This window comes from Streptomyces mangrovi (assembly GCF_900114215.1).
Lineage (GTDB): Bacteria > Actinomycetota > Actinomycetes > Streptomycetales > Streptomycetaceae > Streptomyces > Streptomyces barkulensis.
The window spans coordinates 115344-171862 of record NZ_FOSG01000010.1; the positions used below are offsets into that span (position 1 = coordinate 115344).

General features: G+C 73.3%; 51 protein-coding genes and 3 pseudogenes (2 of these 54 cut by a window edge). 21 read left to right on the forward strand and 33 right to left on the reverse strand.

From position 1 onward, the window contains the following. Together BM237_RS15995 and BM237_RS16000 are read right to left on the reverse strand one after the other, a co-directional pair. Nucleotides 1-482, reverse strand: the 5' portion of a protein-coding gene (locus tag BM237_RS15995; protein WP_093850339.1) for a helix-turn-helix transcriptional regulator. Its footprint begins 181 nt before the window's first position; only the first 482 of its 663 coding nucleotides appear in the window; it begins with the start codon at nt 480-482; its stop codon lies beyond the left edge, outside the window. Between the two features lie 181 nt (nt 483-663). Next, nucleotides 664-1299: a DUF3000 domain-containing protein gene (locus BM237_RS16000; protein WP_093850340.1), complete on the reverse strand. Its 636-nt coding sequence runs from the start codon at nt 1297-1299 to the stop codon at nt 664-666. Between the two features lie 63 nt (nt 1300-1362). On the opposite strand from BM237_RS16000, the gene hemE reads away from it, so the two are divergent. Beyond that, nucleotides 1363-2466 (forward strand): uroporphyrinogen decarboxylase, encoded by a 1104-nt coding sequence (gene hemE / locus BM237_RS16005; RefSeq protein ID WP_093850341.1) that lies wholly within the window; start codon nt 1363-1365, stop codon nt 2464-2466. Nucleotides 2467-2539: 73 nt separating this feature from the next. On the opposite strand, the gene BM237_RS16010 is transcribed toward hemE, so the two are convergent. Then, complete coding sequence (locus BM237_RS16010) at nt 2540-3721, reverse strand: DUF4349 domain-containing protein (RefSeq protein WP_093850342.1); 1182 nt, start codon at nt 3719-3721, stop codon at nt 2540-2542. 213 nt (nt 3722-3934) lie between these two features. Here BM237_RS16010 and hemG point away from each other — a divergent pair, with 213 nt between their 5' ends. The 5 genes and pseudogenes from hemG to BM237_RS29990 all read left to right on the forward strand — a co-directional run bounded on the left by hemG (nt 3935) and on the right by BM237_RS29990 (nt 8622). After that, the gene (gene hemG, locus BM237_RS16015; protein ID WP_093850343.1) at nt 3935-5347 is read left to right on the forward strand and encodes a protoporphyrinogen oxidase; all 1413 of its coding nucleotides are present in this window, start codon (nt 3935-3937) and stop codon (nt 5345-5347) included. Between the two features lie 4 nt (nt 5348-5351). After that, nucleotides 5352-6068, forward strand: coding sequence for a hydrogen peroxide-dependent heme synthase (hemQ, locus tag BM237_RS16020; protein WP_093850344.1), 717 nt, complete (start codon nt 5352-5354; stop codon nt 6066-6068). Nucleotides 6069-6159: 91 nt separating this feature from the next. Next, a pseudogene (locus BM237_RS30540) lies at nt 6160-6618 on the forward strand (UvrD-helicase domain-containing protein); the annotation flags it as partial. Between the two features lie 261 nt (nt 6619-6879). Next, nucleotides 6880-7719, forward strand: a complete 840-nt coding sequence (locus BM237_RS16030; RefSeq protein ID WP_093850345.1) for a hypothetical protein — start codon at nt 6880-6882, stop codon at nt 7717-7719. 486 nt (nt 7720-8205) lie between these two features. After that, the gene (locus BM237_RS29990; RefSeq protein WP_245793657.1) at nt 8206-8622 is read left to right on the forward strand and encodes an MGMT family protein; all 417 of its coding nucleotides are present in this window, start codon (nt 8206-8208) and stop codon (nt 8620-8622) included. Nucleotides 8623-8752: 130 nt separating this feature from the next. On the opposite strand, the gene BM237_RS16040 is transcribed toward BM237_RS29990, so the two are convergent. The 7 genes from BM237_RS16040 to BM237_RS16070 form a co-directional block, all read right to left on the reverse strand. Beyond that, on the reverse strand, nt 8753-9445 hold the full coding sequence (locus BM237_RS16040; protein WP_093850346.1) for a glycoside hydrolase family 11 protein: 693 nt from the start codon (nt 9443-9445) through the stop codon (nt 8753-8755). Nucleotides 9446-9966: 521 nt separating this feature from the next. Next, nucleotides 9967-10245 (reverse strand): hypothetical protein, encoded by a 279-nt coding sequence (locus tag BM237_RS29995; protein ID WP_245793658.1) that lies wholly within the window; start codon nt 10243-10245, stop codon nt 9967-9969. A 554-nt stretch (nt 10246-10799) separates the two neighbouring features. Beyond that, nucleotides 10800-11216, reverse strand: coding sequence for an Imm50 family immunity protein (locus tag BM237_RS16050; RefSeq protein WP_093850347.1), 417 nt, complete (start codon nt 11214-11216; stop codon nt 10800-10802). Then, nucleotides 11209-11700, reverse strand: a complete 492-nt coding sequence (locus BM237_RS30605) for an Imm50 family immunity protein (RefSeq protein WP_093850348.1) — start codon at nt 11698-11700, stop codon at nt 11209-11211. The genes BM237_RS16050 and BM237_RS30605 overlap by 8 nt, the downstream gene beginning before the upstream one ends. Next, the gene (locus BM237_RS16060; protein WP_093850349.1) at nt 11681-16399 is read right to left on the reverse strand and encodes a putative T7SS-secreted protein; all 4719 of its coding nucleotides are present in this window, start codon (nt 16397-16399) and stop codon (nt 11681-11683) included. The genes BM237_RS30605 and BM237_RS16060 overlap by 20 nt, the downstream gene beginning before the upstream one ends. Next, the gene (locus BM237_RS16065) at nt 16399-17043 is read right to left on the reverse strand and encodes a hypothetical protein (RefSeq protein ID WP_093850350.1); all 645 of its coding nucleotides are present in this window, start codon (nt 17041-17043) and stop codon (nt 16399-16401) included. Before BM237_RS16065 ends, BM237_RS16060 begins: the two co-directional genes overlap by 1 nt. Beyond that, complete coding sequence (locus BM237_RS16070) at nt 17040-17459, reverse strand: hypothetical protein (protein WP_093850443.1); 420 nt, start codon at nt 17457-17459, stop codon at nt 17040-17042. Before BM237_RS16070 ends, BM237_RS16065 begins: the two co-directional genes overlap by 4 nt. Nucleotides 17460-17682: 223 nt before the next feature. Between BM237_RS16070 and BM237_RS16075 the strand changes: the two genes are divergently transcribed. Then, nucleotides 17683-18078: a hypothetical protein gene (locus BM237_RS16075; RefSeq protein WP_245793671.1), complete on the forward strand. Its 396-nt coding sequence runs from the start codon at nt 17683-17685 to the stop codon at nt 18076-18078. A gap of 78 nt (nt 18079-18156) precedes the next feature. Here BM237_RS16075 and BM237_RS16080 read toward each other — a convergent pair whose 3' ends face one another. From BM237_RS16080 to BM237_RS16095, 4 genes are all read right to left on the reverse strand, one after another. Continuing rightward, the gene (locus BM237_RS16080) at nt 18157-18897 is read right to left on the reverse strand and encodes an ABC transporter ATP-binding protein (protein ID WP_093850352.1); all 741 of its coding nucleotides are present in this window, start codon (nt 18895-18897) and stop codon (nt 18157-18159) included. Continuing rightward, nucleotides 18894-19481 (reverse strand): hypothetical protein, encoded by a 588-nt coding sequence (locus BM237_RS16085; RefSeq protein ID WP_093850353.1) that lies wholly within the window; start codon nt 19479-19481, stop codon nt 18894-18896. The genes BM237_RS16080 and BM237_RS16085 overlap by 4 nt, the downstream gene beginning before the upstream one ends. Further along, nucleotides 19478-20755 carry a hypothetical protein gene (locus tag BM237_RS16090; RefSeq protein WP_139238120.1) on the reverse strand — a complete coding sequence of 426 codons (1278 nt, stop codon included), beginning with the start codon at nt 20753-20755 and terminating at the stop codon, nt 19478-19480. Before BM237_RS16090 ends, BM237_RS16085 begins: the two co-directional genes overlap by 4 nt. Before the next feature lie 84 nt (nt 20756-20839). Continuing rightward, nucleotides 20840-21289, reverse strand: a complete 450-nt coding sequence (locus BM237_RS16095; RefSeq protein ID WP_093850355.1) for a hypothetical protein — start codon at nt 21287-21289, stop codon at nt 20840-20842. Nucleotides 21290-21903: 614 nt separating this feature from the next. On the opposite strand from BM237_RS16095, the pseudogene BM237_RS16100 reads away from it, so the two are divergent. Next, a pseudogene (locus BM237_RS16100) lies at nt 21904-22050 on the forward strand (DUF397 domain-containing protein); the annotation flags it as partial. A gap of 66 nt (nt 22051-22116) precedes the next feature. Here BM237_RS16100 and BM237_RS30320 read toward each other — a convergent pair. After that, complete coding sequence (locus tag BM237_RS30320) at nt 22117-23277, reverse strand: hypothetical protein (RefSeq protein ID WP_093850357.1); 1161 nt, start codon at nt 23275-23277, stop codon at nt 22117-22119. A gap of 305 nt (nt 23278-23582) precedes the next feature. On the opposite strand from BM237_RS30320, the gene BM237_RS16110 reads away from it, so the two are divergent. From BM237_RS16110 to BM237_RS16120, 3 genes are all read left to right on the forward strand, one after another. Next, entirely contained in the window at nt 23583-23882 is a 300-nt protein-coding gene (locus tag BM237_RS16110) for an NIPSNAP family protein (RefSeq protein WP_093850358.1), read from the forward strand. Nucleotides 23883-24075: 193 nt separating this feature from the next. Beyond that, complete coding sequence (locus tag BM237_RS16115) at nt 24076-24399, forward strand: Scr1 family TA system antitoxin-like transcriptional regulator (protein ID WP_175541031.1); 324 nt, start codon at nt 24076-24078, stop codon at nt 24397-24399. After that, a complete protein-coding gene (locus tag BM237_RS16120) occupies nt 24396-24608 on the forward strand; it encodes a DUF397 domain-containing protein (RefSeq protein ID WP_093850359.1) in 213 nt (70 codons plus the stop codon). The genes BM237_RS16115 and BM237_RS16120 overlap by 4 nt, the downstream gene beginning before the upstream one ends. Nucleotides 24609-24655: 47 nt before the next feature. On the opposite strand, the pseudogene BM237_RS16125 reads toward BM237_RS16120, so the two are convergent. Further along, nucleotides 24656-25928: pseudogene (locus tag BM237_RS16125) on the reverse strand (MbnB/TglH/ChrH family RiPP precursor modification enzyme). A gap of 217 nt (nt 25929-26145) precedes the next feature. Here BM237_RS16125 and BM237_RS16130 point away from each other — a divergent pair. Beyond that, nucleotides 26146-27876 (forward strand): BCCT family transporter, encoded by a 1731-nt coding sequence (locus tag BM237_RS16130; RefSeq protein ID WP_175541032.1) that lies wholly within the window; start codon nt 26146-26148, stop codon nt 27874-27876. Nucleotides 27877-27882: 6 nt separating this feature from the next. Here the strand turns inward: BM237_RS16130 and BM237_RS16135 are convergent, their stop codons facing one another. Then, entirely contained in the window at nt 27883-28638 is a 756-nt protein-coding gene (locus tag BM237_RS16135; protein ID WP_093850360.1) for a peptidyl-tRNA hydrolase, read from the reverse strand. A gap of 89 nt (nt 28639-28727) precedes the next feature. Here BM237_RS16135 and BM237_RS16140 point away from each other — a divergent pair, with 89 nt between their 5' ends. Next, the gene (locus BM237_RS16140) at nt 28728-28937 is read left to right on the forward strand and encodes a hypothetical protein (protein ID WP_093850361.1); all 210 of its coding nucleotides are present in this window, start codon (nt 28728-28730) and stop codon (nt 28935-28937) included. Between the two features lie 52 nt (nt 28938-28989). Here the strand turns inward: BM237_RS16140 and BM237_RS16145 are convergent, their stop codons facing one another. Then, nucleotides 28990-30069 (reverse strand): polysaccharide deacetylase family protein, encoded by a 1080-nt coding sequence (locus tag BM237_RS16145; RefSeq protein WP_175541033.1) that lies wholly within the window; start codon nt 30067-30069, stop codon nt 28990-28992. A gap of 174 nt (nt 30070-30243) precedes the next feature. Further along, nucleotides 30244-30969 (reverse strand): siderophore-interacting protein, encoded by a 726-nt coding sequence (locus tag BM237_RS16150; protein ID WP_093850363.1) that lies wholly within the window; start codon nt 30967-30969, stop codon nt 30244-30246. Nucleotides 30970-31106: 137 nt separating this feature from the next. On the opposite strand from BM237_RS16150, the gene BM237_RS16155 reads away from it, so the two are divergent. Then, on the forward strand, nt 31107-31748 hold the full coding sequence (locus tag BM237_RS16155; protein ID WP_093850364.1) for a GNAT family N-acetyltransferase: 642 nt from the start codon (nt 31107-31109) through the stop codon (nt 31746-31748). 60 nt (nt 31749-31808) lie between these two features. Here BM237_RS16155 and BM237_RS16160 read toward each other — a convergent pair whose 3' ends face one another. Both BM237_RS16160 and zapE read right to left on the reverse strand, forming a co-directional pair. Further along, complete coding sequence (locus tag BM237_RS16160) at nt 31809-33194, reverse strand: alkaline phosphatase PhoX (protein ID WP_093850365.1); 1386 nt, start codon at nt 33192-33194, stop codon at nt 31809-31811. A 191-nt stretch (nt 33195-33385) separates the two neighbouring features. Beyond that, nucleotides 33386-34522: a cell division protein ZapE gene (zapE, locus tag BM237_RS16165; protein WP_093850366.1), complete on the reverse strand. Its 1137-nt coding sequence runs from the start codon at nt 34520-34522 to the stop codon at nt 33386-33388. 66 nt (nt 34523-34588) lie between these two features. Here zapE and BM237_RS16170 point away from each other — a divergent pair, with 66 nt between their 5' ends. The 4 genes from BM237_RS16170 (at nt 34589) to msrB (ending at nt 38160) form a co-directional block, all read left to right on the forward strand. Continuing rightward, nucleotides 34589-35464 carry a pyrimidine reductase family protein gene (locus BM237_RS16170; protein WP_093850367.1) on the forward strand — a complete coding sequence of 292 codons (876 nt, stop codon included), beginning with the start codon at nt 34589-34591 and terminating at the stop codon, nt 35462-35464. Nucleotides 35465-35604: 140 nt separating this feature from the next. Next, a complete protein-coding gene (locus BM237_RS16175; RefSeq protein WP_093850368.1) occupies nt 35605-36084 on the forward strand; it encodes an indole-3-glycerol phosphate synthase in 480 nt (159 codons plus the stop codon). Between the two features lie 227 nt (nt 36085-36311). Next, entirely contained in the window at nt 36312-37736 is a 1425-nt protein-coding gene (gene murC / locus BM237_RS16180; RefSeq protein ID WP_093850369.1) for a UDP-N-acetylmuramate--L-alanine ligase, read from the forward strand. A 16-nt stretch (nt 37737-37752) separates the two neighbouring features. Then, nucleotides 37753-38160 carry a peptide-methionine (R)-S-oxide reductase MsrB gene (msrB, locus tag BM237_RS16185; RefSeq protein ID WP_093850370.1) on the forward strand — a complete coding sequence of 136 codons (408 nt, stop codon included), beginning with the start codon at nt 37753-37755 and terminating at the stop codon, nt 38158-38160. A 66-nt stretch (nt 38161-38226) separates the two neighbouring features. On the opposite strand, the gene treZ is transcribed toward msrB, so the two are convergent. After that, nucleotides 38227-39966, reverse strand: coding sequence for a malto-oligosyltrehalose trehalohydrolase (gene treZ / locus BM237_RS16190; protein WP_093850371.1), 1740 nt, complete (start codon nt 39964-39966; stop codon nt 38227-38229). A 204-nt stretch (nt 39967-40170) separates the two neighbouring features. Here treZ and BM237_RS16195 point away from each other — a divergent pair, with 204 nt between their 5' ends. Further along, nucleotides 40171-40713 carry an FHA domain-containing protein gene (locus tag BM237_RS16195; RefSeq protein ID WP_093850372.1) on the forward strand — a complete coding sequence of 181 codons (543 nt, stop codon included), beginning with the start codon at nt 40171-40173 and terminating at the stop codon, nt 40711-40713. Nucleotides 40714-40760: 47 nt separating this feature from the next. On the opposite strand, the gene BM237_RS16200 is transcribed toward BM237_RS16195, so the two are convergent. The 3 genes from BM237_RS16200 to glgX form a co-directional block, all read right to left on the reverse strand. Next, nucleotides 40761-41864, reverse strand: coding sequence for a lytic polysaccharide monooxygenase (locus BM237_RS16200; RefSeq protein WP_245793660.1), 1104 nt, complete (start codon nt 41862-41864; stop codon nt 40761-40763). Nucleotides 41865-42061: 197 nt separating this feature from the next. Beyond that, the gene (gene treY / locus BM237_RS16205) at nt 42062-44518 is read right to left on the reverse strand and encodes a malto-oligosyltrehalose synthase (RefSeq protein WP_093850374.1); all 2457 of its coding nucleotides are present in this window, start codon (nt 44516-44518) and stop codon (nt 42062-42064) included. Between the two features lie 96 nt (nt 44519-44614). Further along, nucleotides 44615-46729 (reverse strand): glycogen debranching protein GlgX, encoded by a 2115-nt coding sequence (gene glgX / locus BM237_RS16210; RefSeq protein WP_093850375.1) that lies wholly within the window; start codon nt 46727-46729, stop codon nt 44615-44617. A 217-nt stretch (nt 46730-46946) separates the two neighbouring features. On the opposite strand from glgX, the gene BM237_RS16215 reads away from it, so the two are divergent. After that, a complete protein-coding gene (locus BM237_RS16215) occupies nt 46947-48215 on the forward strand; it encodes a DUF5919 domain-containing protein (RefSeq protein WP_093850376.1) in 1269 nt (422 codons plus the stop codon). An 82-nt stretch (nt 48216-48297) separates the two neighbouring features. Here BM237_RS16215 and BM237_RS16220 read toward each other — a convergent pair whose 3' ends face one another. Further along, a complete protein-coding gene (locus BM237_RS16220; RefSeq protein WP_093850377.1) occupies nt 48298-50112 on the reverse strand; it encodes a hypothetical protein in 1815 nt (604 codons plus the stop codon). Nucleotides 50113-50363: 251 nt separating this feature from the next. On the opposite strand from BM237_RS16220, the gene BM237_RS16225 reads away from it, so the two are divergent. Beyond that, complete coding sequence (locus BM237_RS16225; RefSeq protein WP_093850378.1) at nt 50364-51101, forward strand: RICIN domain-containing protein; 738 nt, start codon at nt 50364-50366, stop codon at nt 51099-51101. A gap of 89 nt (nt 51102-51190) precedes the next feature. On the opposite strand, the gene BM237_RS16230 is transcribed toward BM237_RS16225, so the two are convergent. The 7 genes from BM237_RS16230 to cysC all read right to left on the reverse strand — a co-directional run. After that, nucleotides 51191-51943, reverse strand: coding sequence for a sirohydrochlorin chelatase (locus BM237_RS16230; RefSeq protein ID WP_245793672.1), 753 nt, complete (start codon nt 51941-51943; stop codon nt 51191-51193). Nucleotides 51944-52029: 86 nt separating this feature from the next. After that, nucleotides 52030-52968 (reverse strand): ABC transporter permease, encoded by a 939-nt coding sequence (locus BM237_RS16235; protein WP_093850380.1) that lies wholly within the window; start codon nt 52966-52968, stop codon nt 52030-52032. Beyond that, nucleotides 52955-53773 (reverse strand): ABC transporter ATP-binding protein, encoded by an 819-nt coding sequence (locus BM237_RS16240; RefSeq protein WP_093850381.1) that lies wholly within the window; start codon nt 53771-53773, stop codon nt 52955-52957. Before BM237_RS16240 ends, BM237_RS16235 begins: the two co-directional genes overlap by 14 nt. 185 nt (nt 53774-53958) lie before the next feature. Beyond that, nucleotides 53959-54087, reverse strand: a complete 129-nt coding sequence (locus BM237_RS16245) for a hypothetical protein (protein ID WP_093850382.1) — start codon at nt 54085-54087, stop codon at nt 53959-53961. Beyond that, nucleotides 54075-55451 (reverse strand): sulfate adenylyltransferase subunit 1, encoded by a 1377-nt coding sequence (locus BM237_RS16250; protein ID WP_093850383.1) that lies wholly within the window; start codon nt 55449-55451, stop codon nt 54075-54077. The genes BM237_RS16245 and BM237_RS16250 overlap by 13 nt, the downstream gene beginning before the upstream one ends. 3 nt (nt 55452-55454) lie before the next feature. After that, a complete protein-coding gene (gene cysD, locus BM237_RS16255; RefSeq protein WP_175541034.1) occupies nt 55455-56450 on the reverse strand; it encodes a sulfate adenylyltransferase subunit CysD in 996 nt (331 codons plus the stop codon). Then, nucleotides 56447-56519: the end of an adenylyl-sulfate kinase gene (cysC, locus tag BM237_RS16260; protein WP_245793661.1), read on the reverse strand. 524 nt of this gene lie beyond the right edge of the window; only the last 73 of its 597 coding nucleotides appear in the window; its start codon lies beyond the right edge, outside the window — the gene reads right to left on this strand; its stop codon occupies nt 56447-56449. The genes cysD and cysC overlap by 4 nt, the downstream gene beginning before the upstream one ends.

Here is a 56519-nt window from a genome sequence, read left to right on the forward strand (position 1 = left end):
CCGGAGAGCTCGCGGTAGCCACCGGAGTGGCCGGGAGCGCCCGGCGGGCGGCGGTGCATACGGGCGGCGGCGGCGCCGATGGGTGCGGTGCCGGGACGCCCGGGGTGGCCGGGGGTGCCGCGGGTGCCGGTGACGACATAGCCCTTGACGCCGCCCGCGAGGGCGTTGCGCACGGCGCCGATGTCGTCGGCGGCGGAGAGGGCGAGGCCGTTGGGCCAGCCCGCCGCCCGGGTCTCGGACAGCAGGGTCAGGCCGGATCCGTCGGGCAGGTGGACCTCGGCTACGCAGATGTCGCGCGGATTGGCGACACGGGGGCGGGCCTCCGCGATCGAAGACGCCTCGATCACGTCCCGGACACCGAGCGCCCACAGGTGGCGGGTGACGGTGGAACGGACCCGGGGGTCGGCGACGACGACCATGGCCGTCGGCTTGTTCGGGCGGTAGGCGACCAGGCTTGTGGGGTGCTCAAGAAGAACGGACACCGGGCCTCCTGGGGAGTGGAGAGCGGACGGAAGCCGACTATGGGGGAAGTCGGGATGGGATGAACCCCGTGAGGGGTCACAGAATCCTTCGGCACTCCGCCGGTCCGTCTTTAGGGAATGATCACGAATGAGTGAGTGAAAAATTCCGGCAAATCGGACAGGAACTCGATCCGGGGAACCATCAGAGTGGCTGCGGGCCACGGCGCTGCGGCAGTGGTACGACGGCCGCCCCCTCGCCCCCCTCCGGCGGCAGCCCGGCGCACTGGCACAGCAGATCGCACCAGGCCGCCAGATGTCCGGCCGCCGCCTCCCCCGGCCCCTCCCGCGGGGTCCACGAGGCGCGGATCTCCAGCTCCGACCGCACCGCCCGGTCCGCCAGCTCCCCGAAGGAGTGGGAGTCCGCCCGCGTCACCGTGCCGCCCTCCGCGGCGTACCCGGCCGACCGCGCCTCCAGCGCGCCCGTCAGCCACGACCAGCTGACCTCCGCAAGCAGCGGATCTCCCGCCATCTCCGGCTCCAGCTGGGCACGGGCCAGGGTCACCACACGGAACGAGCCCCGCCACGCCTCCTGCCCCGCGGGATCGTGCAGCAGCACGAACCGCCCGTCGGCCAGCTCCTCGCCCTCGGCCTCGACCGACGCCTCCACCGCGTGCGCGAACGGCGCCAGCCTCCTGGGCGGCGGCAGCGGGTCGAGCCGCACCTCCGGGCGCGTCCGCACCCCCGCCAGTGCCGCCACGGCCTGCCGGAAGGCCCGCGGCGCCTCCTCACCGCCGGGACCCGCCGTACCGTCCGTCTGGTGTGCTCGCGCCGCTGCCATGGGCGGCAGCGTAGGCGGAGCGGGTGCTCCGGACGGGTAGGGACACGTGCGAGACTTCTGGTTGTGACCGCCGACGACCGAACCGCAGCCCAGCCCCCCTCCGCAGCGGGACCCGCCGCCCCCGCGGCCGCCGACCCCGCGCTCGCCGACTCCGCCTTCCTGCGGGCGTGCCGCCGCGAGCCCGTGCCGCACACCCCGGTGTGGTTCATGCGGCAGGCCGGACGCTCCCTGCCGGAGTACCGGAAGGTGCGCGAGGGCATCGGGATGCTCGACTCCTGCATGCGCCCCGATCTCGTCACCGAGATCACCCTCCAGCCCGTCCGTCGCCACGGGGTGGACGCGGCCATCTACTTCAGCGACATCGTCGTGCCCCTCAAGGCCATCGGCCTCGACCTCGACATCAGGCCGGGGGTGGGCCCCGTCGTCGAGCGGCCCGTCCGCTCCCGCGCCGACCTGGAGCGGCTGCGCCCGCTGGAGCCGGGCGACGTGGAGTACGTCACCGAGGCCGTCCGGATGCTCACCGCCGAACTGGGCGCCACCCCGCTCATCGGCTTCGCCGGCGCGCCCTTCACCCTCGCCAGCTACCTCGTGGAGGGCGGGCCGTCCCGCAACCACGAGCACACCAAGGCGATGATGTACGGCGACCCCGAGCTGTGGGCCGACCTGCTGGACCGGCTCGCGGACATCACCACCGCCTTTTTGAAGGTGCAGATCGAGGCGGGCGCGAGCGCCGTCCAGCTCTTCGACTCCTGGGCCGGGGCCCTGGCCCCCGCCGACTACCGCGCCTCGGTGCTGCCGGCCTCCACCAAGGTCTTCGACGCCGTCGCCCACTACGGCGTCCCCCGCATCCACTTCGGCGTCGGCACCGGAGAGCTGCTGGGCGCGATGTCCGAGGCGGGCCCGGACGTCGTCGGCGCGGACTGGCGGGTGCCGCTGGACGAGGCCGCCCGCCGGATCGGCCCGGGCAAGGCCGTCCAGGGCAACCTCGACCCGGCGGTGCTCTTCGCGCCGCGCGAGGCCGTCGAGACCCAGGCGCGGCGCGTGCTGGACGCCGCCCGCGGCCTGCCGGGGCACATCTTCAACCTCGGCCACGGAGTGCTGCCCGACACCGACCCCGACGCGCTCACCCACCTGGTGGAGTACGTGCACGAGCGGACCGCGCGCTGAGGCGCCGCCGGGTACTGCGGGACGCCGGTGGGCCGGGCCTCCTTCCGGGGAGACCCGGCCCACCGGCGTTCCCTCACTCCTTCTCCGGGGCCTCCGGGGCCTCCTGAGCCTCCGCCTCCTCCGGGGCGGCCCCGGAACCCTCCGCGCGGTCGCCGTCCTGCCGCGCCGCGCCCGCGTCCGGCGCCGCGTCCCGTGCCGTACCCGGCGCCGCCACCGGCCCCGGGACCGTCACCGGAGGCGGCGGCACGGCGGGCCCGGTGCGCCGCGGCAGTGCCCCCTCCGGACGCCGCGGCAGCCAGGGACGTACCAGCCGCCACACCAGCGCCACCAGCAGCGCCGCCGCCGCGAAGGGCAGCAGCACGCCCAGGACGACCGTGATCCAGCGCACCGTCGAGACGAAGGCGTGCCACCCGCCCGCCAGGGCGTCGAGGAAGGACGGCGTGTCGTCCTCCCTCCGCTCGGCCGGCTCCGCGTCCGGCTCGCGCAGCACCAGCGTGATCGTGGCCATCCCGGTGCGGCTCTCCAGGGACTTCAGCCGCGCCTGGAGCGCCTCCAGATCCGCCTGCCGACTGCTCAGCTCGGCCTCCAGGGTCACCACGTCGGACAGCGCCACGGCCTCGTCCATCAGCTTGCGCACCCGCTCCACGCTGGCCTTCTGCGTCCTGATCCGGCTCTCGACGTCGACCACCTGATCGGTGACGTCCTTGGCCGACACCTTCCGCTCGACCAGCTTGCCGAGCCCGGCCAGCTCGTCCAGCACCCCCTGGTACTCCTCGGGCGGGACCCGCAGCGTCATACGGGAACGGTCGTGCCCCTCGGAGTCGCTGTCGGTGTCCTCGCCGGCCACGTAGCCGCCCGCGGTCTCCACCACCGCGCGGGCCCGGGCCAGCTTCTCCGGCACGTCCTCGGCCGTGACGGTGAGCGAGGCCGTACGGATGACATGGGTGGCGGCCAGGTCGGGCACGTCGTCGGCCGCCCTCTCGCCGTCGGCGGTCTCGCGGTCGGCCTGCGAGGCGTCCTGCTCGTAGGCCCCCGCCTCCCGACCGGCTTCCTGCACGGCCCTCCGGTCGGCCGCCCCGGGCGCCTCGGGCGCGGCCGCGCCCCGGTCCGCCTTGGCGGCGGCGCTGTCGTCGCCGTCCCCCGCCGCGCCGCAGCCGGTGACCGCCAGCGCCGCGGCCAGCAGCAGCGCGGCCGCCGCCCCGCGCCGCGCGGGCGCGCCGCCGCCGGACGCGGGCGTGAACCTGCGTGTGAACATCAATGCCCCCCAACACATCGGTGGATTTCGGGGGTTGGACGGCCGGTCGTGCGGGCCGGTTGCCGCTCCGCGGTAGCGAAGCGGTCACGTTCGGGACTCGGAAAAGCCACCGCCGGGCCGCAGCCGTGCCACCGCCGTACCCGGTGCCGTGCCGCGCCCCCTTCCGGCCGGGGCGGCGCACGGGACCCGGCGGCGGTCTGGGAGAGTGGAGCCATGCACGTCATCGTCATCGGCGGCGGCATCTCCGGGCTCGCCGCCGCCCACCGCCTGCTGGAGGGCGGCGCGCGCGTGACCGTCCTGGAGTCCTCCCCCCGCCTCGGCGGCAAGCTGTACGCCGGCCGGATCGCGGACGCCGCCGTCGACCTGGGCGCCGAGTCGATGCTCGCCCGCCGCCCCGAGGGCCTCGACCTCGCCCGCGCCGCCGGCCTCGGCGCCGCCCTCCGGCCGCCCGCCACGGGCACCTCGGCGATCTGGACCCGCGGCGAGGTCCGCCCGATGCCCACCGGCCACGTCATGGGCGTACCCGCCGACCCGGCCGTCCTCGACGGGATCGTCTCGCCCGACGGCCTGGCCCGCGCCGCCGAGGACGCCGAACTGCCGCGCACCGAGGTCGGGGAGGACGTGGCCGTCGGCGAGTTCGTCGCCGCCCGCCTCGGCCGCGAGGTCGTGGACCGGCTCGTGGAGCCGCTGCTGGGCGGGGTGTACGCCGGCGACGCCTACCGGATCTCGATGCGCGCCGCCATGCCCGCCCTGTTCGAGGCCGCCCGCAAGGAGCGCTCGCTGCTGGCCGCCGTACGCGGAATCCAGGAACGAGCCGCCGCGGGCCGGCAGGACGGACCCGTCTTCATGGGCATCGAGGGCGGCATGGGAAGGCTGCCCGACGCCGTCGCCGACACCTGCCGCGCCGCGGGCGCCGACATCCGCACCGACGCCCCCGTGACCGGGCTGCGCCGCACCGGCGACGGCTGGACGGCCATCGCCGCGGGCCGCCCGCTGGAGGCGGACGCGGTGGTCCTGGCCGCCCCCGCGCCCGCCGCCGCACGGCTGCTGGCCGGGCTCTCCCCGGCCGCCGCGGCCGAGCTGGAGCGGATCGAGTACGCCTCCATGGCCCTGGTCACCATGGCCTTCCGCCGCAGCGACCTCGCCCGCGTGCCCGAGGGCCGGGGCTTCCTCGTCCCCGCCACCGACGGGCGGGCGATCAAGGCCTCCACCTTCTCCACCAACAAGTGGCACTGGAACGCCGCCCAGGACCCCGACCTGTTCGTCCTGCGCACCTCCCTGGGCCGCTACGGCGAGGAGGAGGTCCTCGGCCGCGACGACGCCGACCTGGTGGAGCTGTCCCTGCGCGACCTGGAGACCGCGATCGGGCTCACCGCCCGCCCCGCCGCCTCCGCCGTCACCCGCTGGAACGGCGGCCTGCCGCAGTACCCCGTCGGCCACCTCGACCGCGTCGCCCGCGTACGCCGCGACCTCGCCGCCCTGCCCGGCCTGGCCGTCTGCGGCGCGGCGTACGACGGGGTGGGCATCCCGGCGTGCATCGCGAGCGCCCGCACCGCCGCCGAGGCGGTACTCCAGTCGGGATCGAGGGCCCGGCCACCGGCCGGCTCGGAGGCAGGGGGAGAATGAACCCATGACTGCTGAACCCCGCAAGACGCCCAACGCGGGCAAGAAGGCCAAGGACCTCAACGAGGTCATCCGCTACACCCTGTGGTCCGTCTTCCGTCTGCGCGAGGCGCTGCCGGAGGACCGCGCCGGCCACGCCGACGAGGTCCGCGAGCTGTTCGACCAGCTCGCCGCCAAGGACGTCACCGTACGCGGCACCTACGACGTCTCCGGGCTGCGCGCCGACGCCGACGTGATGATCTGGTGGCACGCGGAGACCGCCGACGCGCTCCAGGAGGCGTACAACCTCTTCCGGCGCACCAGGCTGGGCCGCGCGATGGAGCCGGTGTGGTCCAACATGGCGCTGCACCGCCCCGCCGAGTTCAACCGCTCGCACGTCCCGGCCTTCCTCGCCGACGAGGAGCCGCGCGCGTACGTGTGCGTCTACCCGTTCGTGCGCTCCTACGACTGGTACGTCCTCCCCGACGAGGAGCGCCGCGAGATGCTGGCCGAGCACGGGAAGATGGCGCGCGGCTACCCGGACGTGCGCGCCAACACCGTCGCCTCCTTCGCGCTGGGCGACTACGAGTGGCTGCTGGCCTTCGAGGCCGACGAGCTGCACCGCATCGTCGACCTGATGCGCCACCTGCGCGCCTCCCGCGCCCGCCTCCACGTCCGCGAGGAGATCCCCTTCTACACCGGCCGCCGCAAGGACCTGGCCGAGCTGGTGGCGGGGCTGGCGTAGCGCCCCGGCGCACGTCCCGCCTCACGCCCGCCTCTTCGCCGGGCGGGACGCGAGGCGGGACGGTCAGGATCGGAGGGGCCTGAGCACGCCCATGCGCCGACTCGCCCTCTCCGACGACTTCGTCGCGGACCTCGTCTCGCCGCCGAGGCCACGCCAGCAAGGGCGTGCGCCTGGAGAAGCTGGAGCGGGCGCACGCCCCCCGGATCCGCACGATACGCGTCACCAGGGCCTACCAGGGCGTCCTCCTGGCACCCGACGACGGAAGCGAACTGTTCACCCTCCTGCGGGTCGCCCACCACGGCGAGGCGATCGACTGGGTCCGCAAGCGCGTCTACTCGGTCGAGGCCCAGGACATCCAACCCGGCCCAGTGGCGGATGCTGCGCGCCTGCGCGGCCCCGGCGCCGCCGACATGTTCCTCGTTGGCGACCCCTACCAGCGCATCTACGACTCCCGCGTCTCGCTGTGCTCGCTGGCCTCGACGTGCGGGGGCGCGCGTCGAGGCTGCGCGTCAACTACCGCAGCACGGAGGAGATCCCGTGCTGGTCCGCATCCCGACGGGCCCGGGGCGCGCCGGCGATCTCCTGGAGCGGCGAGCGCAGCCGCCTGCTGGACCCGGTCGCCGGGTGAGAGCCGGGTGAGACACGGCGGGGCCGGTCCGGTGTTCTGCGGTGTCCTCCGATGTCTCGCGAGGGCACCGGGGCGCCCCGATAGCCATGCATGACATTTGACAGAGTTCACAGCAATGCCGCAAGCTGGGTCAGGACCCGCCCTTACGGGCTCCAACCGTTCCCGGAGAAAGGCGCCCGCGCCATGCACATGGAAGTGCTCGACGTCTCGCCCCAGTTGGCGACGGAATGGCTCACGCGCAACACCAACAACCGGCCTCTCAGCAAGAGCACGGTGCAGCAACTGGCCGGTCGGATCCAGCGTGGGGAGTGGCAGCTGACACACCAGGGCATCGCCTTCGACGAGGACGGCACACTCATCGACGGCCAGCACCGGCTCGCGGCGATCGTCAAGGCCGGAATCACCGTACCCATGACCGTCGCACGCGGCGTGCCCCGCACCGCGTTCACCGTGATGGACACAGGGCGCAAGCGCACCGGCCGGGACGCCCTCGCACTCGCCGGCGAGGCCAACGCGACGCACCTGGCCGCGGCCCTGCGCGGCCTCCACCTCTACCTGCACGCCCCTAACTCCGCGTGGAGCGGCGGGGCCTCCGTCACCAGCAACGACCAGCTCCTGGAGATGCTCGGCAAGCACCCCGGCATCCGTGACGCGCTCCACCACGGCATCGCCCTCAACCGTGCGTGCCGTATAACCGTCACGGCGGCGACGATCGGCTGGTACGTCACCGCCGACGCGCGGCCCGACATCGACCAGTCGCCCTGGGAGGACGGAGTCGTCACCGGCGCGCGACTGGAACCGGGAGACCCTCGTCTGACCCTGCGCAACACCATGCTGAGCCTGGCCGCGGGCAGGACGCACCGCCGCCGTGACGACTCACGCGAGCACCTGCTCTACTACCTCAAGGCCTGGAACGCCTGGGTGGAAGGCCGGAGCATCAAGCTCCTGCGCAGGTCCCCGAACGAGACGATGCCCAGGATCACCGCGCACACGGGTCCCGTGCCGACGGACGGACAGGGCTGACGCCCGAGGACGACCGAAGCAGCCGAAGCCCGCCGCTCCCGGCCGAGCCCGCGTTGGATTCCGACGACCTTCGGCCCGTTCCGAACCGCCGGTGGCCGGCAAAGACCTGCGCAGGCAGGGAAAGGAAGCGCATGCGCGCCCAGGAGATCACCTTCCTCAGGCTCGTCCAGGGTGACGAACAGTTCCAGGTACCGCTCCATCGGCGCACGTACAGCTGGGGCGGGGAACAGCTGAAGCGCCTGTGGGAGGACGTCTGTGAACTCGCCGACCAGCACCGGTCCGGCGAACCCACCGCGCCGCACTTCCTCGGCTCGGTGGTGCCGGCCCCCGGACAGACCCAGGCCGGTGACGCACGCGGCGTGGACAGAGTGCACCGCCAGATACCCGTCAACGAGTTCCACGAGGGCCTCGACCACTATCGCCTGCCGCCCACACAGGCGGAACCGGAACGCGTACACGGCCTGCGTCCAGTCCAGCGCCCTGCGCATGAACCTGGAGATCGCCTTGGCGCAGCGCTGGGGCAGGACGGAGAGCCTGGCACGCGCCGACCGCCTCACCGAGCGGGCGGTCCAGCTGTGGCCCGGACCGATCGGCGGGGTCAAGCCGGCCGGTGAGGAGTGGCCCGGCTGGTCCCGACTGCGGGCGGCCCTGGTGGCGATACCGAGCGGCACATGGACGACCTACGGCGATGTCGCCGAGCTGATCGGATTCGACGACACCGAGCAGCGCCGCGAACTCCTGCGCCGTCTCAACAAGATCGACGGCATCGAACTGCCCGAGGGGAAACCGGAGCCGCGTCCGTCCTTCCCGCTGCGGGTCCTCGCGGAGCACAACGGGGAGATCTGCGAGGTGCTGGACCGGTTCGTCCACACGGCGGCACTGGACCTGGCTCGGAGGGACTGAACTCGACTGTGACGCTGGCTTCGGCCCTCCCAGGCCAGGCCCCGCCGGCAACGGCACGGCGCGGCGGCTCTCCCGGCCGCCGCGCCAGGGGTAGTGCCTGATGCGTCCCGGCCGGACCGGGGTACCGCCGTCAGCTCACGTAGATGTTGGAGCTGCCGCTGCTCTGGTAGCCCTCGGTCGCCATGATCATGTAGTAGTTGAAGCTGCCCATCCGCATCCCGGCCCGGGACCAGGCGTCGAAGTGGTTGCCGGTGGTGATGGTGCCGCCGGTCTTCTTCTGCTGCCGGACGCTCCAGTACTGGTCGAAGGTCCTGGTGCCCTCGACGGAGGGGGCGTTGTACCGGGTCGTCTTGTAGATGTCGTACGTGCCGCCGTCGGTGCTGACCGTGCCCCGGTACTCCCCCGTGGGCCGGTAGGTGCCCCAGTTGTCGACGATGTAGTACTCCACCAGCGGGTTCGACGTCCAGCCGTACAGACACAGGTATCCGTTGCCCGACGGGTGGAAGCTGCCCGAGTAGCGCACGGTCCGGCGGCTGCCGTTGCCCCAGCCCTTGCCGCAGACGAAGTTGCCGGTGTTGCGCCACGAGGTGCTGTAGTTGCCGCCGGAGCCCATGGTCATGGAGACCGTTCCCGGGGCGTCGGTCCAGAACGAGTAGTAGTAGCCGTTGTGGTAGCCCGTCTGGTTCGAGGTGACGGTCTGGGCGTGGGCGGTGCCGGTGCCCGGCAGCATCAGCCCGGAGGTGGCGACCGCCAGGGCGCCGGCGCGGCCGACGAAGCCGCGGCGGCTCATCGACTTGGGGGTGGGGGCGTCGTTCCTGTCCATGCTTCGCTTCCTCCTCGCGAAGGCCGGCCCTGAGGCCGGGCAGCGCGACACGACACGGCGTACCGTCGGCGGCCGTGGGGGGCCACCGCGCGCCGGCGTCGTATCGACGACGGTGGGGGGACGGTCGGCCGCCGTGGGGGCGGACAACCGGAAGGCCCGGGCCACGGCGGGCGGCCCGGCTCGACAGCGATGGGGCCTGTCGATGCCGATAGGTTGGTCCGACACCCCTGGGTTGTCAACAGTTCCCGGAAGTTTTACGGGAGTTGAAGACCCGTCGAGGATCTGCCAGGAGAGGATCATGGCTGGTCAAGTGGCCGTGATGGCGTCCTTCCTTCAAGTGAGATCGACAGAACCCTGGATCTGAAGGAAACGAGCTGGCTACTGATCGCAAAACTTCCGGAAACCTTCCGGGGGGGCGAGTGCGGTGAGAGAACGCCCCCGCGTCCGGCCTGCGCCGAGGGGCCGTGTGCGCTCCCGCGCGGACCCGCCTGCCCCGTCCACTCCAGCGACAGCGGCGTCCGTCACCAGTTCTCGTAGTCCCCGATCACGCGGGTCACGAGCCGGTGCAGGATCCCGGCCCGGCGCCGGTCCTCCCGCTGGTTGCGCAGGGTCTGCTCGGTCGTATGCAGCCGGTGCCAGGCGCCCGGCTCCTTGTCCATCACCTCGTCGACCAGGGGCCGGGTGAACAGGGCCAGGCACTCGGCCAACCGCCGCCGGGTGTCCGGGGAGGGCGGGGACTGGTCAGGGGCCGTGTACCCGCTGGTGAGGTAGCACGCCGGGTCGGCCGGACTCCACCCCACGACGGCGCCGTCCTGAACGGGCAGCGCCAGTCCGGGGGCGATGCCGATGCGCGCCTCCAGGGGTGCGTCCGGGACGGCAGGGTCCCGCAGTCAGATCAGCTCGGCCGCTTGGGTGCCGCACGGTCGTCTGTGGCATGCCGAAATCGCGTACCTCTTTCGCACGGAGTCCGCCCCGGAGGGTCGGAAGCCCGTCGGGGATGTGGATGCCGGCTTCCGCGGGAGGGGCCTCGTTCGGCATGGAGCCCGACGCCCACCAGCTCATGACTCCCCTTGTCGAACCGGAGGTCGTCCTCCTCCGACCACAACCACCGCAAGCTGCCGAAGGTGGTCCGTACCTGCTGCTCGAACTCCGCCCTGCTCACGAACCCACCGACGATCACCTGAGGTATGTCCAGGGCCAGACGCGGAGCAAAAGACAACGGGGGCGCCCGTCACCACGGTGCCGATCTTGTTCAAAGTGATGTCCAGAACTCCACATCACCGAATCTGGTCGGTAGGTCGCAGCCGCATGCATGGGGAGTGACGGTGTTCCGACCGACCGGGTACCACGCGGTTCACGGCGAGGGCGCTGACGCCCGGTATGCCCGAAGGCGGGAGACTCGGACTCGCTCAGCGGTGAACGAGATTTTTTCCTCGTCTCCGATGGCCTTCACGTCGAAATCCCCTTCCGGACTGCGTGACAACGTGATGAGGCAGTCCAGGCTCCTCGCCCACCCGTCGATCTTAATGTCCCGCACGCGGATGAATTCGAGTGAGACTTCGAATGCGTTGAAATGCTTCTCTCTCCATTCTCTTGGAGTCGTTTCAGTTGGCACTCTGAAGTCGAATCCCATTGCCACGGCAGCCCCCTCGCCGCGGTCATCTACATGAACGTAAGACAGGGCTTTTCCGTTCAGCCCAGGAGGGTTTTCAAGAATCTCTTCGGGTGCACCTGAATTCCTGAAGATTCTTCGCCATTCCGTGTCATCCATAGAAGGTCCTCTCGTCGATCCACGGTAGTTTGTCGGTGAACCTTCTGCGATCCAGTGGGCTGGCAAAGAATTGCCTGTCCTGCCCCTCGGATGAACGGTAGGCGCTCACGTGTCTTACCGTAACGGAGTCGCTAGCCGTGAAGCTGCATCGCATCGTCGGCCCTTCCAGGTGAATTTCCAGTCGCCGCGGCTCCATGGGGGCCACCGCAGCCTCTGCCTCCCCTGATCCGAGCCAGTGCCCCAAGCGGAATTCTCTTACATCCAGGAAAGCGACATGACACTGAACTCGATCACATTCGACCTTGACCCAATCCGGATTCGGAGAAGTGGGCAGCTTCGCCATGTCCAGGCGGATTACGGCTGTAGGGCCTCGCCGGTTGAGGTTGATCGAACGGACGATCACGGGATCCGGGGGGAAGCCTCCGGGGTGGACGTCAGTCAGTGCATTCGAATTCCTGATGAACTCACTCAGTTTTCGGATCATAGTAGTAATGTTCCTCGCAGCCGGGGAGTTGGCCGTTTCGCGGGTCGTCGAACGGCCTTACATGCACGTGGGGCGGCTGATAGCCGGGCTCACCCGGCCTCTGGTGACCGAACCAGTGGTCCTGGTACACGATCAGGTCACCGGAAGGCGTCTCGTAGTACTCCTCACGGTAGAAGATCGGTTGGTGGTTGTCGTCCAGTAGCTGCTTCCCTCCTTGCCAGTCAGGACCGGTAGCCGGCACCCAGTCATTCACTTCGATCGGCTCTGCCCCCTCCGGAATGCCGGCGTCCCGTAGCGCCTGAGCTTTGGCTCCCTCCAGTGACCGCCGAGGGTAGTCCGGCGCGAGGCCGAGGGGGTCACACCAGGTGTGGGGGTTGTGGACGTAGGTGGCGGGGTTGGGGGCGGGGGCCAGGCCGAGGGGGTCGGGGGTGGTGTAGCGGCCGGTGGCCGGGTCGTAGTAGCGGAAGTAGTTGTAGTGCAGGCCGGTCTCGGGGTCGTGGTACTGGCCGGGGAACCGCAGCGGCGTGTAGGTGGTGGCGTCGCGGTTCCAGGTGGTGGTGCCCCACAGGGTGGTGCGGGTGTGCCAGGCGATGGTGCCGGTCTCGTCGACGAGTTCGGTGGGGGTGCCGACCAGGTCGGTGACGATGGCGAAGAACCGGCGGTCGATCTCGTTCTGGTCGGCGGGGTCGAGGAGGCGCTCGGTCTGGGCCAGGGGAGTGAGGCCGTCGTGGTCCCAGGTGAGGGCGACCGGGTGGGGCAGATCGGGCGAGGTGGTGGTCTGCTCGACGAGGACCGGGCCGTCCCAGGTGAAGTCCACCCGCTCGGTGACGGTCGAGCCGTCCGCCGCCAGGCGCTGCTTGGCGATGCGGCGGCCCAGCGGGTCGTACAGGTAGCGCCAGACGGTGCCGTCCGGGGTGGTGACGGCGGTGAGGCGGTCCTCGGCGTCCCACTCGTAGCGCCAGGTGTCGGGCTTCTTCGACAGCCGGACGCGCTGCCGCAGGACGGTGCGGCCGGCTGCGTCGTACTCGTAGCGGAAGCGCCCGGCGCGGGTGATGCGGGTGCCGGTGTAGGCGCGCTCGCCGGTGGCGTCGGCGGCGGCGTGCCCGGCGGGCCAGGAGGCGGAGGTCTGGTTGCCGGCCGCGTCGTAGGCGTAGGTCTCGCTCCAGTCGGCCGCGGTGACGGCGGTGACGCGTCCGGCCGGGTCGAGGTCGAAGGCGCGGTGGCCGGACAGGAGGTCGTCGACGGCGGTGAGGTGGCCGTCCGGCCGGTAGTGGTACGTGCGCTGCTGGACGGTGGCCGCGTTCTCCGGGCCGGCGGTGAGGGCCTGGCCGGTCAGGCGTCCGGCCGGGTCCCACCACTGGGCCAGGGTGAGGTGCTCGCCGATGCGGCGGGCGGTCTCGCGCCCGGCGGCGTCGTGGGTGAAGTCCAGCGTGCGACCGGAGGTGGTCAGGGCGGTGCGGTTGCCGGCCGCGTCGTAGGCCAGGGAGGACACCGCCCCGGTGGGGGTGGTGCGGCGGGTGCGGCGGCCCAGCGCGTCGTAGGAGAAGGACAGGGCCCGGCCGTTCACCAGCTCGGTCTTCACCCGCCCCAGCCGGTCGCGGTGCCAGCGCACCTCCGCGTCGGGCCCGACGGCCTCCACCGGTCGTCCGGCCGCGTCGTAGGCGAAGGTGGTGACCCTGCCCCCGGCCTCCTTGCGGACCAGGCGGCCCAGCTCGTCGTGGGCGAAGGAGATGGTCTCGCCCAGCGGGGTGGTGCGGGCGGCCAGTTGGCCGGCCGCGTCGTAGGAGTAGGACAGGGTGCGGTCGTCGAAGTCGGTCTCGGACATCAGGCGCCCGGCCGGGTCGTACTCGTACGACCAGCTCAGCCCCTGGGGGTTGGTGACGCGGGTCAGCCGCAGCTCGGTGTCGTGCTCGAAGGTGTGGCGCACCCCGTCCGGGCCGGTGCGGGCGGCCAGCAGGTCGAAGTGGGTGTACTCGTAGGTGGTCACCCCGCCGGCGGCGTCGGTGTGGCGGACGCAGTTGCCCTCACCGTCGTACTCCCACCGCTCCTCGGCCCCGTCCGGGCCGGTGCGGCGGGCGAGTCTGCCCTCGACCGTCCACTCCAGGCGGGTGACGGCTCCCAGGGGATCGGTGATGGCGGTGGGACGGCCGAAGGCGTCGCGGGTGTAGCGGGTGACGGCGCCCATGGGGGTCCCCCCGCCGGAGGCAGGGGGAGGATCGGTGATCTCGACCGGCAGCCCGGCCGCGTCGCAGCGCACGGACGTGACCTGGCCCAGGGCGTCGGTGACCGAGGCCAGATGGCCGCGCCCGTCGTAGGCGTAGCGGGTGGTGTGACCGGCCGGGTCGGTGGTGGCGGTGCGCAGGCCGCGCTCGTCGTAGGCGTGCCGCCACACCGCCCCGTCCGCCTCGCGGACCTCGACCGGCAGGCCGAGCCCGTCGCGGGTGACGGCGACCTGCCGCCCGTCCGGGCGGGTCAGACCGGTGAGGCGGCCCAGCTCGTCGTAGGCGAAGGCGGTGGTGCGACCCAGGGGGTCGGTGACGGTCAGCGGCTGCCGGTGGTCGCCGTAGGTGTAGCGGGTGGTGTGGCCGTTCGGGTCGGTGGTGGCGACCGTGCGGCAGCGGTCGTCGATCACATGGCGGGTGGCGTGCCCGGCGGCGGTGGTCAGGGTGGTGACCTTGTGGCCGGTGTCCGGGTCGGTCCCGTCGTAGGCGATGCGGACCTGCATGTGGCCCTCGGTGCCGCCCTCGGCGACGCACCGGTGCAGGTTGTCGTAGACGTAGTCGTAGCGCCGGTCGTTGGAGTCGACCCAGGCGATCACCCGGGCCTCGTCGTCGTACTCGAAGCGCAGCGGCCGCCCCGAGGAGTCGGCCACCTCGGTGAGGTGGCCGTCGGTGTAGCCGTAGCGCCTGACCGCCTGGTCGCCCAGTGACAGGGCGGTGACGCGGCCGTCCTCGACGGTCAGGTGCAGGGTGTGGCCGCCGCTGTGCTCGATCCGCAGCGGTGCGCCGGTGGCCTCGTCGTAGGCGAAGAGGATCCGGTGCCCGGCCCGGTCGGTGATCTGCTCCAGCCGTCCCACACCGTTCGCCCCGCCGCCTTCGCCCTCGCTCCCGGCAGGCGGGGCGAAGTGCCGCACCCGTCCGGTGTCCGGCTCGGTCAGGGTGTAGCCGCCGTCCGGGGCGCGCTCCAGCGGCATCCGCGCCGAACCGGCCGACGGCAGCGTGGGCACGCCGGGGGCCGGATGCGGGTACGCCAGCAGCCGCCCGTCCTCGGCGACGAACACCACGCCCTCGGCGTCCACCTCCAGCCGCTGGTCGACGGTGGAGGCCCACGACGGCCCGAACCACCGCCCGGCGGTGTACCCGGACTCCACGTACCGCCGGAAGACCAGCGGCATCGCACCGGGCAGGGAGACGTCCGTCTGCGGCAGGAACATCTTCCCGGTGGCCAGGTCCACCGGGTCCGTGCCGCCGGAGTCGCGCTCCTCCGGCCTGCTGCCGTGCTGCTCCGGGCCGTCCCTGTCCAGGGCGCGGCGGGCCTTGCCCGCGTCGGCGGCCGTGTCCGCGGCCTCCGCCGCGATCCGCACGCCCTTGACGCCCGCCCCGGCGCCGCCGGTCGCGATGGTCAGCGCCGCGTCGGGCGCCAGCCGCCCCAGCCCCTCGGCCGGGTCCTTCATGAAGTCGGTGACCATCTGCCGGCCGACGCCCCACGGGTCGTTGGCGGCCAGGACCAGCCCGGAGAGGGTGCTGTTGAGGTTGGTGGCGTACTCGGCCGGGTTGGCCATGTTGTACGGGTCGGTGGGGTTGATACTGCGGACGAAGGAGACCAGGCCGGTGGTGCCCTTGATGACCCCGCCGTAGAAGTGGGAGGCGTCCATCCCGACCCCGACCACGCCGAGCTTGACCTGATCGCCGTAGGACGGTTCGGCCGGCGCCTTCTCCCGGGCGGCCCGCACAGCCGAGCGGGCCTTCTCCGCGGCGGTGTCGCGCTGCTTGCGGGCCTCGGACAGTATCTCCTCGGCCGCCTCGGCCCTGGCCGGGCCCGGGTCCTTGAAGGCGGCCGGGCACACCGGCGGCGTGCCGGGGTCGTCGCCCGCCTCCACCTTGGCGTTGTACGCCTTGACGTCCTTGTTGTAGGCGTCGACCTTGGCGTTGTGGGCCTCCCGCGCGTCCTCGGAGGCCTTGACGGCCGCCTTGTACTTGGAGATCGCCTCCTTCGCCCGGCCCTGGGCCCACTCCACCGTGCCCGCGAAGTCCTCCAGCGCGCCGGCGGCCTTCTCGCAGGCCTCCGCCGCCTTGAACCACTTCGGGGGTTCCTGGGCCGCCTTGGTGCGGAAGGCGTCGGCCGCCTCGCCCCGGAGGTCGCCGGAGTCCAGGCCCTTGATGCCGCGGCCGACGCGGTCGAAGGCCTTGGCGAAGTCCTTCAGATGACCCGCGGTCGAGCGCAGCTTCGAGGCGCTGCCGTAGATCAGCTTCTTGGGATCCTCCGTCTGTCCGAGCTGGAGTTCGTCGACGTCGGCACCCATTGCGTTGGCCGCGGAGCGGGACTTGTCCCGCACCCAGTCCGCGCCGGACTCCCAGCCGGCTTCCTCCAGCAGGTCGGCACCGACGTCCCCCAGCTTCTCGACACCCTCGCCGATCAGCTCGACACCCTGCTCGGCCTTGTCCTCGATGACGTCGGGAACGAAGTCACGCCAGCCCATCAGCCCTCGCCCCCGCCGCCCTGCCGCTGTGCCCGCTCCTGCGGCGAGGGACCGAAGGCGTCGTCCACCGCCCGGTCGAAAGCCTGGTCGTCGATGCCCAGGGCGTCGTTGAGGAACTCCGTCCGCTCCCCGCCCTGGCCTTCGGTCAGCACGGTGCGGCCGGTGTCCTTCCAGGTCTGCGCCATCTCATGGCCGGCCTGCTGGAACGACTCGATGCTGTAGTCGGGCTTGTAGTTGTCCAGGGAGACCAGCTCGCCCCACTCCCGCCGGGTGACCTCGTCCTCGGACAGGTGGGGGTTGCCGGCGAGGGAGTTGGCCGCGACCTTGAAGGTGCCCTGCCAGTACTGGTCCTCCTCGTGGACCAGCCCCGCTGCCAGCCCCAGCCGGGCCGCCAGCCCGTTGGCGTCCATGATCAGGGTGCGCACGCCCCAGGCCCAGTCCTCGCAGAAGCCCTCGAAGTCCTTGGCCAGGCCCGAGTGACCGGCCTCCATCGCGGTCATCGCCATCCCGTCGAAGCCCGCGCCCTGCAGGGAGCCGGTGGCCGAACTCCCCACTTCCTTCAGCTCGTCGATCGCCCCGTTGAGGCCCTTGGTGATGAGGTCCAGAGCCTCCTTGGAGAACTTCAGGTCCCCGTCGCCGCTCACCGCGCGCCCCCGTCCCGCTCCGTGCCGCCGATCTCCATATCCGCGTCCACCGCCGCCGCGTCCGGCACGATGCCCCGCACCGGCGGGAACAGCATCGAGCCGTCCTCGTCGGCGGCGTTCACCGCCACCCCGGCCGGGCCGTCCATGGAGGGGACGACCACATCCAGCAGCCGGGCCCCCAGCAGCGCCGCGTACTCCCACTCCTCACCGGGCGCGGCGCCCTTGAGCCGTGCGAAGCGGGCCAGCGCCGCCTCGTCGGTGAACGCGTGGATCCAGCGGATCCCGCCGTGCACGGCCGTCAGCAGCAGGCCGTCCATCAGCGGCACCAGAACGGCGGTACGGCGGAACTCGCCCACCATCGCGCGGGGATTCCCCCGCCCCGCGCGCACCGCGGCTATCTCCCCGACGAGCTCCACCCCGTACCCCCGTTCGACGCCCACCCCGGCCGGTCGGCCAATACTGTACTTACGCAAAGCAGTTGATCGACCGGAATACGACAGCGCCGGTGCGCCCGGCACTGAAGCGGCCCCCGTGCCGGAGATCCAGGGCCGCCCCCCTCCCCCTGGGGACCGTCCGCGGCTCCCGGGCCGACGCACCTGAGATTCAGGCCGTCGAACCCGGCGCTACGCTGAGCCCGTGATGAGGGAAAGAGCGGGTGGGCGGTGGCTCGCCGCCGCCTTGGCGGTCTCCGCGGTACTCGCCTCGGGGTGCACGGCCTCGGTCGACGCCGACGAACTGCCCGGCGTGTACCGCGACGAGGCGACCGGCGCCGAGATCGTGCTCGGTTCCGACGGGACGTTCTCCGCCACCGATGTGTCGATGGACGGGGTCTCTGACCCCGTCGACTTCAGCGGCGAGTGGGACTTCCTCGACGACCAGGCCTCCAACGACTTCGTCTACCTGTCGGTCGAGGACGGCGGACTCGGCAGGACCGGCGGCGTCCAGCTCTACACGAGCGGCCCGGAGAAGGTGTACTTCAACACCGATCCGGACGGGCCGCCGACCCTGGAACTCACCAAGACGGCCGCGCGGTAGGCCCTGCGCGCCGAGTCCGGCACGTGGCGGCACCGCACCCCGGCCGCGCCGCCGAGCCCTCCCGGCGGGCGGCGGGCGTCAACCCGCCTCGTACTCCGTGAGCAGCGCCGTGTACGCCGCCTCGGCGGCGCGCCCCTGGGCCGTTCCGCCGGGAGCGTGGGCGAGGAACGCCTCGGTCGAACCGGTCTGGAGGACCTTGCCGCCGTACAGCACGGTCACGTGGTCGGCCTCCTCGGCGAGGTCGGCGACGTCGTGCGTGGACATCAGGATGCCGACGTCCCCCGAAAGGCTGCGCAGGAGGTCGCGGAACACGCGCCGCTGGCGGGGGTCCATGCCCGCGGTCGGCTCGTCCAGCAGCAGGACGCGGCATTCGTGAACCAGCGCCGACGCCACCCCCATGCGCCGCAGCTGGCCGCCCGAGAGGGTGGACGCCTTGTCGTCGGCGTGCTCGCGCAGATCGACCAGGGCGAGGGAATCCAGCGCGCGCTGCCAGGCGTCGGCGCGGTTCATGCCCTTCAGCCAGCCGCTGTAGGCGACCTGCTCCCGGGCGGTCAGACCGGCCATGGCGGCCACGTTCTGGGGCATCCAGGAGACGTGCCGGCGGTATGCGCGCGAGCGCGAGCCGATCCCGTCGAAATCGATCCGGCCCGCCTGGGGCCGGCTGACCGAGGCCGCCAGTTTCAGGAGGGTTGACTTTCCCGCTCCGTTGGGGCCGAGGAGGATCGTCAGCCCTCCGGGCACCCGGTAGGAGAAGTCGTCCAGTACGGGGCGCAGCTTGCGGCCGTAACGGTACGTGCAGTCCTGGAAGGTGATACTCACAGCGCTGTCCTTGAGGTGTATTGGTTCACGGAGACCCCGACGACGAGGGTCGCGGCGGCCAGGGTCGCGGCGTACCGGTGGGACGCCTCCAGCCCGGTGACGGCCCAGGCGTGGTAGGCGGCACCGGTCTTACGGCCGAAGAACACCACGGCGAACACCCACACCAGCGGCAGCACGATCGCCGCGCGGCCGACGAAGCCCCGGCCGAGCAGCATCAGCCCCGTGAGGAAGAGCGTGTTGCGGCCGGCCTGCAACGCCGCTCCCGAATCCAGCGACAACCACGCCGCCCCCGAGCCCACCAGGACGGCGCTCACGGCGGCCAGGGTCAGACCGGTGTCCATCCACCCGACGGGGCGCAGGCCGGTCAGCTCGGCCGAGGGCAGCCGCGCGTCCAGGCACTGGCCGATCGCACCGACGACGATCAGGGGGGTGAAGAAGGACAGCACGACGTTGTTGCCCGCGCTGACGGAGAACGACGGCAGAACGACGGCGTTGTCCCGGAAGACGAACGTCAGCAGGACGAACGCGCCGATGGCCAGGGTGAGCACGGGATGCACGCGGCGGGCCTTCAGCCACCAGATCACGGAGCCTCCTCGCAGCCGTCCTCGAGCATCTGCCCGTACCAGGCCCTCTGCTGCGCGACCGGCTTGCGCGAGACCTCGTCCACGGTCCGAGTGATCTCGTCGTGCTGGGCGCGGGTGTAGAAGGGGTTGCCGCGTGCGACGCTCTCGAAGCCGATGGTGTGCCCCAGCTTCCTCCCCAGCCACATGTTCACGGCGATGGACGCCTCCGGCTTCGCGTCACACCCGAACTTGGGCGTCCCGTCGACGATGGTCGCCGCCACGGCGTGGCTCTTCCACGCGAGTGACAGCGGGATGTAGGCGGTCGTGGGCGAGGGATCCGGTTCGAACCGGCCGTAGACGATGGAGTCCCGCACCGTCCGCGGAACGTCCTCCACCACGCCGTAGGCCTTCAGCTTCGTGTAGGTGTCCCTCACCTCGGCGGACACGGCCGCGATGTCGCCGCGGGCCTGTTCGGGCATGCAGACTTCCGGAGCCCTGCCGGAGCACACCACCGCGACCCGGCCCGCGTTGAGGGACGGATTGAAGTTCCAGTCCTCGACGATGTTGTAGGCCCCGGCCGTGGAGGCCACCACCAGCGCCGCGCCGATCCCGGCGCGCACCGCCAGGTGCCCGCGGCGGATCCAGACCAGTCCCACCGCCGCCGCCACGCCCGCCGTGGGCAGGAACTGGGCGGCCATGGACGCGAAGGTCGCGGTCTCGCCGAAGCCGAGCTGGGCGGAGTACTCGCCCATCATGTGCCGCAGCCACGGGGGATTCATCGAGTGGGGGAACGCCACGACGACGAACACCAGGCACATCAGCGCCGGCGCGGCGATGAGGGGCTTGACCCAGCGGCCGATGCTGAACCCGATCAGGGCGTGCGCGCAGCACAGCGCCATGCCCAGCAGCAGCGGGGGAAGACTGTCCCAGGTGGGCCAGGTGGGGGTCTGGACGAACGCCATCACCACAGGGGTGATGAGCATCAGCCAGCCCAGGGCGACTATGGGGGCCAGCGCGAGTGTGATGATCTGCCATGTGGGCCGGGAGGCGGCCATCTGCCACACACCGGCCTCCTTCAGCCGGGCGCCCTGCCACGCGGCGGCGGCCGAGACCACCGCGTAGCTGACCGCGTACATCAACTCGATCGGCTGCTGCACCAGCGTCGGCGCGTACGGGTAGGGCCAGAAGGCGATCTGCTCACTGGTCCCGGAGGTGTAGTACAGGACCACGAGAGCGAGGGCCAGCGGCAGGGCCGGCAACGCGCTCGACGTCCTGACAAGGGTGCGCAGTCGCACTCGTTCTCCAGAGAGTGGGGAGTGAAGGAGCCGGCGCGTGAGCACCACCCACGCGCCTACTCCGCCGAGGTGTCCGGCCTTCGGTCAGTCGGCCTTCGAGGTGTCCACGTACACCTCGGAGACGAACAGCAGGCAGCACGAGCCGCCCTGACCGATCTTGTCGGCCCTGAAGTACAGCGTGTTCGTGCCGGACGGGACGTCCGTCCACTCGCCGTTGCTCCAGTAGCTGCTGCCCTTGAAGCAGTTGGAGAACGTCTTGGAGTCCAGGACCTTGTCCGGGGAGAAGCTGATGTCCACCCGCTCCGTCAGGGTGACCTTCTGGTTGGAGCTGCCCGCGTTCTGGGCGAAGCAGTCCCGGAACTGTACCTGCGAGTAGGTGCCCTGGTCCTCCCAGCGCCGGGACTCCTCGCCGTCGGTCCAGCTGCTGATGTAGCTGGACCAGTTCGCGGAGGCCGAGGGTGCGTTGATCAGGCCTATGGACGCCATGGCCGCGGCGACCAGTGCGGCACGGCGTATGGTGGTAGCGGAACGCATATCTGTTGCTCCTAGCCAGGTTACGGATGATGCGGTCTGGAGGCGGGCACGCCTCCCTGCCCCTCCGGGCCTTGCCGGGCTTGGAGTGGCTCTAAAGATCACTTACGTTCATCACGCTGTCAACTCGTTTACTTTTTAAGGCAGTTGACAAAGCGGCCACTGCTCACTTCCTTCGAATGGGCGCCCCGATGAGTGCCGCGCGTCGTGAAGTCGCAGGTCACAGGCCTGAAGTCGATGTCCGAGATGTTCGTACCGGCCGCGACCGGATGAATTCGGCAGGGGTTTCCGACTTCGGGGGAATTCACGTTCCGATGCCGGAAACCTATGGCTCGCGTCGGCTTTGTCAAGCGGTTCTGCCGGTCGGCGTGTTCGTGGCGGTCGGCGGCTTTGCGGGGTGTTCTGTTCGACGGTACTCAGTGTGACGGTTGTCTCACAGGACCGTCAGGGGCGGGGCGGCCGGCGCCCTGCCGCGCCTCGCGTGCCCGGCCGGGCCTCCGTCGGGCGGGTGGCGCCCGGCGCCCGCAGCGGCACCTCCGCCCAGACGGTCTTGGTGAACGCGTCCCGCAACCTCGCACCCCCAGCGCCGGGCGTACACCGCGACCAGGAGCAGCCACAGCGGAACGAGCGGCGGGGACTGCGTGGAGGTGGCCGCCGGGCCGGAGGCCGTGTACGTGCGGGACTCCAAGACGGCCGGCGGGCCCGTGCTGCGGGTCGGCCGCGACGGGTGGGCCGCGTTCGTCGCGCTCGCGGCCGGGCGCTGAGCCCGGTCCCGCACCGCTGCTGCGGCCCGGACGCCGTCCGGGCCGCAGCGGTACGAGCGGGCGGGGTCAGGCGGCCTCCGCCTCCTCCACGGAGGGCTCGGCGGCCGCCGCCGTCCCCTCCGGCCCGTCCCCGTCGTCCAGGACGATGCGGACGGTACGGCGGCCGTCGCCGGGCCCGGCCTCGGTCAGCCGGTCGCGGATGCGGTCGTAGAGTACGGCGGCCATCGCCCAGTCCGCGTCCACCTCCTCGCTCGCCTTCTCGCGGGTCTTCCAGAGGCTGATCAGGGCGGCGATGAGGGACGGCCCGGACAGGTGCGTCCACACCAGGCCGTGTTCGGCGTCCTCCTCGACCGTTCCGGGGACGCGGAAGCGCGGGTGCCGCGCGGCCTGTACGAGCAGGAACTCCCAGGTGTCGCGGTGGCAGACCAGTTCGGCGCGCGACACCCCGGCGGCGTTCAGCAGCAGTTCCGCGTGCTCGGCCAGCGGGTCGGGCGGCGTCCCCCGGTCGTCGTCCCGCCGCCCCGGCCGCTGTCCGTCTTCGCCGTCCGCGTGGACGCCGTGGAGCCGCCGGCCGTCCGCCGCCGGGGGCGCGGCTGTGCGATCAGTACGGCCGCGGGAGTCCTCGGAGCGGTTCCGGAGGGTCTGCTCGGCGGCCTTCTTCACCGTCCTCACGCGCTCTCCCGGCGTCTCCCCGGCCTCCCCGGAGGGAGCCGCCCCGTCCGGGGGCTCCGGTACGCCGTCCCGCTCCCGCTCCATGCGCTCCTCCTGCCGTCGGCTGTCCTGTGTCCCGGGGGCTTCGTCCGATGGGGCCAACAGCCCCGCCGGCGGCTGGGCCCCGGCCGTCTCCGCCGTTCCGTCCCCCGCCTCGCCGGGCTCATCGGCGCCGGGGGAGCCCAGCACGGGCGGCGGATGTGCCCCGGTACGGCCGCCGGTGATCTCCAGGCGCAGTTCGCCCAGACGGCCGAGGATCTCCTCCTGCCGCCGTAGCTGCGTCTGGTTCTCCTCCTGGAGGATCCGGGTTCCGTCGGAGACGGCCCTCCGGAGTCTGTGGAACTCTCCGCTCATCGCCTGCGACGGCGGCTTTTCCGCCGCCTCGGCGAGCGTGGTGCGGATCTCCGCGATCTCGCGACTGATCCGGCCGATCCCCTCGTCGAGATCGCCGAACCCCCTGTCGCAGGCGCCGGACTCCTCTTCGAGCGGCTGTTTCCGCCTCAGCGTGAACCGCACGCAACCCCCTTGTCGCTTTGAGTGACGAGCCGATCCTTTCCCCGGGCCCGATCGGGCGACGCAGGCGTTTTCCGGCCAAGACGGGTCCGTGCCACCGGTGTCGGCGGAACGGACGGCCCCACGCTGTGCGGTTACTTCCCAGCACCCCCGAAGGGGTGATGGCCTGGACGTATGTGCCCCGCCCCCTTCCTCCCGGTCCCGCGAAGCGGAAGGCGGCGGGCGGCGGACGATGACGCGAGTCCGCGAAACCGGGCCGCCCCTGACCATGCGCGGGCCGCGGCCCTCGACCGGAGGAGGCGCCCGCCTTGGCGAAGACCACACAACTGCGTACGTACACCGTCCGGGACGGAATGCTGGACGAGTGGGTGGAACGGTGGCGCGAGGAGATCGTCCCGCTGCGCCTGGCACTGGGCTTCACGATCGACGGGGCCTGGGTGGACCGGGAACGCAACCGGTTCGTCTGGCTGATCTCCTACGACGGTCCCGAGACGTTCGAGGAACGCAACGCCGTGTACTGGGCCTCGCCCCGGCGTAAGGCCATGGGCCTCGACCCGGACGACTACCTCGCCCACACCGACGACCGGACGGTCGAGCGGGTCCGCTGACCGCACGGGCCGCCGGTGGCCGGGCCTGCGCCGACCCGTACAACCGGACCTTGTACGGGCGTTGTACGGGTCCCGGGCCGTGCCCCGGCCCGCGCGGGCCGCGTTGGACATGGCCCCGGCGGTGACGGACGGCGGAAGCCGCCGGGGGCTCGGACCAGCGGGACGGACTCGGGGACGAAGGGGCGTGAGGGCGGTGCGGGACACGCGGAACGGTCACGCGGTACGGGTGAAGGAGGACAGCGGCGACCCGCCGGGGGTGTGGTCGGCGTATGGCAGGCTGCTCCAGCTCATGCCTGCCGGGCCGGGGTTCCACACCGGGCTGAACGGTCCGTTCGTGGTTCTGGAGACGAAGGAGCACCGGCACATCGGCTACGTCGAATCCCAGGAAGTCGGGTGCGTCGTACGTGATCCCGCAGAGGTCAGCGCCTTCGGACCGCGGTATGGCAAGCTGCGATCGCAGGCCCTGAACGTCATGGAGTCTGCGCGGCTCATCGGACGGCTGCTGGGAGAGACATGAGCATGGAGCAGGTGACCAGGAACGTGGGCGAGCCGCACTGGTTCAAGAGCAGCTACAGCGGATCGGGCGGCGGGGACTGCGTGGAGGTGGCCGCCGGGCCGGAGGCCGTGTACGTGCGGGACTCCAAGGCCGTGGGCGACGGGCCCATACTCCGGGTCGGCCGAGACGAGTGGGCCGTGTTCCTGATGCTCGCGGCGGAGCGGGGCTGAGCAAAGCCGCCGCTCCGGCCGCGTGCGCGCGGGGCCCGGTACGGCCGCTACGCTCCCGGCCGCGTGCGGCGCAGGAGGCGGGAGAGGAGACCGGCCGGGCCCCACCCCCGGGGGGCCCGGCCGGAGCGTTCGCGGTACCAGCGGCGCAGACGGCGCCGCTGCTGCCGGGTCAGGGCGGAGTCGGACTCCAGGAGGTGCGTGACGAAGCGCATGGCGTCCGGGCGGTATCCGCCGGTCATGGGGCGGCCGCGGGCGTAGGCGGCGAACGCCGGGCGGTAGCGCTCGCCCAGGATGCGCGGCAGCTCGGGCGCGATCCCGGCGATGACCGCGGCCCGCTTGGCGACCAGCGCCCGGCGCTGGACCTCCAGTCGCGCGGGGTCGAAGCCGGCGGGTGCGGGGCCGCCGGCGACCAGGGCGCCCAGCAGGGCGGCCTGGGCGGCGGCCAGCCGGCGGCGGGCCGCGTCGGTGTCAGGCACGGGGACCTCCCGCGTTCCGCGCCGCGCCCTCGAACACGCCCCGTACGGCCGCCAGTTCGGCGGCCAGCTCCTCGTCCGGGGGGAAGTCGTCGTCGCGTTCCAGCAGCACGCCCGGCGGATCGGTGCGCGCGCACAGCTCGGCCAGCAGCTCCAGCACCGGCTCCGGCACCGGGTGGGCGTGGCTGTCGTGCCACACCCCGTCGCGCTCCACGCCGCCCGCCACGTGCACGTACGCCAGCGCGTCCAGCGGCAGGCCGTCCAGGACGGCCGGCGGGTCCTCGCCGCGGTTGACGCGGTTGGTGTGGAGGTTGGCGACGTCGATCAGCAGGCCGACGCCGGTGCGGTCCACCAGCTCGGTCAGGAACTCCGCCTCGCCCAGCTCCTCGCCGGGCCAGGGGAGCAGGGCCGCGATGTTCTCCAGCGCCAGCGGCACGGGCAGCGCGTCCTGGGCGATCATGACGTTCTCGCAGAGCACCTCCAGCGCGTCGCGGGTGCGCGGCACCGGCAGCAGGTGCCCGGCCTCCATCACCGGCCCCTCGGTCCCCGGCCCCCCGGCCCGGACGAACGCGATGTGCTCGGTGACCAGCGGCGCCTCCAGCGCCTCGGCCCGGTGCGCCAGCGCCGCCAGCCGGGCGGGGTCGGGCCGCTGCGCGCCCCCGAGCCCGAGCCCCACCCCGTGCGGCACCACGGTGGTGCCGCGCTCGCGCAGCCGTACCAGCGCCGGCGGAAGGTGGTCGGGGCAGACGTTCTCCGCGACCACCTCCACCCAGCCGACGTCCGGCAGCGCCTCGATCGCCTCCGCGATTCCCGGCCGCCAGCCGATCCCCGTACCCAGTCGTGCCACGCCCGCCCCCCTCCCCGGTCCCTCCCCGGTTCCTCCCCGTGTGGGGTTGTCATCTCCGGGCAGAGGGATCACCAATCCCGCGCGGCGGAGTTCAGAGCTTCACCTGAGCTTTCGCCGGGGCCCCACCCCGGTCCGTTCGCGGCCGCCGCCCGTGTGTCGCGCCCGCATCGGACCGCAAAAACGACGAAAATCGGACCAGTCCTCCAGGGAGAGGTACATGCTGGAAAAGCTGCAGCGCCTACTGGGGCTCCGTACCGATCCGGTCATCTTCTTCACCTCGGCCGGGCTCACCGTGCTGTTCGTGGTCGCGGCGGTCTCGCTGACGGAGCAGGTGGACCGGATCTTCGCCACGGCCTCGGACTGGCTGCTCACCCAACTGGGCTGGTTCTACATCCTGGGTGTGACGACCTTCCTGGTCTATCTGCTCTGGATCGCCGTCAGCCGCTACGGACACATCCGCCTGGGCGCCCAGGACGACCGCCCGGAGTACAGCACGCGGACCTGGTTCGCGATGCTGTTCGCCGCCGGGATCGGCACGATCCTGATGTTCTGGGGCGTGGCCGAGCCGATCAGCCACTTCGCCGAGCCGCCCCAGCAGGGCGTCGAGCCGGAGAGCACCGAGGCCGCCCGGATGGCGATGGCCTACTCGCTGTACCACTTCGGCCTGCACACCTGGTCGATCTTCTGCCTGCCGTCGCTGACGTTCGCCTACTTCGTCTACGTGCGCGGGATGCCGTTCCGGGTCAGCTCCGTGTTGTACCCCCTCCTGGGCGACCGGGTGTACGGCACGGCGGGCCGGATCGTGGACATCGCGGCGGTGATGGGCACGCTCTTCGGCGTCGCGGTCTCCATCGGCCTGGGGACGATGCAGATCAACAGCGGGCTGGCGCGGCTGTTCGGTCTGCCGGAGAGCTCGCTGGTGCAGGTGCTGCTGATCACCGTGATCACCGCGATCGCCACCACCTCGGTGGTCTACGGCCTGGACAAGGGCATCAGGCGGTTGTCGAACATCAACATCGTCATGGCCGTCGGGCTGATGCTCTTCGTGCTCGCCACCGGGGCGACGCTGTTCCTGGCCAAGGGGATCATCGAGAACGTCGGCGTCTATCTGTCCTCGCTGGTGTCGCTGGCCTTCTGGAACGACACCTTCGCCGACACCGGCTGGCAGGGCACCTGGACGGTGTTCTACTGGGCGTGGACGATCACCTGGTCGCCGTTCGTGGGCATCTTCATCGCCCGCATCTCCAGGGGCCGCACGATCCGCGAGTTCGTCCTCGGCGTCCTCGCGCTGCCCACGGCCTTCACCATCGTGTGGTTCAGCGTCTTCGGGCTGTCCGCCATCGACATCGAGATGAACGGTGCGGGCGGGCTGGTGCGGAACGTGGTGGAGGAGGGCGACATCCCCGGCGCGCTCTTCACCTTCCTGGAGAACTACCCGCTCACCACCTTCGTCTCGGCGCTGTCGGTACTGATCGTGGTCATCTTCTTCACCACCTCCTCGGACTCGGCCTCCCTGGTGGTGGACATGCTCAGCGCCGGGCAGCGGGAGGAGGGCGGGCCGACGCGGCAGCGGGTGTTCTGGGCGATCACCGAGGGCGTGGTCGCGGGGACGCTGATCGCGGCCACCGGCAAGAGCGGCCTGGACGCGCTCGCCGAGGTGATCACGGTGCTCGGTCTGCCGTTCTTCGTCCTGGCGTTTTTGATGATGTACTCGCTGGTCCGCGCGCTGCGGACGGATTTCCCCGAACTCACCGGCCCGCCCGCCGCGCTGCGGCGGCGGATGGAGCGGGAGCGCAGGACGCGGGAGTGGGGCGCGGGCAAGCGGGATGGCGAGGACGGCAAGGGCGGCGAGGGGGAGACATCCGAGGGCGCTGGGGGAGCCGAGGGTGCCGAGGGTGCCGAGGGCGCCGAGGGAACCGGGGGAGAGGCCTCCGAGAGCGGGCGGTAGGCCCTCTCAGTCGCCGCCGCCCTGCCGGACCGGGAGCGCCGGGTGTTCGGCCACGACCGTGGCCGAGCCCGGGGCGATCTCGGTGAAACCGGCATCGCGCACCACTGGCAGGCCCGACTCCGTCAGCCGCTCCCACCGCTCGCGCGGGGCGGTGCGGACCGCGAGCGGGAATCCGGCCGCGCGCCAGGCGGCCCGCGCCGCGCCGTCCAGCGCCAGCCAGGCGAGCTGGGCGCCGTGCCCGGCCTGGGCCATCGCCTTGCCGGCGGACATCTCCAGTTCCGGGTTGAGCCACAGCACGGGCGTGCCCGGCTCCGGCGCGGCGGGCGGCATGGGGTCCTCCAGTTCGGTGCCGGAGACCTGGAGGCGGGCCAGGTCCCTGGGCCAGCCGTCCAGCGGTACGGGCGGGAACACCCGTACCTCGGCCGGGTGCTCGCCGCCGCCGGTCACCGTGGCGCCCGGCAGGGCGCCCGCCCGCCGCCACTCCGCGCCGCGCGCCCGGCGCACCACCTTGCGGATGCGCCCGTCCTGCCAGTCGCGCACCGCCCGGTGCCAGTCGCCGCCGGGGTCCGTCGCGCGTTCGTCCGACAGCATCACCAGCACCGCGCGCGCCGCCGTCTGAAGCGCGTCGGTGCGCGCGGGCGGGCCGGGGGGAGCGGACCGCTCGATCCGGACGACGAGCGGCAGCACGTACTGCGGGGCCGCGTCCCGGTCGGCGGCCTCGCGGGCGGCGGGGGCGGTGGAGGGGGCGTCGGAGGTGCTCACGGGGCCAGTGTGCCAGCCGCCGCCGGGGCGTCCGCACCCGTTTACGTGCGAGGTCCCGGGCGGGCGGGGCCGGGAGTACCCTCGGCCCCATGGAGTTCGTATCCGGCTGGACCGCACCCGAGACGACGGCCGTCCGGGACGCCGGTGCCGTCCCCGCCCCCGACGGCACCGGGCGCGAGGAGCGGGCCGTGTGCGTGCAGTGCGGCGAGCCGACCGACTACCCGGCGAGCACGCGCGGCGCGACGCTGTGCCCGGTGTGCGAGTGGCACGAGGCCGAACGCGTCGCCTGCTCCTGCTGAACGGGGCCGGAGGAAGCCGGACGGAGCCGGACGGACCCTCCGGGGACGGGGCTCAGTCCCGGCCCATGGCCGAGGCGATCATCTCCGAGACGTGCACGACGCGGTATCCGCGCTCCTTCAGCTCCGGGACGATCCGGCGGACGGCCTTCTCGGTGGCCGGCGCCTTCTCGCGGTCGCACCGCAGCACCACCACCGAGCCCGGCCTGATGTCCTTCAGCACCCGCTCGGCCACCTTCTCCGGGTCCTTCTCCCCGGCGTCCGGCGCCACCACGTCACCGGCCACCGCCGTCACCTTCGCCGGGGCGATCGTCCGCCGGGAGCGGTCGTCGAAGCAGCCCCCGGGGAAGCGGAAGTAGGGCGTCAGGTTCTTCACCCCCGCCGCGCGGATCGCCTTCCGCCCCTTGCGCACGTCCGCGAGCTGTTCGCCGGGCGCGAGCGCGGGGAGGTCGCGGCAGTCGTCGGTGAAGGCGCGGTGGGAGTGGGAGAGGTTGCCGACCTCGAACAGGTCGTCGCGGCCGATGGAGCGCGCCTGGTGCTTGTAGGTCTGCGCCCACAGGCCCGACATGAAGACGGTCGCGGGGACCTTCTCGCGGCGCAGCGCGGCGATCAGTCCGGGGTTGTCGTGGCGCTCGCCCTCCTCCTCGGCGCGCTCGCGGTCCTCGGCGGGCAGGGCGGCGTCGAAGGTCAGCGCCACCACCTTGTCGCCCCGGTCACCGCTCTTCTCGGCCTTCTTCCGCTTCTCCCGGTTCTCGTCGTCCTCCGCCGGCTTCTCCTCCGCCGGCTTCTCCTCCGGCTTCCCGCTCTCGTCGTCGGTGGCCTGCGGGGCCCCGGCGCGCGGGCCGTGCCGGAAGACAGGCACCCGGCCGCTGATGGAGGCGGGCAGGGTGGCGTACCGGTCGGACGGCGACACGTCCTGGTCGTCGCCGTCCGGGCGGGAGACCGAGGAGCGCGGGGAGGCGGAGAAGCCGTCCTTCTCGGAGCCTTCCTCCGAGGCCGCCGGTGAGGAGGGCGCGGCCGGGGAGGCGCCGGCCCGGGTGGTATCGCCACCCGGGCCCGCGCAGCCCGCCGCCGCGGCGGCGACCAGGGCGAGAGCGGTCAGGGGACGGGCGGTGCGGCGCACGGAGACGGTCATGATCGGAACGTAACGACGATCCGGGACGGTCGCGCGGGCTGCTGCTCTTGTCGGACTACCGCCACCCCCGGCCCGGGTGACGCCCGGCCGGGTGGCGGCGCGCCGGCTTCGCCCCCGCCCCGCGCACCGGCCCATGCACCGGCCCGCGCACCGCCCCGTACGCCGGACCGTGGGTCAGGTCGTGCGCCAGTAGCCCAGTGCGTGCACCCTGTCCTTCGGCACGCCGAGCTCCTTGCGGGCGTACGAGGCGAGGGCGCGGGTGGTGGTGGTGTCGCAGGCGATCCAGACGTAGGGATCCGGCTCGTCCTCCAGCAGCTTCGGCAGGGCCGCGGTCACCTCGGTCACCAGATGGGCGCCGGCGTCCCGGCGCGGGATCCACCGTACCTCGTGCGGGCCGGACCGGAGCCGCAGCGGCAGTTCGGCGTCCTGCGGATGCGCGGTCTCCAGCCAGACGGTCGCGGGCGTGCCGGGGAAGGCGTCCAGCAGCGAGTTGACCGCCGGCAGGGACGCCGGGTCGCCGACGGCCAGGAGCCGGGAGGGCTCGGGCGACGGCGCGGTGAACCCCGTGCCCTGGACGGTGGCCTCGATCGTGTCGCCCGGCCGCGCGCCGCGCGCCCAGTCGCAGGCGATGCCCTCGTGCAGCGCGAACTCCAGGGCGAACGTCCCGGCCGCGGGATCGGGATCGACCAGGGTGTAGGCGCGCTGGTGCGGTTTGCCCCCGCTCTCGAACCAGAGGCGGACCCACATCGTCGGGTGGACGCCGGTCGAGGCGAGCATCCCGCCGTCCGTCATCCGGATCCGCAGGTAGTGCTCGGTGACCTGTTCGGTTCCGGTCACGGTGAACTCGAAGTCCCTGCCCCGCAGCAGTCTGAGGACCACGCCCTCCCAGCCATGCCCCACGGTCTCTCCTCCCCGGTCCCGGGGTGCCCCCGGACAGCCGCCGTTTTGGTTAGGTTAGCCTAACTTAACGAGCGGGGGGTGTTCGCGGCGCCCCCTGCTTCGGCCTGCCCGACCCCGCCCTTCCCTTCGGAGAACACGTGTCCAGACCCACCGGCGCCACCGCCGTCCCGACCGTCCCTGACACCCCCGGCGCCTCGCGCGGGCCCGTCCACGAGCGGGCCGTCGAGGGCTTCGGGACCCTGCGGATCACCCCCGTGGACCCCGAGCGCGACGCCGCCGTCATCCACGGCTGGGTCACCGGGGAGCGCGCCGCGTTCTGGGGGATGGGCTCGATGGACGTCCGGGAGGTCCGCGAGGTCTACGCCCACATGGACGCCCTCACCACCCACCACGCCTTCCTCGTCCACCGCGACGGGGAGCCCGTCGCGCTCCTCCAGACGTACGACCCCGCCGAGGACCGGGTGGGGCTGTGCTACGAGGTCCGGCCCGGCGACGTCGGGGCGCACCTGCTGCTCGCCCCCGCCGCGGACGCCGGCGAGCCGGGGTTCACCGGCCGCCTGGCGTCCGCGATCCTGGAGTACCTGCTGGCCGACCCGGACTGCCGCCGGATCGTCGTCGAGCCGGACGCCCGCAACGAGAAGGCGATCGCGCGCATGCTGCGCACCGGGTTCGAGCAGGGGCCCGAGGTGGTGCTCCCCGCGGTCGAGCTGCCGGAGGTCAGCCTCCCCGAGAAGCGGGCCCGGCTGGCCTTCCTGCCGCGGGAGGCGGTCGCCGGCTGACCCCGGCCGGTGAGGTCCCGCCGGACCCTGTGCCCCGCCGGCCCCGGTGTCCCGCCGGTCTCAGTGGCGCCACGGCCCGGTGACGGCGAACGTGGTCCCCGGCTCGTAGCAGTTGACGTACATGGTGCGGCGGTCGGGCGAGAAGGTGACGCCCGCGAACTCGCCGTACGCCGGCTCCCGCGCGGTGCCGGTGTTCTGGGCGTTGCGCGCCAGGGCGTAGATCTCGCCGTGGCGGGTGAGGCCGTAGACGTGCTGCTCGCCGCCGCCGTCCTCGCAGACCATCAGGCCGCCGCCCGGGGCGAGGCAGATGTTGTCCGGGGACTCGCCGGGGGTGTCCACACCGGTGTCCGGCCCGAAGATCACCGCCAGCGTCAGCCGGCGGCGGCCCGGCTCGTAGCGCCACACCTGGCCGAAGTGGTCGGCCGCCGAGCCCTCGGAGCTGCGCGCGTAGCTGGAGACGAAGTACACCGCGCCCCGCCCCCGGTGGCTGCCCCAGTAGCAGCCCTCCAGCTTCTGCGCGTGGGTGACGCCGCCGCGGCCGAAGTCCTGGAGGCGGATGGGCGTCCGCTTCGCCAGTGGATCGGGCACCGGCAGCCACTCGACGCCGTCGAAGCGCGTGCCCGGCTCGGTGACGGCCGACAGGTCCGGGACGCCGGGCACCCGCATGGCCTCCAGCCTCCCGCCCACGCGCAGCGAGTCGAAGCCGCCGCGGGGCCGGTGCGGCAGGAAGCGGTAGAACAGGCCGAAGGGGTGGTCGAAGGCGTCCTCGGTCTCGTAGACCACGCCCTCGCGCGGATCGACGGCGATGGCCTCGTGCTGGAAGCGGCCCATCGCGGTCAGCGGTTCGGGGACGGTGCGGTGACCGGGCCGCAGGCCGACCTCGAAGATGAAGCCGTGGTCCTTGGTGTAGCCGTTGGTGCCGGCCCTGTCCTCGGTCTCCTCGCAGGTCAGCCAGGTGCCCCAGGGAGTCGGGCCGCCCGCGCAGTTCACCGCGGTGCCCGCGATGCCCACCCGCTCGTCCAGCACGCGGTCGCCGCCGGAGAGCTCCAGCACCGTGCAACCGCCCAGGCCCCGCGAGTCGTACGTCAGCCCGCGAGCGGCGGGGACGCGGTACGGGTCGTCGTGGCGGTTCTCGTGGTTGCGCACCAGCTGTACGTGCCCGGGGCGGGTGCCGGGCAGGGCGGTCATGCCGTCGTGGCTGCCGGGGACCGGTCCCTGGCCCGAGAGCATGGGCTCGCCCTCACGCGACAGCACCCGGTAGCGGAAACCTTTCGGCAGGTCGAGCAGGCCGTCGGGATCGGGCACGAGGGGGCCGTATCCGCCCCGGCCGCCGGCCGCGTGGGCGGCGTCCGTACCGGCGAAGATCTCGGAGAGCGATCCGGTGAAGGCGATCCCCGCCCCGACGGCGGCGGCACTCCCCAGGATCCGGCGTCGCGTTGCTGACATGGGCAACTCCCTGCTGGCGGACAGGTTGATGACCCGCTTGTGTGTACCACGCCGTCCGCTCGGCGGGAACCAGGCGCGGCACGGGCGGAACCCGCCCGCGCGCACCGCGACCCTCCCGGCGTACGGATCCGGCCGTCCTCCGCTTCCGTCGGGCGCCGCCCCGCTCAAGCGCCGCTCGGGCGCCGCCCCGGTCAGGCGCCGTCGCCCGCCCCGGTCAGGCGCCGCGCGTCGCGGGCGAGCGCGGTCAGCCGGGATATCGCCCGGAAGTACTTCTTGCGGTAGCCCCCCTTGAGCATGTCCTCGCCGAAGAGCCGGTCGAACGGCACCCCGGAGGCGAGCACCGGCACCTCGCGGTCGTAGAGCCGGTCGGCCAGGACCACCAGGCGCAGCGCGGTGGATTGGTCCGGCACCGGCTGGACATCCGTGAGACAGACCGCCCGAACGCCGTCGCACAGTGCGCCGTAGCGGCTGGGGTGCACCCGGGAGAGGTGGTCCAGGAGGGAGGGGAAGTGGTCCAGGGACGCGCCGGGGGTGCGGTGCGCGGCGGCGGCCACCTCGGCCTCGCCGGCCGGCGGCGGGGCCTCGGGCAGACCGCGGTGGCGGTAGTCCTCGCCGTCGATGCGCAGCGTGCGGAAGTGCGCCGACAGGCCCTGGATCTCCCGCAGGAAGTCGGCGGCGGCGAACCGGCCCTCGCCCAGCTTGCCGGGCAGGGTGTTGGAGGTGGCCGCCAGCGCCACGCCCTCCTCGACCAGACGGCTCAGCAGGGTGGAGACCAGCACGGTGTCGCCCGGGTCGTCCAGCTCGAACTCGTCGATGCACAGCAGCCGGTGCCCGCCGAGCGTGGCCACCGTCTGCTGGAAGCCGAGCGCGCCCACCAGATTGGTCAGCTCCACGAACGTACCGAACGCCTTGCGCTCGGGCGGGGCCTCGGTGGCGTGCCACAGGGAGGCCAGCAGATGGGTCTTGCCGACGCCGTAACCGCCGTCGAGATACACCCCGCGCGGCCCGGTGGGCGCCGTCTGCCGCCCGCCGCGGCGGAACCAGCGGCGGATGCCGCCGCCCCCGCCGTCCGCCCGGTCCCCGCCGAGCCCGCCCGCGAACTCGCTCAGCACCTTCACCGCCTCGGACTGGCTGGGCCGGGAGGGGTCGGGGATGTAGTTGTCGAAGCGCACCGAGTCGAAGCGCGGCGGCGGCACCATCTCCGCGACCAGGCGGTCGGCGGGGACGTGCGGCTCGCGGTCGCACAGGGACGGCGGGGCGGCCCCGTCGGCCGCCGGACGCTCCGGTCCGGCGCTCGGGGCGGGCTTGTGGGCGGGGGAGGACGACACTCTTATCACTGTACGTGGCGTGGCGGGGCGGGAAACACGCCGGTGGCACGTGCCACACTGCGCCGTATGCGACGTCTGTTCCCTCCTTTCGAGTACTCCGCGGCACCCACGGCGCCCACGGCCCCCGGGCCTCAGGAGTCACCGTCCGCCGGCCGGCCCTGGACGCTCGAGGAGATCGCCGACGCGTACGCCTACCCCGTCACCACCACCACCGCCGCGGCCGGGAAGGCGGGAGGGACGGGAGGGGCCGGACAGGCACCGCAGCCCTGGCTGCGCGGCAACATGGTCGCCTCCCTCGACGGCGCCGCCCACCACGGCGGACGCTCCCAGCCGCTGTCCTCGGACGCCGACATGCGGATCTTCGGGGTGCTGCGCGCCCTGGCGGACGCCGTGGTCGTCGGCGCCGAAACGGTACGCCGGGAGGGGTACCGGCCGGCCCGCCGCCGCGAGGCGTTCGCCGCCCGGCGCGAGGCGGCCGGGCAGGGGCCGGCCCCTGCCATCGCGGTCGTCAGCGCGAGCCTGGACCTGGACTTCTCCCTGCCGCTGTTCACCGAGCCATCGGTGCCCACCCTGGTGCTCACCGGCGCCGCCGCCCCGGCCGGCCGCCAGGAGGCGGCGCGCGGGGCGGGCGCGGTGGTGGTGCACGCGGGCGAGGGCGCGGAGGTGGACCCGGCGCGGGTGCCGGGAGTGCTGGCCGGGCACGGCCACACCCGGCTGCTCACCGAGGGCGGGCCGCGCCTGCTGGGCCGCTTCGCGGCCGCCGGCGTCCTGGACGAGCTGTGCCTGACCGTCTCCCCCCGGATCACCGCGGGGGACGCCGCGCGGATCCTGGACGGCCCCGGCTTCGAGACCCCCGTGGAGTACGAACTGACCTCCCTGCTGGAGGAGGACGGGTTCCTCTTCTCGCGCTACCGCCGCTCCCGGGGGCCGGCCCGGAAATGACCGGATCTGTTTGTCCGCGCCAACAAGGTGTGACGTGCACAGAATGAGATACGCAGAGTGAAATGTGCAGTCCCACACCGATGTGGGACGGGACAGTCGTCGTACGGGTCGCCGACCCGTCAGGAGGAAGGGCACCTGCCGTGTTCACGTCCGTACTGATGATCGAGAAGCCGCTGGTGCCCACCGATGTCGGGCTCGTCACCACACTCCACGGCGACGAGCCCGTCTCGTTCGTCGTGCTCATGCAGCCGCGCGGCGACCAGGACCGGCTGCTGCGCGCCCTGGACGACGTGGCGCTGGGCGAGCTGGACGACGCCGTCCGCGAGGCCACCGGGCAGGACGAGGAGGAGGCGGCCGACAGTCCGGTCTCCCCGGCCGAGCGGGCGCTGGAGCACTCGCTGGGCGCGCTGCGCGCGGCGGGGGCGGAGGCCGTCGGCCAGATCGTCCAGGACCACCCCCTGGACGTGCTCACCTCGGTGGTGGAGGAGACCGGCGCCGACGAGGTGATCGTGCTGACCGCGCCGCACCTGGTGGAGGAGTTCTTCCACCGCGACTGGGCCTCACGGGCCCGCCACAAGGTCGGCGTCCCCGTGCTCAAGCTGTTCGCCCACGGCGAGTAGGCCGGGCGCGGGCGCCGCACGCCGCCCGCGGGCACCCGGCCCGCTCGCATAGGCTGGGGCCGGGTACCCGCCGGCGGCGTGCGCGGCCCGGCCGCACCGCCGCACGGACGCCCCGGAACACCCGGAAGCATCCGAGGACGTCCGAGAACACACCAGAACACACCAGAACACACCAGAACACAGCCCCGGCGGGCACACCGCCCGGAGCACCCCCGAAAGGACACCGCATGGCGCCCGGCCTGCCGACCGCGATGGAACGACCGCACTTCATCGGCATCGGCGGAGCCGGAATGTCCGGTATCGCGAAGATCCTCGCCCGGCGCGGCGCCGAGGTCGCCGGCAGCGACGCCAGGGAGTCCGCCACCGCCGGGGCGCTGCGCGCCCTCGGGGCCACCGTCCACATCGGTCACGCCGCCGGACACCTCGCCGCCGACGCCACCGCCGTCGTCGTCTCCAGCGCCATCCGCGACGACAACCCCGAGCTGGCCGCCGCCCGCGAGCGCGGCGTGCCCGTCGTGCACCGCTCCGACGCGCTGGCCGCTCTCATGGACGGCCTGCGCCCCATCGCCGTCGCCGGCACCCACGGCAAGACGACCACCACCTCCATGCTCGCCGTCGCCCTGGACGCGATGGGCCTGGACCCCTCGTACGCCATCGGCGGCGACCTCGACGGCCCCGGCACCAACGCCCGGCACGGCGGCGGGGAGATCTTCGTCGCCGAGGCCGACGAGAGCGACCGCAGCTTCCACAAGTACGCCCCCGAGGTGGCGATCGTCCTCAACGTGGAACTGGACCACCACGCCAACTACGCCTCGATGGAGGAGATCCACGAGTCGTTCCTCACCTTCGCCGACCGCGTCCGTCCCGGCGGCACCCTGGTGGTCAGCGCCGACCACGACGGCGCCCGCGAGTTCACCGCCCGCCTGCGCGCCCGCGCCGCCGAGGACGCCCGGGACCTGCGGATCGTCACCTACGGCGAGGCCGAGGACGCCGGCGTACGCGTCCTCAAGGTCCTCCCGCAGGGGCTGACCAGCGAGGTCACCGCCGTCCTCGACGGTGCGCAGCACACCTTCACCGTCTCCGTCCCCGGCCGCCACTACGCCCACAACGCCGTCGCCGCACTGGCCGCCGGAGCGGCGCTGGGCGTCCCGGCCGGCGACCTGGCCGCGGCGCTGGCCTCCTACACCGGCGTCAACCGCCGCCTCCAGCCCAAGGGCGAGGCGCGCGGAGTGCGGGTCATCGACTCCTACGCCCACCACCCCACCGAGATGACCGCCGACATCGAGGCCATCCGGGGCGCGGCCGCGGGCGGCCGGGTGCTGGTCCTCTTCCAGCCGCACCTGTTCAGCCGCACCCGGGAGCTGGGAGCGGAGATGGGGCAGGCCCTGGCGCTGACCGACGCCTCGGTCGTCCTGGACGTCTACCCGGCCCGCGAGGACCCGATCCCGGGCGTCACCAGCGCCGTCATCACCGACGCCGCCCTGGCCGCGGGCGCGGACGCGCGGCCCGAGTCCGACAGACAGGCCGCCGCCGCCCTGATCGCCGGAATGGCCGAGCCCGGCGATCTCGTTCTCACCATGGGAGCGGGCGACGTCACCGAACTCGGCGCGACGGTGCTGGAGCGGCTGGCCGCCCGTCCGGCGAACCGATAGGGCCGAGGAGAGATCCATGGGTTACGAGATCGACAAGAGCGACGAGCAGTGGCGGCAGGAGCTCAGCCCCGCCGAGTACCACGTGCTGCGCGAGGCGGGCACCGAGCCGGCCTTCACCGGTGAGTACAACCACACCAAGACCACCGGCGTCTACCAGTGCCGCGCCTGCGGGGCCGAGCTGTTCCGCTCCGACACCAAGTTCGAGTCCCACTGCGGCTGGCCCAGCTTCTTCGACCCGGCCGACTCCTCGGCCGTCGAACTGCTGGAGGACCGCTCCCACGGCATGGTCCGCACCGAGGTGCGCTGCGCGCGCTGCGGCTCCCACCTGGGCCACGTCTTCCGCGGCGAGGGCTACCCGACCCCGACGGACGAGCGCTACTGCATCAACTCCGTCTCCCTGAAACTGGCGCCCGAGGAGGGCTGACGAGCCCCGAGCCGGTCCCGAGCCCGCCCCGCCCGCGCGAGGCGGGCTCGGAACCGGGCGGCCGGACTACCGCAGCACCGCCGCCGAGTGCGGGCCCAGCCGCAGCAGGCCGTCGCCCTCCGGGGCCTCGCACTCGCCCCAGGAGGCCAGCTCGGCGGCGGTGTGCACCGACAGGGGGATCTCGGCGGTGCCCTCCTCGGCCAGGTTCACCGCCACGTGCAGCCCGCCGTGGCGCATGCACAGCCAGCGCCGCTCCTCGTCGTGGGCGACGTGGACGTCCACCAGCCGGGTGCGGGGCGAGACATGGGCGCGGCGCAGCGCGATGAGCGCGCGGTGCCAGGCCAGCAGGCCGGCGTGCGGCTCGCGGTGCGGCTCGTCCCAGTCCAGGCAGGAGCGCAGCCGGGTGGCCGGGTCCTGCGGATCGGGTACGTCCGCCTCCGACCAGCCGTGCGCGGCGAACTCCCGCCGCCGCCCCCGCCGTACCGCCTCGGCCAGCTCCGGGTCCCGGTGGTCGGTGAAGTACTGCCAGGGGGTGCGCGCCCCCCACTCCTCGCCCATGAACAGCATCGGCGTGTACGGCCCGCACAGCACCAGCGCCGCCGCGCAGGCCGCCAGGCCGGGGGAGAGGTGGGAAGCGAGCCGGTCGCCGCGGGCCCGGTTGCCGATCTGGTCGTGCGTCTGGGCGTAGGCGAGGAAGCGGTGGGCCTCGGTGGCGGTGCGGTCCACCGCCATGCCGTGACGGCGGCCCCGGAAGGAGGAGTAGCTGCCGTCATGGAAGAACGCGCCGGTCAGCGACTTGGCCAGGGCCGCCAGCGGGGCGCGGGCGAAGTCGGCGTAGTAGCCCTGCGTCTCGCCGGTCAGCGCGGTGTGCAGGGCGTGGTGGATGTCGTCGTCCCACTGGGCGTCCATACCCAGCCCGTGCGCCTCGCGCGGCGCGGTGGTGCGCGGGTCGTTGCGGTCGGACTCGGCGATCAGGAACAGCGGGCGGCCCAGCTCGGCCGACAGGCCGTCCACGGACGCCGACAGCTCGGCCAGGAAGTGCTCGGCCCGCTCGTCGATCAGCGCGTGCACCGCGTCCAGCCGCAGCCCGTCCAGCCGGTAGTCGCGCAGGAAGGCCAGCGCGCTGCCGGTGAAGTACGCCCGCACCTCGTCCGAGCCGGGCGCGTCCAGGTTGACCGCCGCCCCCCACGGGGTGTGGTGGCGCTCGGTGAAGTACGGGCCGAACTCCGGCAGCCGGTTGCCCGACGGGCCCAGGTGGTTGTGGACCACGTCCAGGACCACGCCCAGCCCGTGGCCGTGCGCGGCGTCCACGAACCGCTTCAGGCCCTCGGGCCCGCCGTAGGGCTCGTGCACCGCCCAGGGCGCCACCCCGTCGTAGCCCCAGCCGTGGACGCCGGGGAAGGGGCTGACCGGCATCAGCTCGACATGGGTGACGCCCAGGTCGGCCAGATGGCCCAGCCGGCCGGCCGCCGCGTCGAAGGTGCCCGCCTCGGTGAAGGTGCCGACGTGCAGCTCGTACAGGACCGCGCCGTCCAGGCCGAGCCCCTCCCAGTCGTGCCGCCAGACGTACGCCTCCTGGTCCACCACCGCGGCGAGCCCGTCCGGGCCGTCGGGCAGCCGGCGGGCGCGGGGGTCGGGCAGAACGGGTCCGTCGTCGACCGCGAAGCCGTAGCGGGTCCCGTGCCCGGCGGACGCCTCGGCCCGCCACCACCCCTCGCGCTCCGGGTCGCGGTGCATGGGGTGCTCCTCGCCCCCCGCGTGCAGCGCGACCCGTCGCGCGTGTGGCGCCCACACCTCGAACAACACCGCAGATCTCCTTCGGCCGACGGCACCTCAGGGGACCAGCATGCCCGTTCGGCGGCCCTCCGCCGGGGATGTCGTACGGCGCCGCACGATGTCGGGGGGCCTGGCGACGGTGTGACGAAGCCACCGGAGCCGCCCGAAGCCCGTCCGCTGCTTCGCCCGGAGCGGGCTGGACAGCTCCGGTGCGGGTCCGGAGAATGACGGGTCATGGCATCTGTGGAGTCCCGGGCGATCCCGCCGCGTCCGTCGGAGGAGGACCGGGAACGCGCCCTGGAGGTGCTGCGCGAGAGCGCGGCCGAGGGACGGGTGTCGAACGGGACGTTCGAGCACCGGATGGATCTGATTCTCACCGCCCGCCGCTCCGACGAGATCGAGGCGGCGGTGCACGACCTGCGCCCCCGGCCGCCGGAGCCGGCGCTCATCAGGTTCGTCGGCGCGGTCTCGGCGCTGCCCGGGCGGCTGCGGCGGGCCTGGCAGACGGCCCGGCTGCCGGAGCTGATGCTGCCCGCGCCCGGCCCGTACCCGATGAGCATCGGCCGTGCGCCCGGTTCGGTGCTGCGGCTGAGCGACGAGACGGTGTCCCGGACGCACGCCCAGCTGCACAGCTCGGCGCGGGGTTGGACACTGCGCGATCTGGGCTCCTCCAACGGCACCTGGGTCAACGGCCGCCGGGTGACCGGATCGGTGAGCGTGCGTCCGGGGGACCATGTGCGGTTCGGGCGGGTCAGCTTCCGCCTCGGCAGCCGCTGACCCGCCCTCACCTCTCATTCGGTGCCCGCGCGGGGCGGGCGCCGCGATCAGTGCGGCATGCAGTGCGGTGCGGACGGGTCGCCCGCTCCGCCGTTCACCACGTAGCCGAAGGTCGCCGACTGCCCCGGTGCCAGAGTCGAGTCCTGCTGACTCTGGGCGTAGACGTTGGCGCCGTCGTAGGTGGGCGAGGCGTTCCACAGGCTGTCCACCCGCTGACCGGAGGCCAGTTCGAAGTGGACGGTCCAGCCGCTCAGGGCGGTGTCGCCGCGGTTGGTGACGGTCACCTCGCCCTGGTGGCCGCTGCCCCAGTCGTTGACCTTGCGGATGGCGGCGGTGCAGGAGGCCGTGCCCGGGTCGGTGGGCTCCTCACCGGGGTCGGTCGGCTCCTCGCCCGGGTCGCCCGGGTCCTCGCCGCCGTCCGAGCCGGGGAAGACCACCTCGCCGTTGCCGCCGTCGAAGGCGACGTCGGAGCAGCTGTAGAAGGTCTCGTTGCTGTCCGAGCGCGACCAGACCATGTAGATGATGTGGCGGCCGCTCTTGTTCGCCGGGAGGGCGCTGGTCCAGGTGTACTTGCCGTCGATGGTGCCGACCGAGCCGGACAGCTGCGGGTCGGTCACCGAGGCGAAGGGCTGGTCCTCCAGGTCGTCCCAGCCCAGCGGCTGGTTCGGGTCGTAGCCGTCCTTGGTGACGTAGAGGTGGAAGGTGCCCGGGTGGGCGGCCCACGCGTTGTAGGCGAACTGCATCTGGGCGCCGGAGGTCAGCCGGGTGTACGGCCAGTCGGAGCGGGCCTGGTTGAAGGCGGTGAAGTCGTACGGGCCGCCGGTGCCGCCGCTGCACAGCTCACCGTCGGGGATGAAGCCCTCGGTGCGTCCGGCGCCGTCGGAGCGGAGCACGGCGAACCAGTTGTAGAACGGGGTGGACCCGCCCTGGGCCAGGGCGTCCGCGCAGGCGGGGTTGTCCGGCTGGAGCGCGCCGGAGGAGGTGTGGGCGTTCTCCCAGCACAGGTAGGTGCGGCTGCCCGGGTTCATGGGCGCGCCGTGTGCCTGGGCCTTGCCCGCGGGGAGGAAGAACACCAGGCACAGGGCCGGCAGTGCGGCCAGCAGCGTCAGCAGGACGCCTCTGCGGGGGCGGCTCATTCTTGGTGTGGACATGCCATTCATGGCGGGCATGCCGTCTAAGCGTGTCGTCATCGTGCCGGAGGTCCCTTCAAGCACGTGTGGGGGTGGGACTATGATGGATGGGAGCGCTCCCATCTCCAGGTGAAGGTAGCGCGGGGGCCGGTGCGTGTAAATGCTCCGTTCACATCCGACGGAAATTCCCTACCGGGAGGGCGGCCTCCCGGTGCTCCTCAGCCGCGCACCAGCAGCGCCACCGGCCACCCGTCCAGCAGCTCCGCCAGTCCCGCGCTCCCCTCCGCCTCCCGGCCGCCCAGCAGATCCCGCCACCGCCCCGGCGGCAGCTCCAGGGCGGTCTCCCGCCAGCCGCCCGCCTCCGCCAGCCGCAGTGAGAGCCGGGTCGCGACGCAGACCACCGCACCCGAGCGCACGTACGCCACACAGTGCCCGGCCGCGGGCCCCGCGGCCCGCAGCGGCTCGTACGAGGCCGCCGCGCCGAACCACTCCGGGTGCTCCCGCCGCAGCCGCAGCGCCGCCTCGGTCAGGGCCCGCTTCTCCTCGGACAGGGACTCCGGCAGCCAGGCCTCGGCCTCCCGGCGGGCTTCCGCGGTCTCCTCCGGCGCGTCCCGCACAAAGGGCGGGAAGTCCGGCAGCCGCCGGTTGTCGGGATCGACCAGCGCGGTGTACACCCGCTCGGTGCCCATGTAGAGGTCCGGCACGCCCGGCATGGTCAGATGCAGCAGCGCCGCACCGAGCACGTTGGCCCGCACCGCACCGGCCGGCCCCCGCGCGAACTCCGCCACCGTGTACAGCGGCGGCCCGCCCGGCCCGGCCACCGCGAAGCGCTCGACGGCCTCCTCGTACGCCGCGTCCCGCTCCGTCCACGTGGTGCGCAGCCCCGCCTCCCGCACCGCCTTCAGCAGCGCGGGCACCAGCCGCTCCTGGTAGGGGAAGCCCATGCCGTACGCCGTCTGCCACGCCACCCACGCCACATGCCGGTCCGGGGCCTCCACGCCGGAGGCGCGCAGCGTCTCCCGCGTCACCCGCTCCAGCAGCTCCGCCCACCGCCGCGGGCACTCGGTCAGCACCGCCAGCGCCGCCCGTACGTCCGCGCTGCGCTTGGTGTCGTGCGTGGACAGCACGGTGCCGGTGACCGGCCAGTCGCGCTGGAGGCGGGCGCAGTACGCGTGGAACTCCTCCGGCGCCACCTGCGGGCTCCCCGGGTCCCCGCCCACCTCGGCGGCCGACAGCAGCGGCGCGTAGCGGTAGAAGGCGGTGTCCTCCTCCGACTTGGCCCGCAGCGCCGCGCAGACCTGCGCGAACCGCGCGCAGAAGTCCCGCTGGGCCTCGCCGTCACCCAGCTGACCCAGTGCCAGGTCCCGCACCACGTCCACCGCCGCGGCCTCCTCCGTCACCGCGAACGCCGCCCGCGCGCCCTCGGCCGCCTCCTCCAGCATCGCCCGGTCCTCCGCGCCCACCGGTCCGCCCGCGGCGACGTACGGCCGGTACACCGGCACCCGTGCCAGCATCTCCTCGATCGCGGTGCGCAGCGCCCAGGGCGCGTGGTCGCGCAGCGCCAGGCCGGGCGCGGCCTCGCACACGGCGGCGGCGGTGCGGGTCAGCCGCCCGACCTCGGCGGCCAGGTCGTGGGCGACCACCTCCCGGGCGGCCCGCCGCACGGTCGGCCCCCACTCGCCGCCCAGGTCCGGCGCGGCGCCGGTGAAGCCGCGGTAGAGGGTGGACAGCTCCGCCAGCCCGCCCGGGTCGAGGAAGAGGCCGTCGACGTGGTGCAGCGCGTCGTACCCGGTCGTCCCGGCCACCGGCCAGGACACCGGCAGCCGCTCGCGGGGGCCGAGGATCTTCTCCACCACCGTCCAGGCTCCGCCGCTCTCCTCCTCCAGCCGCAGCAGATACGCGCCCGGATCGGCCAGCCCGTCCGGGTGGTCGACCCGCAGGCCGTGGACCACGCCCTCGCGCAGCAGCCGCAGCACGCACGCGTGGGTGGCGGCGAAGACCTCCGGGTCCTCCACACGCACCCCGATCAGGTCGGCGATGGTGAAGAAGCGCCGGTAGTTCAGCTCGGTGCGGGCCAGCCGCCACCAGGCCAGCCGGTAGTGCTGGGCGTCCAGCAGCTCGGGCAGCGGCAGGTGCTCGGTGCCCTCGCGCAGCGGGAAGCGGTGGTCGTGGTACGCCAGGACACCGCCCTTGACCGTCAGCGATCCCAGCTCCTCGGCCGGCCGCCCGCCCAGCACCGGCAGCAGCAGGCGACCGCCGCCCGCCTCCCAGTCGATGTCGAACCAGCGCGCGTACGGGGAGGCCGGCCCCTCACGCAGCACCTCCCACAGAGCCTCGTTGAGCCGTTCGGGGACGGGGACGCCCATGTGGTTGGGGACGATGTCCACCACGATGCCCATGCCGTGCTCCCGCGCGGCGCGCGACAGCGACCGCAGCCCCTCCTCGCCGCCCAGCTCCTCACGGACCCGGGCGTGCCCGGTCACGTCGTAGCCGTGGGCGGAGCCGGGGGCGGCCTCCAGCACCGGGGACAGGTGCAGATGCGAGACCCCGAGCGAGGCCAGATAGGGCACGGCCTTCTCGGCGGCGGAGAACGGGAAGCCGGGCTGGAGCTGAAGACGGTAGGTGGCGGTCGGCACGGCCGGTACGGCGGGCACGGCGGGGGACTGAGGGGACATGTGGTGCATGTTCCCTGCGGGTGCCCGCCGAACCCGCCGCCTGTCGGGCGACGTCCCGCCCGGGGAAGGCGCCCGGGGCCGGCTGTACGGGGCCGGTCAGGCGGGCCGCTGGAGCACCGTCAGACTGCGGTCCACCAGGGTGATCCGGGAGCCCGCCCGCACCGTGGGGCCGGTGCCCGGCGGCACCCCGTCCTCCCGCGAGGTGTCCACCACGACCTGCCACTCCCGCCCGTGGTCCACCGGAACGGTGAACCCGCGCGGGGTCGGCTGCGCGTTGAACATCAGCAGGAAGGAGTCGTCGGTGATCCGCTCGCCGCGCTCGCCGGGCTCGGAGATCGCGTTGCCGTTGAGGAACACCGTCAGCGCCCTGGCCTGGGCCTCCTGCCAGTCCCGATGGGTCATCTCCTCGCCCTCGGGGGTGAACCAGGCGATGTCGGAGAGCTCGTCGTGGGTGCCCTCCACCGGCCGCCCGTGGAAGAAGCGCCGCCGCCGGAAGGCCGGGTGGTCGCGGCGCATCCCCACCATGGCCTGCACGAACTCGCACAGGGGGTGCTTCTCGCCCGCCTTCGGCCAGTGCACCCAGGACAGCTCGCCGTCCTGGCAGTAGGCGTTGTTGTTGCCTTTCTGGGTGCGGGCGAACTCGTCGCCGTGGGAGAGCATCGGCACCCCCTGGGAGAGCAGCAGGGTGGCGATGAAGTTGCGCATCTGCCGCCCGCGCAGCGCCAGGACGTCCTCGTCGTCGGTGGCCCCCTCCACCCCGCAGTTCCACGAGCGGTTGTGGCTCTCGCCGTCCCGGTTGCCCTCGCCGTTGGCCTCGTTGTGCTTGTCGTTGTACGCCACCAGGTCGTGCAGGGTGAAGCCGTCGTGGCAGGTGACGAAGTTGATCGAGGCCAGCGGACGGCGCCCGTCGTCCTGGTACAGGTCGGAGGAACCGGTCAGCCGGGAGGCGAACTCGGCCAGGGTGCGCGGCTCGCCCCGCCACAGGTCCCGCACGGTGTCGCGGTAGCGGCCGTTCCACTCCGTCCACAGCGGCGGGAAGTTCCCCACCTGGTAGCCGCCCTCGCCCACGTCCCACGGCTCGGCGATCAGCTTCACCTGGCTGACCACCGGGTCCTGCTGCACCAGGTCGAAGAACGACGACAGCCGGTCCACCTCGTGGAACTGGCGGGCCAGGGTGGCCGCCAGGTCGAAGCGGAAGCCGTCCACGTGCATCTCGGTGACCCAGTAGCGCAGCGAGTCCATGATCAGCTGCAGCACGTGCGGGGAGCGCATCAGCAGCGAGTTGCCGGTGCCGGTGGTGTCCATGTAGTACCGGGGGTCGTCGGTCAGCCGGTAGTACGAGGCGTTGTCCAGGCCCCGGAAGGACAGGGTCGGCCCCAGGTGGTTGCCCTCGGCGGTGTGGTTGTAGACCACGTCGAGGATCACCTCGATGCCGGCCTGGTGCAGCGCCTTGACCGCCTGCTTGAACTCCAGCACCTGCTGGCCCCGGTCGCCCCAGGAGGCGTAGGCGTTGTGCGGGGCGAAGAAGCCGATGGTGTTGTAGCCCCAGTAGTTCGCCAGCCCGGCGTCGGCCAGCCGGTGGTCGGTGACGAACTGGTGGACCGGCATCAGCTCCAGCGCGGTCACCCCCAACTTCGTCAGATGCTCGACGATCGCCGGATGGCCCAGCGCCGCGTAGGTGCCGCGCAGGTCCTCGGGCAGCTCCGGATGGAGCATCGTCAGGCCCTTGACGTGGGCCTCGTAGATGACCGTCTGGTGGTAGTCGGTGCGCGGGGGCCGGTCGTCGCCCCAGTCGAAGTAGGGGTTGACCACCACCGAGGCCATGGTGTGCGGGGCGGAGTCCAGGTCGTTGCGCCGTTCGGGTTGGTCGAAGTGGTAGCCGTAGACCGCCTCGTCCCAGTCGATGGCGCCGCTCATCGCCCTGGCGTAGGGGTCCAGCAGCAGCTTGGCGCTGTTGCAGCGCTTGCCCTTCTCCGGCTCGTACGGCCCGTGCACACGGAAGCCGTAGCGCTGGCCGGGCATGACGCCCGGCAGGTAGGCGTGCCGCACGAACGCGTCGGACTCGCGCAGCTCGATCGCCGTCTCCGACCCGTCGTCGTGCAGCAGGCACAGTTCGATGCGCTCCGCCGCCTCCGAGAACACGGCGAAGTTCGTCCCGGCCCCGTCGTACGTGGCGCCGAGGGGATATGCCCGTCCAGGCCAGACCTGCATGTCGACTCTTCCTGTCGCGGTCTCTACCCGTTACCCGTTTTCGCTGCATCCTTGCGCAGTACTGGTGCGGGAGACGGCCACCGGATGGGCACAGCATCCATCTTCCCCCGGATGAGCGTACGGGGAAAGGAACTTGGTGGCGGGATACTGCTGCGTCCCCTCCCGGGAGGGCAGTAGGCTCCTTGATCGAACAGCAGGTCCGGAAGGCGGTGCGCAGGTGGGCTCGGGAGGGCTTGAGCTTCCCTCGGGGAACGGGGGCGGCGAGAGCGGTGCCGCCGGGGCGCCCGGAGCGGTGCCGCCCGGCACGGTCTCCCTGGCCCGGCCGATGGAGATCGGCGCCGATCTGGCCTGGGGCGCCGAGGAGTGGGCCGAGGTGCGGCTGCGCGCCCAGCGGGCGGGACGGGCCTACATCTGGCTCAATCTCGTCGAGCAGCGGCTGCGCGCCGTGGTCGCGGCGGTGCTGCGGCCGATCTACGAGCCGGTGCACGGCGAGGAGTGGGTCGTGGCGGCGGCCGGCCCGACCGGGCAGGAGTGGGTCCAGCGGGCCGCGGCCGTGCGCGAGGTCAGCCGCCGCAAGGGATATCTGCTCGACCCGGCCGACGACACCCTGCTGGCCTTCCTGACCCTGCCGCAGCTGCGCGAGCTGGTGGTGCAGCACTGGCCCTGCTTCGAGCCCTACTTCGACGGGCGGCGCGAGCTGGAGCTGGCCCTGGACGAGCTGGAGGTCGCCCGCAGCGCGGTGGCGCGCAACCGCGCGCTGTCCCCGGCCGTCCTCGCCCAGGCCGAGCGGATCTCGGCCCGGCTGCTGGACCTGCTGGGCGCCGGCCGCGACATCCCCTCCGCCCACCGGCTGCCGGTGGACGCGGTGGAGGAGCTGGTCGGCGACCGCTTCGCCGACGTCGTCGGCGTCCACCCGGACCGGGTGCGCCTGCAGCGCCAGATCCCGGCCGAGGACCTGTTCGGCGGAGCGCGCCGGCTGGACGCCATCGGCATCGGACTGAACCTGCTGGTCCAGAACTACTCCGGACGCCGTCTGGTGCGGCTGGCCGAGTCCGGCTGCCGGGTGCGGCTGCTCTTCCTCAACCCGGCCAGCAGCACGATGCGCCGCCGGGAGCGGGAGCTGGGGCTGAAGAAGGGCGAGCTGAGCCGTTCGGTGGAGACGAACATCCTCCACATGCGGCGAGTGCGCTCCCGGCTGCGGGACGCCGACGCCTTCCAGATCCACGTCTTCGACGAGACCCCGCGCTTCACCGCCTACCTCGTGGACGGCGACGGGCCGGACGGCATCGCGGTGGTCCAGTCCTACCTGCGCCGCACCAGGGGGATGGAGGCCCCGGTCTTCGTGCTGCGCGGCGGCGGCCGGGACATCGTCCAGGGCGGAACTGCCCAGGGCGGCCCGCGGGGGGAGGGCGCCGAGGGCGGGCTGTTCCACCTCTACCGCGAGGAGATGGAGTCGGTGTGGGCCGACTCCCGGCCGGTGTCCTGACCCGGCCGACGCCCCCGGCTCCTTCCGGCGCGCCCGTCCGCGGCTGTGAGGCCGCGGGCGCGCGGGGCGGCGGTCACGGCGGTCACGGCGGGAAGGGCCTCTCCCACATGCCGGCCAGCGCGGTCAGGCCCCGGTCGAGACGGCGGAAGTACGTGGCACGGCTCAGATGCAACCGTGCCGCGACGTGCCGGTGGGTGGGGCCCCGCCCGAGGTAGTACGCCCGCAGGATCGCGCCCGCCTCGGCGTCGGCGGGGTCGTCGCTTACGGCGAGGTTCCGCACGGCGTCGCACAGCCGGCGGCGCAGGGCGGTCGCGGTCGCCGTCTCGGGGTGGGCCAGCAGCGGGCTCCGGGCCAGGGCGCGGGTGTCGTGCAACTGGCCCAGGGCCTGTCCGATCCACTGCCGCACCGTCGCGGTACCGGCCCGTGCCGGCGGGTCCTCCGGTGTGATGCTCCGCAGCCACCGCGGCAGGGCCTCCGGGCGCATGTCGTTGCTGTAGACCTCGGGACGGCGCCCGCACCGGTAGACGTCGTCCCGGACGCTTCCGTGCCGCCGGAACCCCAGGCTGCCCAGCAGCGACTGGTACTCGGGTGTCGCCGTCGACACCACCAGCGGGCCGTCGAGCACGGCCTGTCTCAGGACGTGCCGCAGAAGGTGCGCGTGCGTGGCCCGGTCCGGGCAGAACGCCGCGCCCAGGAACAGCCCGTCGGCCCGTCCCGCGTCGACGAGCGCGTCGGCGTGCTGCTGGAGCAGCGGCTCGACGCCGTCCGCGCCGCATCCGCTCATGGGAAGCAGGCTCGCCAGCCCGACGACCCGGCCGTCGCCGTCCCGGGCGATGTGGAACGCCTCGGTCTGCCAGTGCTCCGTCAGGCGCTCGGCGCGGCGGAGGTCGAAGCCGCCCCGCGCGGCCCACTGCCGCAGCAGTCGGCCGATGGGCGCGGCGTCCGAGGGGCCGGCCCGCTCCACGGCGGCCGGTGGCCGGGCGGAGGGGAACAGCGATCCGCGCAGGACCGGGTCGCCGGTCAGGAACAGGGCCTGCTCTACCAGGTCCGCGCGCTCCTCCGGCTCCCGGGCCCCGGCCAGCAGCCCGACGCGGTAGCCGGAGGCGCGGGTGCGGACGGTTCCGTGCGCGTCCGGGGAACGCCACCGGTAGGCCAGCTCCAGCAGCTGCCGGTACGGCTCCTCGACGCTCAGCCCGAGCACGCCCCGGCGCACGACGCTGAGGCCGGCCAGCACGTCGAACACCTCCGGTCCCGCCGACAGCAGCCGCTCGTCGCCGGCCCCCACCGTGGCCAGCAGCCGCAGGGCGTGCTGCCAGCGGCGCCCCGGCGCCTCCCGGGCCAGGCGCCCCATCAGCTCGCCGGCGACCCGGTCGGCCACCGCTCCCGGAGCCGAGGCCGGCGTCCCCGCCAGCACCGCCCGGCACACCGCCTCGGCGACGAACGGCACACCGCAGGCGAGCCGCACGGCCAGCTTCCGCGCCCCGGGGTCCGCGCACCGGGTCTCGGCCAGTTCCGCGACGGCGGTGTCCGGCAGCGGCGGCACCGGCACGCGCGCGATGTCCCGGCCGCCCCACGCCGGGTCCGCCGCCACCGGCCCGCGGCTGACCACGACGAGGCGGCACCCGGCGGCGGGGACGGCGTCCAGCGCGGCACCGAGGGCCTCCGTCCGCCGCCGTCCGTCCACCCCGTCCACGACGACGAGCCGCCCGCCGGCGCCGGCCAGCGCACCGGGCAGTCCCTCCGGCGGCATCCCGGCCCCGTCGTCCAGGTCGACGAGCCACGCGTCCGCCAGCCCCGCGACGAGCCTGCTCTTCCCCACACCCGGAGGTCCGGTCACATTGACGAACCGGTGCTCCGCGACCGCCGCCCCCAGCCGGGCCGCCACGCACTCCCCCATGCCCCCTCGCTCCCGCTCTCGGTGACCGGCCGACCCTATCGAGCGACGGCGGCGGCCACCAGATCACCGGCGGCGACCGGAACGTGGCCGCATGGGCACGCGGCGTGGTTGAGACTCCCCTGAGACCCCGCGGCGCTGTCGCCGGGGAAGGGGGCGCGCCTACCGTCGGCGCACGGGGGATCGCCCGTCGTGCCCGGCGCGTTCCCGTGCGACCCGACCAACTCGTACTCGTCAATGTGAGGGGAACCACTGTGAAGTCGGTCAGAAAGCTCGCCGCGGTGTTCGCGGCGCTGCTCACCTCGACCCTGATGCTGGCCGGGACGGCGACCGCCGCCCCGGCGGCGTTCGACCGGGCCGCCACCACGGCGACGGCCGCGGCGCCCACCGCCCCGAAGTACTTCACCGGTGTCGGGGGCGGCCCCTACAACATCGCGGTCCAGACCGCACGGGCCACCGCCTACGAAGCCGCGGCCCGGGAGGGCTACCCGGCCGCCAACTGCCGCGTCGTCCGGGGACCGATCGGGCAGCAGATCAACGAGACCTACTGGCAGGTCTTCATCGAGATCTACTGCCTGCCCCCGGCCGCCCCCGGCGCGGGCCCGATCATCGGCGTGCACTCCGACAAGTGCGTCGACGTCAAGGGCTCCAACACCGCGGACGGCACCCCGATCCAGCTCTACACCTGCAACGGCGGCGCCGCCCAGTCGTGGAAGATCCACTCCGACGGGACGATCCGGGCCCTGGGCAAGTGCATGGACGTGCAGTACGCCAAGACCGAGAACGGCTCCCACATCGGGCTCAACTCCTGCCACGGCGCGGGCAACCAGCGGTGGGAGAAGCTGCCGGGAGGGCTGCTGCGCAACGTCCACTCCGGCAAGTGCCTCGACGCCCTCGGCTGGCAGACCGGCAACGGCGCCCGGCTGGGCATCTGGACCTGCTCCCCGACCCACACCAACCAGCAGTGGAAGGGCGCGGGCATGAACGGCTGACCCGCGCCGCCGCCGTCGGCGGAGCGCCCGGCCGGCACCCCGGCCGGGCGCTCCGCGCATCCGGCCCGCCGCACGAGCGGCGGGCCGGATCACGCGCTGACCGGCACCCCGCCGTCCGCCGCCCACCGCACCAGCGCCTCGTCGTAGCGCCGCGCCATCAGACGGGCCAGCTCCGGGGCGTCGCCCAGCACCGGCGCCAGCAGGTCCGCGCCCGCCTCGCGGGCGCCGGCGGCGATGCGGTCCGGGAGGAAGCCGGGCGCGAGGACGTATGGGGCGACGGCCACCCGCCGCGCCCCCCGGGCGCGCAGCTCCCGCACCGCGTCGGCGGTGCGGGGAAGGGATGCGGAGGCGAACGCGGGCCGCACGGCACACCAACCGGAGATGTGCCGCCACTCCCGCGCGATATCTGCGATCACCGCGATCGCCTCCGGGTCGGAGGAGCCCGCCGAGGCCAGGACGACCCCGGTCGAGCGTTCGTCGCCGGGCCGCAGCCCGGCCTCGTGCAGCCGCCGTTCCAGGGCGGCCGTCAGCAGCCGGTCCGGGCCCAGGACGTCGGCCTGGCGCACCGTCAGCCGCGGCAGCCGCGCCACCGTCTCGCCCAGGACCGCGGGGATGTCGGCCTTGGCGTGGAAGGCGCGGGTGAGCAGCAGCGGCAGCGCCACCACCCGCCGCACCCCGTCGGCGTGCAGACGGGTCAGCACCTGGGGAACGGAGGGGGCGTTGAAGTCCAGATGGCCCACCTCGACCCGCAGCTTCGGGCGCAGCCCGCGCAGCCGGGCGCACAGCGCGGCCACCGTCGCCGCGTGGCGCGGGTCGCGGCTGCCGTGCGCGACGACCAGCAGGGCGGGACGGTCGCCACGGGTGCCGGGGGTGCCGCGGGTGTCCGGAGCGTGGCGGGCGGGGACGCGGAGGGCTCGCACGGGACCGCTCACCGCCCGGCCGCCGACGCCAGGCCGCGGCTGTGCAGCACGCGGCGCTCCACGGGGGAGAACAGTGCCGACTCCACGGCCACGCCGACCGCCAGGATCAGCACCACCGAGGCCAGCACCAGGCTCAGCTCGCCGCCCTGCCGGCCCGCGTCCAGCATCCGGCCGATGCCGGGCAGGGGGGTGGCGGTGATGAGCTCGGCCGTCATCAGGGCGCGCCAGCCGAAGGTCCAGCCCTGCCGCAGGGCCGTCACGAAGCCGGGCAGCGCGGCGGGGACGAGGACGTGGACGGCTCCGCGCAGGCCGCCGGCGCCCATCGACCGGCCCGCCCGCAGCAGCAGTGGCGGAATCCGGTCGACGGCGGCGGTGACCCCGACGGCGATGGACGGCACCGCGCCGAGCAGCACCACGGCGTACACCGCGCCCTCGGAGTTGCCCAGCGCGATCACCGCGACCGGCACCAGCGCGGCGGCAGGCAGCGACTGCACGGCGGACAGGATGGGCCCCAGGACCGTGCGCAGCGGCGCGACCCGGGTGAGCAGCAGCCCCAGGGGGACGCCGAGGGCGGCGGAGGCGGCGAAGCCGATCAGGCAGCGCAGCAGGCTGTGGCCGAGGGCGGGCAGCAGGGTGCCGTCCGACCAGGCGCCCGCCAGCTCGCCCCACACGGCGGCGGGGGAGGGCAGGGAGGCCGACCAGCTCAGCGCGTACGCCGTCTGCCACAGCACCAGCACCAGGGCGACGGCCGCCAGCGGCGGCGCGGCCTTGGCCAGCACCCGCCGCGAGGTGGCGACGGTGGCGGACACGGGGGACTCCAGGGCGTCCAGGCCGGACGCCATCTCGTCGGAGTCGCCGGGGCCGGAACCGCCGGGGGCGCCGGTGCCGGGCCCCGGGGGTTCGTGCCGGGCGCCCCGCCGGGAGTCCTCGGTGTCAGTGGCGGGCATGTCGGACGATCTCCTCGTGCAGATGGCCGGTGATCTCCCGGGCGAGGGAGGTGACCGCGGAATCCTCGATACGGCGGGGATAGGGAATGTCCACGTCCCACTGGCGCGCCACGCGCCCCGGGCGCGAGGACAGCAGCACGACCCGCTGGCCCAGCCGTACCGCCTCGCGCACGTTGTGGGTGACGAACAGCACCGTCAGCTCCCGCTCGCGCCACACACGGGTCAGCTCCTCGTGCAGCAGGTCGCGGGTGATGGCGTCCAGCGCGGCGAAGGGCTCGTCCATCAGCAGCACCCGGCTGCCCTGGGCCAGTGAGCGGGCCAGCGCCACGCGCTGCCGCATCCCGCCGGAGAGCTGGTGCACCCGCTTGCCGTACGCGTCCGGCAGCCGTACCAGCCGCAGCAGCTCCTCGGCCCGCCCGCGCCGCTCGGACTTGGGCACTCCGGCCAGCTTCAGGGCCAGCTCCACGTTGCGGCCGGCGCTCAGCCAGGGGAAGAGCGCGTGGTCCTGGAACATCAGCGCGGGCCGGCCGTGCGGCACCCGCACCTCGCCGGAGGTCGGGTGGTCGAGCCCGGCCACCAGGTTCAAAAGCGTGGACTTGCCGCAGCCGGAGGCGCCCAGCAGGCAGACGAACTCGCCGGGCGCCGCCGTCAGGTCGATGCCGTCCAGCACCTGCTGGCGGGCGCGGGGGGAGGAACCGAAGGACTTCGAGACGCGGTCGAGCCGCACCGCGTACGGGCGGGCCCGCCCGGCCCCGGCACCGGTGACGGACGGCGCCGGGGCGGGGGTGGCGAGTTCGGTGGACACAGCGGGGTCCTCTCGTGGTCCGCCACCCTGTTCGGGCGGCTACGGCGGGGGAGAGCCGGAGTGTGCGGCGGGGACATGCCGCGCTTCGGGGACATATGGGACGCCCTCGGAGCGCGGGTCGTACGGGTCGTACGGGTCGGGCCGGTCGTGCCCGGGGCGCGGGTCGTGCGACCGGGTGCCGGGCGTCACCGGCGGCATCCCGCCAGTCCGCCCTGTCCGCTGCCCCGGACACCGCTGCCGATCCGGCCACCGGTGTGGTCGAAGGTGGAGAAGGCGTCCTGCACGGCGGCGCCCGCCGCGCTCAGAAGTCCCATCCGTCCTCCCGCGGGGCGTCGTTCCCGGCGCGTACCGCTCCGTCGGCTCCGGCGAAGGCCTCGCCGGACATGCCGGCGGTGAGGGTGGAGCCGTCGGCCGGGTCGATCAGCAGGAACGAACCGGTGCGGCGGGAGAGCGCGTAGGGGTCCAGCGGCAGCGGCTCGGCGGTGCGGATCCGCACCCGGCCGATGTCGTTGGCCACCAGCTCGCCCGGCTCGGGGTGGGGCGAGAGGTCGTCCAGGGTCAGCCGGGAGCCGATCTCCTTGACGATCGCCTTGACCGTGCGGGTGGTGTGCTTCAGCAGCACCCGCTGCCCCACCCGCAGCGGGGTGTCGTGCAGATGGCAGACGGTGGCGGTGACGTCCTGGCTCGGGGCCGGGGCGTCGTCGGCCGGGGCGATCAGGTCGCCGCGGGAGATGTCGAGGTCGTCCGCCAGACGGACGGTGACCGACTGCGGCGCCCAGGCGGCCCGGACCGACTGGCCCAGTGCGTCGATGCCCTCGATCACCGAGGTGCGGCCCGAGGGCAGCACCGTCACCGGCTGGCCCACGCGCAGCACGCCGGAGGCGAGCTGGCCGGCGTAGCCGCGGTAGTCGGGGTGCTCGGCGGTCTGCGGTCGGATGACGTACTGGACGGGGAAGCGGGCCACGTCCCCGGCCGGGTCGTGGTCGACCTCGACGGTCTCCAGGTGCTCCAGGACGGTCGGGCCGCTGTACCAGTCCATGTGCTCGGACGGGGTGACCACGTTGTCGCCGACCAGCGCCGAGATCGGCACGGCGGTGACCTCCGGCACGCCCAGCGAGGCGGCGTAGGCGGTGAACTGCTCGGCGATGGAGGCGAAGACGGACTCGTCGTAGCCGGCCAGGTCCATCTTGTTGACGGCCAGCACCACGTGCGGCACCCGCAGCAGGGCGGCGACCGCGGCGTGGCGGCGGGTCTGCTCGACCACGCCGTTGCGGGCGTCCACCAGGATGATGGCCAGGTCGGCGGTGGAGGCGCCGGTGACCATGTTGCGGGTGTACTGCACATGGCCGGGGGTGTCGGCCAGGATGAACCGGCGCCGCGGCGTGGCGAAGTAGCGGTAGGCCACGTCGATGGTGATGCCCTGCTCGCGCTCGGCGCGCAGCCCGTCGGTCAGCAGCGCCAGGTCCGGGCCCTCGGCGCCGCGGCTGCGGGAGGCGTGCTCGACGGCCTCCAGCTGGTCGGCCAGGACCGACTTGGAGTCGTGCAGCAGCCGCCCGACCAGGGTGGACTTGCCGTCGTCGACCGAACCGGCGGTGGCGAAACGCAGCAGCGAGGTTTCCCGCAGCAGCCCGGCGGCCTCGGCGGCGCCGGCTGTGGAAGTGGTGGCAGCGGTGGTCATCGGTCAGAAGTACCCTTCGCGCTTGCGGTCCTCCATGGCGGCCTCCGACAGCTTGTCGTCGGCCCGGGTCGCGCCCCGCTCGGTCAGCCGGGAGGCGGCGATCTCGGCTATGACCTGCTCGATGGTGGCGGCGTCGGAGTCCACCGCCCCGGTACAGGACATGTCGCCGACGGTGCGGTAGCGCACCCGGCGCTCCTGGACCGCCTCGCCGTCCCTGGGGCCGCCCCACCCGCCCGGCGCCAGCCACATCCCGTCGCGCTTGAAGACCTCGCGGGTGTGGGCGTAGTAGATGGCGGGCAGCTCGATCTTCTCCCGCCCGATGTACTGCCACACGTCCAGCTCGGTCCAGTTGGACAGCGGGAAGACGCGCACATGCTCGCCCGGCGCGTGGCGGCCGTTGTACAGCTGCCACAGCTCGGGGCGCTGGCGGCGCGGGTCCCAGCCGCCGAACTCGTCGCGCAGCGAGAACACCCGCTCCTTGGCGCGGGCCTTCTCCTCGTCCCGCCGGCCGCCGCCGAACACCGCGTCGAAGCGGCCCGTCTCGATGGCGTGCAGCAGGGGCACGGTCTGCAGCGGGTTGCGGGTGCCGTCCGCGCGCTCGCGCAGCTCGCCGCGGTCGATGAACTCCTGTACGGAGGCGACGTGCAGGCGCAGCCGGTGCTCGGCCACCACCCGGTCGCGGTAGTCGAGGACCTCGGGGAAGTTGTGGCCGGTGTCCACGTGCAGCAGCGCGAAGGGCACCGGGGCCGGGGCGAACGCCTTCAGCGCCAGGTGCAGCATCACGATGGAGTCCTTGCCACCGGAGAACAGGATCACCGGCCGCTCGAACTCGCCCGCCACCTCGCGGAAGATGTGCACCGCCTCCGACTCGAGGGTGTCCAGATGGCTCAGCGCGTACGCCGTGCCGGAGGCCGTTTCGGTGGTGTCGGCGGATGTGCCGGCGGTGGCCGTGCCGGAGGCGTCGGCGGGCCCGGTGGTCGGTTCGGTCGAGGTCGTCACGCCAGTCCCCTCTCGGCGAGCAGTGCGTACAGCCGGGCGGCGGAGTCGTCCACCGGCTCGGTGTGCGCC

Bases quoted from the DNA above. Each gene is read 5' to 3' on its own strand.
- BM237_RS30605 (WP_093850348.1), bottom strand. From the start codon at position 11,700: ATGATCCGAAAACTGAGTGAGTTCATCAGGAATTCGAATGCACTGACT.
- BM237_RS16130 (WP_175541032.1), top strand. From the start codon at position 26,146: ATGCTGGAAAAGCTGCAGCGCCTACTGGGGCTCCGTACCGATCCGGTC.
- glgX (WP_093850375.1), bottom strand. From the start codon at position 46,729: ATGCAGGTCTGGCCTGGACGGGCATATCCCCTCGGCGCCACGTACGAC.
- BM237_RS29990 (WP_245793657.1), top strand. From the start codon at position 8,206: ATGAACCTGGAGATCGCCTTGGCGCAGCGCTGGGGCAGGACGGAGAGC.
- BM237_RS16040 (WP_093850346.1), bottom strand. From the start codon at position 9,445: ATGGACAGGAACGACGCCCCCACCCCCAAGTCGATGAGCCGCCGCGGC.
- BM237_RS16120 (WP_093850359.1), top strand. From the start codon at position 24,396: ATGAGCATGGAGCAGGTGACCAGGAACGTGGGCGAGCCGCACTGGTTC.
- BM237_RS16250 (WP_093850383.1), bottom strand. From the start codon at position 55,451: ATGACCACCGCTGCCACCACTTCCACAGCCGGCGCCGCCGAGGCCGCC.
- BM237_RS16010 (WP_093850342.1), bottom strand. From the start codon at position 3,721: ATGTTCACACGCAGGTTCACGCCCGCGTCCGGCGGCGGCGCGCCCGCG.
- BM237_RS16235 (WP_093850380.1), bottom strand. From the start codon at position 52,968: ATGCCCGCCACTGACACCGAGGACTCCCGGCGGGGCGCCCGGCACGAA.
- msrB (WP_093850370.1), top strand. From the start codon at position 37,753: ATGGGTTACGAGATCGACAAGAGCGACGAGCAGTGGCGGCAGGAGCTC.
- BM237_RS16170 (WP_093850367.1), top strand. From the start codon at position 34,589: ATGCGACGTCTGTTCCCTCCTTTCGAGTACTCCGCGGCACCCACGGCG.
- BM237_RS16200 (WP_245793660.1), bottom strand. From the start codon at position 41,864: ATGTCCACACCAAGAATGAGCCGCCCCCGCAGAGGCGTCCTGCTGACG.
- hemG (WP_093850343.1), top strand. From the start codon at position 3,935: ATGCACGTCATCGTCATCGGCGGCGGCATCTCCGGGCTCGCCGCCGCC.
- BM237_RS16140 (WP_093850361.1), top strand. From the start codon at position 28,728: ATGGAGTTCGTATCCGGCTGGACCGCACCCGAGACGACGGCCGTCCGG.
- BM237_RS16075 (WP_245793671.1), top strand. From the start codon at position 17,683: ATGAGGGAAAGAGCGGGTGGGCGGTGGCTCGCCGCCGCCTTGGCGGTC.
- murC (WP_093850369.1), top strand. From the start codon at position 36,312: ATGGCGCCCGGCCTGCCGACCGCGATGGAACGACCGCACTTCATCGGC.
- hemQ (WP_093850344.1), top strand. From the start codon at position 5,352: ATGACTGCTGAACCCCGCAAGACGCCCAACGCGGGCAAGAAGGCCAAG.
- BM237_RS16000 (WP_093850340.1), bottom strand. From the start codon at position 1,299: ATGGCAGCGGCGCGAGCACACCAGACGGACGGTACGGCGGGTCCCGGC.
- BM237_RS16050 (WP_093850347.1), bottom strand. From the start codon at position 11,216: ATGGATGACACGGAATGGCGAAGAATCTTCAGGAATTCAGGTGCACCC.
- BM237_RS16195 (WP_093850372.1), top strand. From the start codon at position 40,171: ATGGCATCTGTGGAGTCCCGGGCGATCCCGCCGCGTCCGTCGGAGGAG.
- BM237_RS16160 (WP_093850365.1), bottom strand. From the start codon at position 33,194: ATGTCAGCAACGCGACGCCGGATCCTGGGGAGTGCCGCCGCCGTCGGG.
- BM237_RS16220 (WP_093850377.1), bottom strand. From the start codon at position 50,112: ATGGGGGAGTGCGTGGCGGCCCGGCTGGGGGCGGCGGTCGCGGAGCAC.
- BM237_RS16060 (WP_093850349.1), bottom strand. From the start codon at position 16,399: ATGGGCTGGCGTGACTTCGTTCCCGACGTCATCGAGGACAAGGCCGAG.
- BM237_RS16030 (WP_093850345.1), top strand. From the start codon at position 6,880: ATGCACATGGAAGTGCTCGACGTCTCGCCCCAGTTGGCGACGGAATGG.
- BM237_RS16245 (WP_093850382.1), bottom strand. From the start codon at position 54,087: ATGGGACTTCTGAGCGCGGCGGGCGCCGCCGTGCAGGACGCCTTCTCC.
- BM237_RS16145 (WP_175541033.1), bottom strand. From the start codon at position 30,069: ATGACCGTCTCCGTGCGCCGCACCGCCCGTCCCCTGACCGCTCTCGCC.
- BM237_RS16095 (WP_093850355.1), bottom strand. From the start codon at position 21,289: ATGCGTTCCGCTACCACCATACGCCGTGCCGCACTGGTCGCCGCGGCC.
- treY (WP_093850374.1), bottom strand. From the start codon at position 44,518: ATGTCCCCTCAGTCCCCCGCCGTGCCCGCCGTACCGGCCGTGCCGACC.